Source organism: Variovorax trehalosi, assembly GCF_051216415.1.
Taxonomy (GTDB): domain Bacteria; phylum Pseudomonadota; class Gammaproteobacteria; order Burkholderiales; family Burkholderiaceae_C; genus Variovorax.
On the sequence record NZ_JBPJZG010000007.1, the window covers coordinates 113790 to 168309 of the forward strand.

A 54520-nucleotide genomic window follows, 5' to 3' on the forward strand; every position below is an offset into this window, starting at 1 on the left:
GCTCGAATGGGAGCGCATCCACGAGATGCTGGCCGAGACCGGCTTCAACATTTCCGAGACTGCGCGGCGTCTTGGCATGCATCGGCGCACATTGGCGCGCAAACTCGGCAAACAGCAGGTCAAGTAACATGATCTGCCGGTTTCGCGTGGATTGCGGAACCAAAACCGATTCTCGAGGTTCTGTTCCTGATGACGAATAGCCCATCCACGCAGCTGCAGCCCCTTCCCGTCGATCCGAAGAAGCAGCCCTCTGCGGCGCGCGACCAGACCGGGATGGAAGAGCTCTTCAACGCCCTGAGCCACGGCCTCGGCCTGCTGCTGGCGATTGCCTCGCTGCCGATCCTGATCTACAGCGCCGCGCAGAAGGGCCAGGCCGCAAGCGTGGTCGGCGTCTCGCTCTTCGCGGGCACGGCCATCGTGCTGTACCTGATCTCCACGCTGTACCACGCGCTGCCCATTGGCCGGGCCAAGGCCTGGTTCAACCGGCTGGATCACGCGGCCATCTACCTCTTCATCGCGGGCAGCTACATGCCCTTTCTGTTCGGCGTGCTGCGCGGGCCGTGGGGCTGGACGCTGTTCGGCGCGATCTGCGCTGCCGCCGCGCTGGGCGTGGGCGCCAAGCTGTTCAACCGGCTGCAGCATCCGCTGTGGTCGACCGGGCTTTATGTGGCAATGGGCTGGATGGCGCTGATGGCGGCGGTGCCACTCTACGAGCGCATGTCACCGGCGGGGCTGGGCTGGCTCGTGGCCGGTGGGCTTTTCTATACCGCGGGTGCCGTCGTCTTCCTGTTCGACAACAAGGTGCGCTTCGCCCATTCGGTGTGGCACCTGTTCGTGCTCGCCGGCAGCACCTGTCATTTCTTCGCCGTGCTCTGGCATTCGCACGGCTGAGCTTTCTCTTTCAATAGTGCGGCGGTAGCTCGTCGCGCAGGTTGCGCGCCGCCCCGTCCTGGCCCGCGTTCTGGCTCTGCTGCCGCAGGTGCGCCACCTGCTGGATCAGGCTGTCGATCTGCTGCTGTTGCCGGTAGATCGTCATGTTCAGCTGTTCCAGCAGGTCGTCGGCGTAGCTCGACTTGATCTCGAGTTCGGTGAGGCGCTCCGCGAGCTCGTTCGGTGGATAGTCCATGCCGCTATTGGACAGGAAGATCCACCGATTCCTCGTGACATCCCGTTCAATGCTTGATCTTCGCTTCGAGCAGGTCGCCCATTCCGATGCGGTGCGCGAAGTCGATCCGCACGCGCTCCGACACCTCGAACACTTCCCTCGCGCCATCGCTCACGAAGTCGATCACCGAGCGCATCGGGCGCTGGCCGGCCGGCAGGCCCACGATGCGCACGATCTCGTCGGCCACGGCCTGCGGATCGGCGTCGTCGGGCATCAGTGCCGAGAGGCTCTGGCCGATCCGGTCCATCACGCCGTCGTAGCGGCTGTAGGCGGCGGTAGTGGCGGCGTCGGCGGGCTTGCCGGCGCTCGGGAAGTGGTCGGTGCCCTTGGTGAAGGCGCCGGGCACCATGATCGAGGTCTCGATGCCGAAGCGCGCGATCTCGTAGGCCAGCGTGACGGCCAGCGAATCCATCGCCGCCTTGGCCGCGCCGTACGGGCCCATGAACGGCGGGAAGCCGCCCTTGGTCGTGCTGCTGCTGATCCACAGCATCAAGCCGGACTCCTGCTTCCGCAGATACGGCAGCACCGCGCGGTTCACGCGCTGGGCGCCGAGCACGTTGGTGTCGAACACCTTGACGATTTCTTCGGGCGTGAAGGCCTCGGTCGGGCCGACCACGAGGTGGCCGGCGTTCTGCATCACCACGTCGATGTGGCCCTGCTCGCGAACGATGGTGGCGGCGGCCGCATCGGCCGATGCCTGCGAGAGCACGTCGAGTTCGAGCGGGTGGAGTTGCAGGCCCTTGGCCGCGGCGTAGCTGCGCATTTCTGCGGCGCGGCCACTGTTGCGGCCCGCGATGTCGCGCATCGATGCGTAGACCACGTGGCCGGCCTCGGCCAGGGATTGGGCGCTGAGCTTGCCGATGCCGGTGCCTGCGCCGGTGACCAGGATGATTTGCTTTTGCATGGTGTTTCTCCGAAAGGTTGAGTTGGGTTGAACAGGTGAATGAATGAAGGAATTCAGGCGACGCCACCGTTGGCGCGCAGGATCTGGCCGTTGACCCAGCCCGCATCGGGACCGGCGAGGAAGGCCACCACCGAGGCGATGTCCTCCGGCTGGCCCAGGCGCTGCAGCGGCGGCATCTTGGCGAAGGCCTGGATCTGTTCTTCGGTCTTGCCGTCGAGGAAGAGCGAGGTGGCGATCGGGCCCGGCGCCACGGCGTTCACCGTGACATTGCGGCCGCGCAGTTCCTTGGCGAACACATGGGTGAAGGCCTCGACCGCCGCCTTGGTGGCGTTGTAGATGGCGTAGCCGGGCATGTTCAGCGCGAGCGTGGTGCTCGAGAAGTTGACGATGCGCCCGCCCTCGTTCAGCCGCGTGGCGGCTTCGCGCAGCGTGTTGAAGGTGCCGCGCACGTTGATGTCGAAGGTCTGGTCGTAGAGCGCGTCGGTGTGCTCGGCCAGCGGCACCGTCTTGAGCACGCCGGCGTTGTTGACCAGCACGTCGACCTTGCCGAGCTGCGCTTCGACGGTGTCGAACATGGCGCGCACTTCGTCGGCGCTGGCCACATCGGCCTTGACCGCGATGGCCTTGCCGCCGGCGGCCGTGAGTTCGGCGACCAGCGCATCGGCCTGCGCCGAGCCCGAGGCGTAGTTGACGGCGACGGCGAAGCCGTCTTTCGACAGGCGCTGCGCGACGGCGGCGCCGATGCCGCGCGATGCGCCGGTGACGATGGCGACCCGGGTGTTGCGGGTGTTGTTGATGGTGGTCATGGTGCGATTCCTTTGCAGTGGTTGGTTGGTGAGACGAATGATCGATCGTTCCAACCAAAAGATAATCACCCACTCATCGCCAATACAATTCCATTCACTTAAACAATAGCCAGCAGGCGCGCCCATGGACCGCTTCCAGGAAATGCAGGCCTTCGTGCGCATCGCCGAGCGCCAGAGCTTCACGCAGGCCTCCGAAGACCTGCAGATCCCGCGCGCCACGGTCACCACGCTCATCAAGCGCATGGAAGAGCGCATCGGCACGCGCCTTCTGGAGCGCACCACACGCACCGTGCGCCTCACGCAGGACGGCGAGGCCTACTACCGCCGCTGTGTGCGGCTGCTGGCCGACATGGAAGAGGCCGAGGGATCGTTCCGCAACGAGGCGCCCAAGGGCCTGCTGCGGGTGAACCTGCAGGGCACGCTCGCGCGGCACTTCGTGGTGCCGGCGCTGCCTGGTTTTCTCGCGCGCTACCCCGAGCTGCAGCTGCACATCGGCGAGGACGACCGGCTGGTCGACCTGGTGCGCGAAGGCGTCGACTGCGTGCTGCGCGCGGGCACGCTGCAGGATTCGTCGATGGTCGGGCGGCGCGTCGCATTGCTGCCGCAGGTGACGGTCGCGAGCCCCGACTACCTGGCGAAGTACGGCGAGCCGGACAGCCTGGCGGCGCTGGCTGCGCACCGCGCGGTCAACTACATCTCCAGCGGCACGGGCAAGGTGGTGCCGCTCGAATTCACGGTCGATGGCCGGGTGACGACCGTAGACCTGCCCGCCACCGTCTCGGTGACCGGCACCGATCTCTACACGGGCTCATCGGTGGCCGGGCTCGGGCTGGTGCAGGTGCCGCGCTACCGCGTGGCGGCCGAGTTGGCGGACGGCCGGCTGAAGGTGCTGATGGCCGATTTCGCGCCGCCGCCGATGCCCGTGTCGGTGCTCTATTCGCAGAACCGCCAGCTGTCTTCGCGCGTGCGTGTGTTCACGCAGTGGCTGCGCGACGTCTTCGAGGCGGCGGAGCCCTGATTCCGGATTTGCTCCCTCCCCCGCTGGGGGAGGGCTGGGGTGGGGGCAAGCGGCGCATCAAGCACCAGCGATGTTGCAAAGGCCGCGGGCCCCATCCCAACCTTCCCCCGGAAGGGGAAGGAGCAAGACTCGCCTTCAGCAGGCCGATGACTCCAATGCCGCCGCGCCCGTTTCAGCGTGCGTTTCGCCGCGAAGGAACACGAACACCACCAGCGCCGTGAGCACAGTCACGCTTGCCAACACGCACAGCAGCGTGCCGAACGCCGCGCCGTAGGCGTGCAGCAGCGCTGCGCGGTCCACGCCGGGCAACAGCGCGAGCGCCTGTGACAGGTCGCCCGTCGTCACCCGCTGCGCCGCCTGCGATGCCGCCGCGCCGGGATGCGCGGGCAAGCGCCCCAGTTGCAGCGCCACAAGCGCGGTCAACCCCGCCCCGACCAACGCGAGCGCAATGCCCTCCCCCGCCACCCGCACCGTGTTGAAGATGCCCGACGCCATGCCCGCCCGTTCGCGCGGCACCACGCTCACCGCGAGCCCGTCCATCAGCCCCCAGGGCAGGCCGATGCCCGCGCCGATCAAGAGCAGCGGCCACACGATCGCGTGCAGCGGCGTGCCCGGCGCGCAGTAGCTGAGCCAGAGCAAGCCCACTGCGCACACCAGCAGTCCCACCGCCGAGATCACGCCCGCCGAGAACCGGTGCGCAAGCGACGCCGCGAGCGTCGGCACCACGAGGATCGGCCCCGAAAGCGCGAACATGAACACGCCCGCCTCCATCGCGCTGCGCCCTTCCAGCCCGATGAAGCGGATCGGCAGCAGCACCAGCAGCACGACAAAACCATAGGCTGGCGCCGCGGCCAGCAGCTGCACGCCGACGAAGCGCGGAAAGCGGAACAGCGACAGGTCGAGCATCGGATGCGCCACGCGCCGCTCGATGGCGATGAAGGCCGCGCCCATCAGCGCCGCGCCGGCCAGCGCGCCGATCACCCACGGGCTGCCCCACCCGCTGTCGGGCGCCTGCAGCACGCCGAGCGTGAGCAGCGTCAGCGCGGCGGTGAACGTGACCGTGCCCGGCACATCGAGCCCCATCGCGTGCGGGTTGCTCGACTCGCGCATGCTCAGTGAGGCGAGGCACAACGCCACGAGGCTGATCGCCCCCGGGCTCAACATCACCGACTGCCAGCCGAAGCTTTCGGCGAGCCAGCCCGAGAGGATCGAGCCACACGACAGCCCCACGCCGAACGAGGTGCCGATGAAGCTGAACGCCCGCGTGCGCGCCGCGCCGTCGAACACCTGCGCCAGCGCTGCCGTGCCCGCCGCGAACGCGGCCGCCGAACCCAGCCCCTGCAGGGCACGCACGAGATCGAAGGCGACGATGCCGGGCGCGAGCGTCAGCAGCGAACTGCTGAGCGCGACCACCGCGAGCCCCATCAGGAAGACGCGCTTGCGCCCATAGGCATCAGCCAGCGCGCCGGCCGCCATCAGCGTCGCGCCGAAGCTCAGCATGAAGGCGTTGGTCACCCAGTTGAGCTGCACCGGGCTGCCGCCCAGCGCCTCGCGGATCGCGGGCAGCACCACCGCCGGGCCGGTGAAGCTCAGCGGCATGCCCAGCGCCGCGAGGCAGACCGCGGCCAGCAGCCAGTTTTTATTGTCGGAAGGCAAGGACATCGAAGGCTTTCACGCGGAAGGGAAGAAGGAGACACAGAAGATAGAAAGGAATCAATGGAATGAGAATGGCGCCATTGATCCTCACACTCACAACCCAGGGTTGCTAATCCATGGACAGCTTCAGCGGACTCGAATCCTTCGTGCGGGCGGCCGACCTGTTGAGCTTTGCCAAGGCGGGTCGCTTGCTGGGCGTCTCGGCCTCGGCCGTGGGCAAGAACGTCGCGCGGCTTGAGCAGCAACTCGGGCTCAGGCTTTTCAACCGCACCACGCGGCATGTGCGGCTCACGGAAGAAGGCGCGATGTTCCACGAGCGCTGCCGCCGCATCCTCGACGAGCTCGACGATGCGCGGGCCATGATGCAAGACGCGGTGGCTGCCCCGCGCGGCCGCCTGCGCGTGAGCCTGCCGACCATCGGCTACCGCTTCCTGCTGCCGATCCTGCCGGCCTTCAAGGCGCGCTTCCCCGAGATCGAGCTCGACCTGGACTTCAACGACCGCCTGGTCGACGTGATCGCCGAGGGCGTGGATGTGGCGATCCGCAGCGGCGAGCTCGGCGATTCGCAGCTCGTCGCGCGCCGGCTCGGCCCGTTCAACTTCGTGCTTGTCGCCTCGCCCAACTACCTGGCCGAACACGGCGTGCCGCAGGTGCCGGCCGACCTCGCGCGGCACAGTTGCCTGCGCTACAAGTTCGTCACCGGCGGAAAGATCGAGGACTGGGACCTGCCGGGCCTGCCCACGCAACTGCCGCCCGGCCTCCTGTGCAACAACATGGAAGCCATGCTCGGCGCGGCCGTCGCCGGCCTCGGCGTGGCCTACATGCCCGACTTCCTGGCGCGCGATTCGCTCTGCCGCGGCGAACTGCAGCGCGTGCTCGAGACGCACCTCGTGCGCCAGGGGCAGTTCTCGGCGCTGTGGTCATCGAGCCGGCAGTTGTCGCCGAAGGTGCGGGCGTTCGTGGACTTTGCGGGGGAGCACATGTTCAAGGACGACGACGCAATCGCACAAGCAAGCAAGACCTAACTCAGACCACAATCCGTCCGATCCACGGCAACAGCGGGGCGAGCCCAATGAATTCTTCGACGCGGGTCCAACCCATCAACGATCCCAAGAGTCATGCCACAGAGACAGTGGAGACCCCTTCGGTCCGCTCCAACGAAGAACGCGAAGCGATTCCCGAACTGCTGAAAGTCCTGATGCTCGGCCATCACGAAATCGAACGGGGCGAATTCAGGTCTGCGGACGAGGTGTTCACCGAACTGGATCAAGAGGGCGCGCAATGAAGGTCGTGTTCCTGCAGTCCGCCGAAGCCCACCAAAAATGCCCGCGCATCCGAAACATGGTTGGTGCGGTTTGAGACCGAACTCAAGGAGTGCGCCATCGTCCGCACGAGGAACGGCAAAAACAGATGGAGGGAGACATCCATGACAGCTTCCAGAGCCCTTGCGATCCTGCTCCTGAGTGGCGCCCTGAGCGGCTGCGGCACTATCGCCACGGCCTTCTGCGACTCGTGCGGCAAGCTGGCGCCGTATTCCGGCACTCGCATGATGGCGACCGGCCACTCAACGCAGATCGACGTACCTTTCTCGCTGGTGCTCGACACGGTGCTGTTACCGCTGACCATTCCGAAAACTATCGTTGAAAACATCGCGGGTCTCGACAAAGAACCCGAGGTCCAGGCGGTGACGACACCCACTGAACCGACCCCACCCACGACGCAATCCGTTGCCATCACGCGCCTGGCACCGCCGCCCGGTGCATACGTGATGGCGCCCTTGGCTCCCGCCGCGCGGGCCACCACGGACGGTCGCGTGGTGGTCTACCTGATGCCACTGGACGATTTCCCTCTCGAGGACGCCCAACGCATGGCGCGCGTGCTCGCCGACGAACTGCACCTGAACGTGAAGGCCTCGCCGCCCATGGCGCCGATCGCCACAACGGCGTTGCGCGGCCGGGCACAGTACTCGGCCGACGAGGTGCTGGCCGAGACGCGCAGGGCCGGCCAGCGTCTGCCCGACGCGAGTGACAACGTCGTGCTCATCGCGCTGACGCAGCGCGACATCAACGACAGCGTGCCCGGGCTGAACTTCGTGTTCTCGAAGCACGACCTGCGCCACCACGCTTCGGCAATTTCGATGTCGCGCCTGGGGCAGGGCACCGAAGAAGGCCAGGATCGCCTCTACAAGATGACGAAGCGAACCATCGGCGAGCAGTACTTCGGCATGAAGCGCTCGACGGACCGGCGCGACGTCATGTTCGCGCCGATCCTCTCGTTGCGCGACCTGGACACGATGGGCCGGGACTTCCTGCAAGACACCGCGCGCTGAGGCAGGCGGCGAGCCGTATATCAGAGGACCGTTTCTGCGATGCGTGCTTCCGCGGGCGGGGCCTCGACGCGCGGCACGCTCTCCTTCGGCTGCGCCTTCACCGGCTCACTCCCCATGCGGCTCAGTGCAATCGCCGCCTGCAACGGGTAGAGCGTCCGCGCATCCCCTTCGGCCTTGTTGCTCACCGTCGTCCCCGCCACCTCGCTCATGCTTGCCGTGCGCACCGCATCCGGCCGGTGCACGGGCACCATGAACGGCGAGTGCGTCGTGTAGACGATCTGGTTGCCGAAATCGCGCTCGAAGTGCGCGAGCAGATCGGCCTGCGAATGCGCGTGCAAGTACAGGCCAGGCTCGTCCAACAGCAAGATGGCATCGCCCGCGCCCCGCGTGTCCGCGAAGAAGGTGATGTAGAACGAGAAGAACCACTGGAAGCCGCGGCTGCGTTCGTCCAGGTTCACTTCGACCTCGTAGGCGCCGTTCGGGTCGGACACCAGCGTGTCCATGTACGGCCCGTCGAGGTTGAAGCGGACCTTGAGTTCGCGGTCCTTCCACACGCGGCGGATCTCCGAGGTGACGACCGAGCCGGCGCGGTTCACGAGCTGGTTGCGCGTGGCTTGGTCGTTCTTCTCCAGCAATTCCTGCAGTTGCTGCGGATCGAGCCCCGCGACCTTGCAGAGCTTCTCGAAGCTGCGCTGCTCGGGCGTCGCCTGGCCCCAGCCCTTGCGCACGAGGTAGTCGGCGATGTTCTGGCGGCCGGGCAGCGCCGGGTACTCGTCCACGTAGACGAAGCGGGGCAGTTTTTCGAGCACCCATTGCTTCGCCTTCGCGAGCGCGGGCGTGTCGTTGGCGATCGCGCGGGCCATGTCCTCGAGCTCGACCAGCATCTGCTCCTGCTTGTCGCTGAGTTCGGCATCGGCCGCAGCCATCGACTTGCGCAAGGCCTGCAGTGCCTTCACCGCGCCTTCCGACCACCTGATGTAGTCGGGGCTCGGGATCATCGCGGCGTCGAAGGCATCGGCCTCCTGTTCCAGCGTGGCGCGGGCACCTTCGGCGACCTTCTCTGCCGCGGCCTTGACGGCGGGCACGATCTTGCGGACCTTGCCCTTGATGTCCGATACGTCGAGCGAGAGTTCTCCGAGGCCTTCGAAACCGGTCCAGCGCGTCGCGGCATAGCCCCGGCCCGCGGTGACGTGGCGCACGTCCGATGCGCGCGGAAGGATCGCCTTCAGTTCGGCGCGTTCGCTGTCGTCGAGCGCCCAGCGCGTTGCGACGACAGGTGTATCGCCGTGGCATTCTTCAAGGCGGCGATGGCGCGGGAAGTCCTTGATCGGACTGAGTTCAACCAGGCCTTCGGCCGGGTTCAGGCTGTGGAGCGCACGCAGCAGGTTCGATTTGCCGCTGTCATTTCGACCGAGGATCGCCGTGATCTGTGTGGAGTCGATGGGGCCGCTGTCGTTGATCGAGCGAAAGTTGGTGATCTGGAATGACGCCAAGCGCATGCAGGAATTTCTCTTCTTGAAATGGATACGGGGCCGGGGAATGTATTGCATCCCCGGCCCCGTCTTGCCGATCGCGAAAGAAAAAAACTGTTCGGTTCTGCTACTCCGCCGCGCGGCGCAGCGTATCGACCACCGGCCGGCGCAGCACATCGCGCAAGCCCCACCACCCCGCCGCCAATGCCAGCACCGCGCCGGCCAGCGCACCCGCAACGGGCACGAGCGGCGATGCGGTCCAGGTGAACTCGAACACATAGCGGGCGAGCCCCCAGCCGATCACCGAGGCCACGATGCTCGCAAGAAAGCCTGCGAGCAGACCGACGCCGATCAGCTCGGCGCGCTGCACCTGCCGCAAGAGGCTCGCGCGTGCGCCGACTGCGCGCATCACCGCGAACTCGCGCGCCCGCTCCTCGCGCGTGGCCGTGACCGCGGCGAACAGCACCACCAGCCCCGCGGCGAGCGTAAAGCCGAACAGGAACTCGACCGCGCGGATCACCTGGTCGAGCACGCGCTGCACCTGGTTGATGGTCGCGCTCATGTCCACGTTGGTCACGTTGGGGTAGCTGCGCACCAGCGCGTTGTCGAAGCCGCGCGTCTCGGGCGCGCGGAAGGCCCCCATGTAGGTCACGGGCACGTCGGGCAGCGAGGCCACGGTGTACATCACGAAGAAGTTGGCGTGCAGCGAGCCCCAGTCGACCTTGCGCAGCGAGGTGATGCGTGCGTCGTTCTGCATGCCGCCGATATCGAAGCGCAGCGTGTCGCCGAGCTTCAGGCCGAGCGTGTCGGCCAGCCCTTCTTCGACGCTCACCTCACCCGCGGCGCCGGGCTTCCACGCGCCCGCGGTGATGCTGTTGTGCGCGGGCGCCTCCATGGCGTTGCTGAGATTGAACTCGCGGTCCACCAGGCGCTTGGCTCGGTCTTCCACGTAGTCGTCGGGGGTCACCGGCTTGTCGTTGATCGCGACCAGGCGGCCACGAATCATCGGGTACCAGTCGAACTTGCCGACGCCGGCATCGCGCAGCGACTTCTGGAATGCTTCGCTCTGATCGGGCATCACGTTGATGACGAAGCGGTTCGGCGCATCGGGCGGCGTGGCCTTGCGCCAGCTGGCAACGAGGTCGGTGCGCAGCAGCACGAGCAGCACCAGCGCCAGCAGGCCCACCGCGAGCGCGCTGACCTGCACCACGGCATAGGCGGGCCGCGCCGAGATCTGCCGCGTGGCGAGCACCAGCCATCGCGGTGCGGTGGTCTCGTTGACGCTGCGGCGCAGCACCTTCACCGCAAGCCAACTGAGCAATGCGAACACGGCCACCGCACCCGCGAAGCCGCCGACCGCGATCAGCCCGAGCTTGATGTCGCTGCTCGCCGCCATCAGCAGCGCAGCGAAGCCCGCCACGCCGATGCCCAGCACCGCGAGCGATGCGGGCTTGAGCCCGCCCACATCGCGCCGGATCACGCGCAGCGGCGGCACGCGCGCGAGCTGCAGCACCGGCGGCAGGCCGAAGGCGAACAGCAGCGTGAGCCCCATGCCGAGGCCGAAGGCCACCGGCCACAGCGTGGCGGCGGGCAGCGCGGTCTCGACCAGCCCCGCCAACAGCAGCACGAACACGTAGTGCACCGCGAAGCCGATGGCCACGCCGATGCCGCTGGCCACGAGGCCGATCACCGCGAACTCGAAGGCATAGGCCATCGCGATGGTGCGCTGGCTCTGGCCGAGCACGCGCAGCATCGCGCAGTCGTCCAGGTGGCTGGCCGCGAAGCCGCGCGCGGCCAGCGCTACGGCCACGGCCGAGAGCAGCGCCGCGAGGAGCGCGACGAGGCTCAGGAATTTCTCGGCGCGGTCGAGCGTCTGGCGCATCTCGGGGCGGCCGCCTTCGAAGGAATCGAGCCGCACGCCGCGCAGCTCGCCCTTCTTGATGCTGGCCTCGGCCCAATCGGTGAAGCGCTTGACCGCCGCATCGTTGCCCGCCACCGCGTAGCGATAGCCCACGCGGCTGGCCGGCTGCACGAGCCCGGTGCGCGCCACGTCGGCCTGGTTGAGCATCACGCGCGGCGAGAAGCTCATGAAGCCGGCGCCGCGGTCGGGTTCCAGCGTGATGATGCGGCCCACGCGCAGGCTCGTGTCGCCCAAGAGCAGCGGGTCGCCGATCTTCAGGCCCAGCGAATCGAGCAGCGAGGCATCTACCCACACCTCGCCCGATGGCGGGATGTCGCGGGTCACAGCGCCGGGCCCCGCGAAGGTGGTCGAGGTCTGCAGGTTGCCTCGCAATGGATACCCCGCCGTCACCGCCTTCAGCGCCACGAGCTTGCTGGCGCCGCCTTGCACGTCGTCGGCCCGCGCCATGGTGGGAAAGCCGTAGGTGCTGGTGCCTTCGAGGCCCAGCGACTTCGCCTGCGCCACGAAGGCCTCGGGCGTGGGGTTGTCGCTGACGATCACCGCATCGCCGCCCAGCAACTGCCGCGCATCGCGCTTGAGCCCGCCCTGCAGCCGGTCGGCGAAGAAGCCGACCGCCGTGAGTGCGGCCACGGCCAGCAGCACGGCAACGATCAAGAGGCGCAGCTCGCCGGCGCGCAGGTCGCGCCAGAGCGTGCGCCAGCCAAGGCGGAGGGAGTCGGTCATGGCGCGAACGATAGCCGACGGCTACTGCCGCAGGCGGGTTCAAGGGTTATTGCCCCTTTAGGGCAAGCCGGGTGCGAAAAGCCAGGGTCAGGGCAGAACGCGCAAGGCAGGCGCTCCCGCCTCGATGCGGCCGATGACCGCCGCCTGCGCAAAACCTTCCTTGCGGAAGATCTCCAGCACCACATCGACCGCCTCGGGCGCGCAGCTCACGAGCAGGCCGCCCGACGTCTGCGGATCGCTCAGCAGGTTCTGTGCGGTGGGCGGCAGGCCCGCGGCCAGTTCCACCTCGGCGCCGTAGCCCGCCCAGTTGCGGCCCGACGCGCCGGTGACGAAGCCTTCGGCGGCCATCGCGGCCACGTTGTCGAGCAACGGCACCTTCGACCATTCGACGACGGCGGTGAGCTTCGCGCCCCGCGCCAGTTCGAGCGTGTGGCCTGCGAGGCCGAAGCCCGTCACGTCGGTCAGCGCGTGCACGCCATCGAGTGCGGCCAGCGCGATGCCGGGCGTGTTGAGCTTGGTGGTGTTCTCGATCAGCTGCCGGTAGCCCGCCTCCGACAGCTGCTCCTTCTTGAGCGCCGCCGACAGCACGCCCACGCCCAGCGGTTTGCCCAGCACGAGCACATCGCCGGCCTTCGCATCGGCATTGCGGCGCACGCGGTCCGGATGCACCAGGCCCATTGCGACGAGACCGTAGATGGGTTCGACCGAATCGATGGTGTGGCCGCCCGCGATCGGAATGCCGGCCGCGCGGCACACGTCCTGCCCGCCGCGCACGATCTCGGCGATCACTTCCACGGGCAGCTGGTTGATCGGCATGGCCACGAGCGCCAGCGCCATGATCGGCCGGCCGCCCATCGCGTACACGTCGCTGATGGCATTGGTGGCCGCGATGCGCCCGAACTCGTAGGGGTCGTCCACGATGGGCATGAAGAAGTCGGTGGTCGCGATCAGCGCCTGCTGGTCGTTGAGCCTGTAGACTGCCGCGTCGTCGGCGGTCTCGATGCCCACCATGAGTTCGGGCGGGATCATTCCCCCCGCGTGGTTCTTCAGGATCTGCGACAGCACCCCGGGCGCGATCTTGCAGCCGCAGCCGCCACCGTGCGAGAAGCTGGTCAGCCGCAGCGGCGCCAGCGGATTCAGGAGCTTGGAGGGGGCGGCATCGGTCATGGAAGCGGTTCGGTCGGATGAGACAAGCCGCGATTATCGAAGCCCTGCTCGCGTTGCACCCGTCACTGCCGACACACCCTTTTTTTACCGTTCCCACCAAAGGCCATTCCCATGAACAAGCTCTCCCGGGTCGCGCTTGCGCTGACAGTCTCCCTCGCCAGCTTCGGCGCGCTCGCCCAGGGCGTGCTGCGCGTGTCGGCCATCCCCGACGAAGCGCCCACCGAACTGCAGCGCAAGTTCACGCCGCTGGGCGACTACCTCAAGAAGGAAACCGGCATGGACGTGCAGTTCACGCCCGTGACCGACTACGCCGCCGTGGTCGAGGGCCTCGCGACGAACAAGATCGACATGGCCTGGCTCGGCGGCTTCACCTTCGTGCAGGCCCGCATCCGCACCAACGGCGGCGCGGTGCCGATCGTGCAGCGCGCGGAGGACGAGGTGTTCACCAGCAAGTTCATCGTGCCCACCGACAGCACCGCCAAGACGCTGGCCGACCTCAAGGGCAAGACCTTCGCGTTCGGCGCGCCCTCCTCCACCTCGGGCAGCCTGATGCCGCGCTACTTCCTGCTGCAGGCCGGCATCAACCCCGAGAAGGACTTCAAGACGGTCGCGTTCTCCGGCGCGCACGACGCCACCGTGGCCTTCGTGGCCGCGTCGCGCGCCGAAGCGGGTGTGCTCAACGCCTCGGTGTGGGACAAGCTGGTCGAGTCGAAGAACCCCAACGCCGCCAAGGTGCGCGTGCTCGCGACCACGCCGACCTACTACGACTACAACTGGACGGTGCGCCCGGGCATGGACCCGGCGCTGCAGAAGAAGCTGACGGATGCTTTCCTGAAGCTCGACCCGGCGAACCCGGCGCACAAGGAAATCATGGCGCTGCAGCGCGCGAGCAAGTTCATCCCGACGAAGTCGTCGAACTACGACGGCATCGAGACGGCGGGCAAATCGGCCGGTCTCATCAAGTAAGCAAAGCGAGAACGCACGGATGGGTTTTTCGCTCGACGGCGTGGGCGTGGTGCACCCCAACGGCCAGCGCGCGCTGGCCGGGGTGACGCTGGCCGCGCGCGATGGCGAGCGCATCGCCGTCATCGGCCCTTCGGGGGCGGGCAAGACGACGCTGCTGCGCGTGCTCGGCGCTGCGCTGCGGCCCGGTGAGGGCGAGGTGCAGGCGCTGGGCGCGAAGCCGTGGCAATCGCCGGCCGGCACGCTGAAGAAGCTGCGCGCGTGCATCGGCACCGTGCACCAGGCACCGCCGATCGCGCCGCGCCTGCGCGTGGTCACCGCGGTGCTCGCGGGCCGGCTCGGCGAGTGGTCGGTGCTGAGGGCGCTCGGATCGCTTTTCCATCCCTCTGACATTGCGGGCGCGCACGAGGTGCTGTCGCGCCTTTCGCTTGAAGACCGCCTGTTCGACCGCTGCGACCGCCTCTCGGGCGGGCAACTGCAGCGCGTGGGCATCGCGCGCGTGCTGTACCAGCGGCCGGCCCTGCTGCTGGCCGATGAGCCCGTTTCCGCGCTCGACCCGATGCTGGCGGATGCTGCCGTTGGCCAGCTCGTCGCGCAGAGCGAAGCGACAGGCGCCACGCTGGTCGCCTCGCTGCATGCGGTGGACCTGGCGCTGCGCTGGTTTCCGCGCGTCGTCGGCATGCGCAACGGGCAGGTGATGTTCGACCTGCCGACCACCGAGGTCACACCCGCGATGCTCGATGCACTCTATGCGAGCGAAGGCGGCGTGGCGGTGCAGCGGGCGCCGCAGCCCGTCGCGGCCGAAGCGGTCTTCCAGCGCCCGGACTGCCCGTGATCACCGCCGTTACTCACCGCGATCCGCAGGCGATGCGGCGGCTGGCCGGCTGGCTCGCCGCGCTCGTCATCGCCTGGCCGATGCTGGCGCTTTCGGAGTTCAAGCCGTGGGCGCTGTTCGTCAGCGGCAACCTCGCGGTGATCGGCGGGTTCCTCGCGGGCTTCTTTCCGCCCGATGGCTCGCCCGCCTTCCTCGCTTTGCTCGCCAAAGCCACGCTCGAGACGCTGGCCATGGCCACGGCCGGCACCGCGCTCGCGTTGCTGATCGGCGCACCGCTCGCGTTCATCACGACGCGCGCCCTCTCCATCTCGCGCATCGGCCCGGGGCCGGGGCGCGTGCAGGCGGGCATCGTGCGGCAGGCCGCGCGCTGGCTGCTGATGGTGCTGCGCGCCATTCCGGAAATCGTCTGGGCGCTGCTCTTCGTGCGCGCGCTCGGCCTCGGTCCCGCGGCCGGCGTGCTGGCGCTGGCCATCACCTATGGCGGCATGCTCGGCAAGGTCTACGCGGAGATCCTCGAATCGACCGACACGCGGCCCGCACGCGCGCTGCTCGAAGGCGGCAGCGGCCGGCTCGCGGCGCTCTGCTATGGCCTCTTGCCCCACACCGCGCAGGAGCTGGCCTCGTACACCGTCTACCGCTGGGAATGCGCGGTGCGCGCCTCGGTGGTGATGGGCTTCGTGGGCGCCGGCGGTCTCGGCCAGTTGATGGACCAGTCGATGAAGATGCTCAACGGCGGCGAGGCGAGCAGCATCCTTCTCGTTTTTCTCGTGCTCGTGCTGCTGGCCGATGTGATGAGCAATGCACTGCGGAGGCTGCTCGCATGAACAACCTCCCGCCGCGTCCGCCTCCGTGCCCGCGCTGCTGGTTCGCCGTGGGACTGATCGCGGTGGCGGTGATCGCCAGCTTCGTCTACCTCGGCATCGACTACCGCGCGCTGGGCTCGGCCGAATCGCTGCGGCTGATGGGCAAGTTCATCGCCGAGTTCTTCCCGCCCGATGTGTCGCCGGACTTCCTCGCGAAGGTCGGCAACGGCGCACTGCAGACGCTGGCGGTGTCGGCCCTCGGGACGGTGCTGGCCGCCATCGCGGGCGCCGTGCTCGCGCTGCCCGCCTCGGGCCGCGCGGGATGGCTGCCGCGGCATGTCGCGCGCTTCATCCTCAACTTCCTGCGCAGCGTGCCCGAGCTGGTCTGGGCCGCGCTCATGGTGCTGGCCGCCGGCATCGGCCCGTTCGCGGGCGCATTGGCGCTGGCGCTGCACACCACCGGCGTGCTGGGCCGCCTCTTCGCCGAAGCGCTGGAAAACGCCCCGCGCGAACCCGAACACGCACTCACGCTCTCGGGCGCCGGCCCGGTCGCCGCCTTCAGCTACGCGAGCCTGCCGATCGTACTGCCGCAGTGGGTGGCCTACACGCTCTACCGCTGGGAAATGAATATCCGCATGGCTGCGGTGCTCGGCTTCGTGGGCGGCGGCGGGCTGGGGCAGTTGCTGTACTTCCACCTCTCGATCTTCCAGCAGCAGCAGGCGATGACGGTGCTGATCGCGATGTTCGTGCTGGTGACGCTGGTGGACTTTGCGAGCGCTCGCTTGCGTCGCGGATTGGGACCGGCCTACGCCTGAAGCCCAAGGGCGACAATCGGGGGCATGAGGTTCCTGCCATGAGTCATCGCCAGCCCGTGCGGGTCGGCGACCGCCACGCCTTCGACACGATCATCGACGCCCGCTCGCCGGCCGAGTTCGCGCTCGACCACATTTCCGGCGCCATCAACTGTCCGGTGCTCGACGACGAGGAGCGCCACATCGTCGGCACCGTCTACGTGCAGACCGGCGCCTTCGAGGCGCGGCGCATCGGCGGCGCGATGGTCGCGGCCAACATCGCCAGGCACCTGCGCGAGACGCTCGCCGACCGGCCCGAAAAATGGAAGCCGCTGGTCTACTGCTGGCGCGGCGGCATGCGCAGCGGCTCGATGGTGACGTGGCTGCGCCTGGTAGGCTGGGACGCACAGCAACTCGCGGGCGGCTACAAGAGCTTTCGCCGGCACGTGATCACCCAGATCGATGCGCTGACGCCGCAGCTGGACCTGCGCGTGATCTGCGGCGCCACGGGCAGCGCCAAGACGCGCGTGCTGCATGCGCTGGCCGAGCGCGGCGAGCAGACCCTCGACCTGGAAGATTTCGCGAGCCACAAGGGCTCGCTGCTCGGTTCGTTGCCGGGCGTGCCGCAACCGTCGCAGAAGCATTTCGAGACGCGCATCGCGACCGTGCTCGAAGCCATCGACCTGAAGCGCCCGCTGTACGTCGAGGGAGAGAGCATCCGTATCGGCCGGCTCTCGCTGCCGCTGTCGCTGGTGGCGCAGATGCGTGCGGCGCCCTGCATCGAAGTCGCGGCCACGCCCGAGGCGCGGCTCGATTACCTGCTGCGCGACTACGCCTACCTCGGCGACGACCGCGACGCGCTGGCCGACAAGCTCGGCGTGCTCAAGGAGCTGCAGGGCAAGGAAACGGTGACGCGCTGGCAGCAATGGGCGCACGAAGCCAACCTGCCAAAACTCTTCGCCGAGCTGATGGCGCTGCACTACGACCCGCATTACCAGAAGTCGCAGGAGCTTCACTTCAAGGCCTGGGAGCGCCGCCGCAGCGTGGCGACGAGCGACCTGAGCGATCAGGGCATCGAGGCGGTGGCCGACGCGGTGCGCGCGTTCGAAGGCAGCGACAACCCGTCCGCATAGAGCACGCCGCGCGGCGCGCGGCACAGGCCCCAGAAGCGCAGGCCGCTCAACTCGGCCATCCGCACGCCCATCGCGGTGGGCGCCGAGATCGTCGCCATCGCCGCGATGCCCAGGCGCCCGCACTTGCGCACGAGCTCGTGGCTGCCGCGGCTGGACATCAGCACAAAGCCCGGCTCTTCGAGGCGCCCCGCCCGCGCGAGCCGGCCGAGCAGCTTGTCGAGCGCGTTGTGGCGGCCCACGTCTTCCATCACGTCGGTGAGTTCGCCGTCCACTGTGGCCCAGCCTGCTGCGTGGATGGCACCGGCTTCGGCATTCAGGACCTGGCGCGCGGGCAGCGCGGCGAAGGCGCGCAACACGGTGGCGAGGTCGATGCGTTCGATCCAGTCGCGCGGCGGCACCGGTTGAGGGGTGATGTCCAGGCCCGCGAAACTCTCGACGCCGCACACCCCGCAACCCGTGCGGCCCGCCAGGCTACGGCGGCGGCCCTTCAGGCGCTCGAAGCTGCGGGTGGAAATATCAAGCTGCACCTCGATGCCGGGCATGCCTTCGGGCAGGCCCGCCGAGACGGCGTCGATGGTGCGCACCTCGATGCCGCGGCAGTCGCCAGCGCTGTCGAGGATGCCTTCGCTGAGCGCGAAGCCCAGCGCGAAATCCTCGAGGTCGAGCGGCGTGGTCATCATCACCGCATGCGAGACACCGTTGAAGACCAGCGCGACGGGCACCTCGGCCGCCAGCGTGTCGTCGCGCAATGCGCCTTCGGGGCCCATGCCGCGTTCGCCGAACACGTGCACGGCGTACCGGGAGAGCGATGGCAGGGTGTCTTCGGAATCGGCGGGGTCTGGCTGGGACATGGTGGCTCCGGGTGGGCGGGCCATTGTCGGCTCAGACGCCGTGTTCGTCAGCGGGAGGCAGTGTTTGAACCTGCGCGCGGCCGGGGGCTTCGAGGTGCGCGACCCAGCGGTCGTCGTGCTGTACCACGCGCACCCAGCCGGGCCCGCGCACGCCGCCGATGGCGGCATCGCCCATCAGCGTGAGGCGACGCATCAGCACGCTCGCGCCCTGGCCCAACCGCTTGCCCAGGCGCGGCAGCGAGACGCCGGCGCCCGCCGGCTCCTGCGCGAGCATGCGCAGGATGGCGACCGAGAGGCTGTCTTCGAGCAATGCGCTCATGCAGTTGCCACCATGCCGTCTGCCGCGTCCTCCGACAGCTTCTGGATCGGCAGTTCATGCGGCACCAGCACCACGGGAATCGACTTCGACGTTGGCGTGCCGGCGTTCTCCGCCACGGCCGACAGCGGCACCAGCGGATTGGTCTCGGGGTAGTAGGCCGCGATGTTGCCGCGCGGAATGTCGTAAGCCACCAACTTGAAGCGGTCGGCACGGCGTTCCTGGCCGTCGTTCCACACGGTCTGCAGGTCGACCCAGTCGCCGTCCTTCATGCCGAGTGCGCGGATGTCCTCGGCGTGGATGAAGACCACGCGCCGCTGGCCGAAGACGCCGCGGTAGCGGTCGTCCATGCCGTAGATGGTGGTGTTGTACTGGTCGTGCGAACGCGTGGTGAAGAGCGTGAAGACCTGCGTGTCGCGAAGGCGTGCGCGCGCCCGGTGCGAGGGCGTGTCGCGCGGCACGGCATGCGTGAAGAACACGGCCTTGTTCGAGGCGGTGGCCCACACGCGCTCGCTCGCGGTGTTGCGAAGGCGAAAGCCGCCGGGCTGGGCGACGCGGGTGTTGAAATCCTTGAAGTCGTCGAACACCGCTTCGATCTTGTCGCGGATGCGTGCGTAGTCTTCGATGAGCCAGAGCCATGGCGTCTTGCTGCGCGCGCCGATCGTCGCGGCCGCCAGGCGCGCCACGATGGCCGGCTCCGACAGCAGCTGCTCGGATGCGGGCGGGTTGATGCCCATCGAGATGTGCACCATGCTCATCGAGTCTTCCACCGTCACGCCCTGCGGGCCATTGGCCTGCATGTCGATCTCGGTGCGGCCCAGGCACGGCAGGATCAGCGCCTCGCGCCCGTGCACGATGTGGCTGCGGTTGAGCTTGGTGGTCACGTGCACCGTGAGGTCGCACTGCTGCAGGCCCTTCCAGGTCTGGTAGGTGTCGGGCGTGGCGGCCGCGAAGTTGCCGCCGAGCGCGAAGAACACGCGGCCCTTGCCGTCGAGCATCGCCTGGATCGCCTCGACCGTGTCCAGGCCGTTCTGGCGGGGCGGCTCGAAGCCGAACACCTGCTGCAGCCGGTCGAGCAACGCCACCGGCGGCTTTTCCCAGATGCCCATGGTGCGGTCGCCCTGCACGTTGCTGTGGCCGCGCACCGGACAGGCGCCCGCGCCTTCGCGCCCCATGTGGCCGCACAGCATGAGCCAGTTGACGATCATCTGGATGGTCGCCACCGAGTGCTGGTGCTGCGTGATGCCCATGCCCCAGCAGGCGATGACCTTCTTCGCGCCGAGATACACCTCGGCGGCGGCGCGCAGTTGCTCCTGCGTGAGGCCCGACTCCTGCACCAGCACGTCCCACGATTCGGCACGGAGGTCGTCCGCGAGCGACTCGAAGCCGGTGGTGTGCGTGGCGATGAAGGCGTGGTCGAGCACCGAGGCTTCGCCGCGCGCAACGAGCGCGTCTTCGCGCTCGATGACGTGCTTCATCATCCCCTTCACGGCCGCGAAGTCGCCGCCCACGCGCAGCTGGAAGTAGTGCGTGCTGATGGGCGTGGAGCCCAGCGTGGCCATCTCCAGCTTGTCCTGCGGATCGGCAAAGCGCTCGAGGCCGCGCTCGCGCAGCGGGTTGAAGCTCACGATGCGCGCGCCGCGCTTGGACGCCGCGCGCAGCTCGCCGAGCATGCGCGGATGGTTCGTGCCGGGGTTCTGGCCGAAGATGAAGATGGCGTCGGCCTTCTCGAAATCCTCGAGCGTGACCGTGCCCTTGCCCACACCGATCTGCGGGCGCATGCCGCTGCCGCTGGGCTCATGGCACATGTTCGAGCAGTCGGGGAAATTGTTGGTGCCGTACTCGCGCACGAAGAGCTGATACAGGAACGCCGCCTCGTTGCTCGCGCGGCCCGAGGTGTAGAAGATGGCCTGATTCGGGTCGGGCAGCGCGTTCAGGTGGCGCGCGATCAGCGCGAAGGCGTCGTCCCAGCCGATGGGAATGTATTTGTCGCTGGCCGCGTCGTAGGCCATCGGGTGCGTGAGGCGGCCCTGGTCTTCGAGCCAGAAATCGCTTTGCTCGGCCAGTTGCGCCACGGTGTGCTTGGCAAACAGCTCCGGGCCGGCGCGGCGCGCGGTGGCTTCAGCGGCCACGGCCTTCACGCCGTTCTCGCAGAACTCGAAGGTGGATGCGTGGTTGCGGTCGGGCCAAGCGCAGCCGGGGCAGTCGAAGCCGTCGGGCTGGTTGGCCGAGAGCAGCGTCTTCGCGCCCTTGAGGGGAATGTCCTGCCGCAGCAGCGCGTTCGTCACGCTGCGAAGTGCGCCCCAACCGCCCGCGGGGCCCTTGTAAAACTCGATCTTCTGCTCACTGCTCATGCGGGCGAGTGTTCGCCGCGGGCATGAGGAGCGTCAAATTGAATCGGGACATGCGCCGATTCAAAAAGGAAATGAAGGCAGCCCCGGCAGCAGCTTGTCGAGCGTGATCGGGTAGCTGCGCACCCGCACCCCGGTGGCGTTGTAGATGGCGTTGGCCACCGCCGCGCCCGAACCGCAGGTGCCCAGCTCGCCGATGCCCTTGGACTTGATCGGGCTTGCGAGGTCGTCCGTGTCCTGCAGGTAGACCGCGTCGATGGCCGGAATGTCGGCATGCACCGGCACCAGGTATTCGGCCATGTCGTGGTTGACGAAGTAGCCATGGCGCGCGTCGACCACCGCCTCTTCGGTCAGCGCCGCGCCCACGCCGAACACCATGCCGCCGATGGCCTGGCTGCGCGCCATCTTCATGTTGAAGATGCGCCCGGCCGCGAACACGCCAAGCATGCGGCGCACGCGGGTCTCGCCGGTGTCGATGTCCACGCCCACCTCGCAGAAGTGCGCGCCGAACGCGGCCTGCGCATAGCGGCGGTGCAGATCGCCGGGCTCCACCGTGCCGAGCACGTCCAGGCCTTCGGCGCCGGCCAGGTCGCCCAGGGTGCGCGACTGCCGGCCCGAGACTAGGCGGCCGGCCTCGAAGCGCGCGGTCTTCGCGTCGAAGCCCGCCCGGTGGACCAGCGTGGCGCGCAGCTCTTCGCAGCCGTGGAAGACCGAGGCGCCCGCGCTCGATGCGCCGATGGAGGCGATCGAGCCCGCACCGGCCGGAAAGGCGGTGTCGCCCAGCCGAACACCGATGCGGTCCATCGGGATGCCGGTCATCTCCGCGGCGATCTGCGCGAGCACGGTGTAGGTGCCGGTGCCGATGTCGGTCATCGAGGTCTCGATGGTCAGGCGCCCCTGCGCATCGAGCCGCAGCCGCGCGCTCGACGGGCGCACCGAGTGGTGGTGGATGGCGCTCGCCACGCCCATGCCGACCAGCCAGCGGCCGTCGCGCACCCGGGCCGGCGTGGCACTGCGCCGCGCCCAGCCGAAACGGCTCGCGCCTTCGCGCAGACACTCGATGAGCTTGCGGCCGGAGTAAGGCCGCGACGGCCCGCGCTCGGGGTCGCAGGGGCTGTCGTTGAGGATGCGCAGCTGCACCGGGTCCATGCGCAGTTTCTCGGCAAGTTCGTCGAGCGCGACCTCGAAGGCCAGCTGGCCACTCGCGGTGGCCGGCGCGCGCATCGCGGCGGCTTCGGGCAGGTCGAGCGGCGCGAGGCGGTGCGCGGTCATGCGGTTCGGCGCGGCATAGAGCAGCCGGGTCTGGCGCGAGGCGCCCTCGTAGTAGCTGCGGCCGGGCAGGTTGCTGGTCCAGGTCTCGTGGCCGATGGCGGTGAGCCGGCCGTCGGGCGTGGCGCCCAGGCGCACGCGCTGCAGGGTCGCGGCGCGCCGCGTCGTGTGGTTGAGCAACTGCTCGCGGGCCAGCGCCGTCTTCACCGGCCGCTGGAGTTCGCGCGCGGCGAAGGCCGAGAGCACCGCGTCCGCATGCGTGCGCAGCTTGGAGCCGAAGCCGCCGCCGACGAAGGCCGCGACCACGCGCACCTTCTCGACGGGCACATCGACCATCGCCGCCACGTCGCTCGCGGCCCAGTTGGCCATCTGGTGCGAGGTGTAGAGCGTGAGCTGGTCGCCGTCCCAGCGCGCGATGGTGGCCTGCGGCTCCATCATTGCGGGGTGCTGGTCGGGCGTGGCGTAGTTCTGGTCGAGCTGCACGGGAGCCGCGTCGTAGGCGCCCTGGAAATCGCCAACCGCCGTGTCGGCGGCGCCCTCGCCGCCGGCGCTCGGGTCGTCGCCGGGTTTCACCGCGGTGGACTGCGCCGCCGCCAGGTCGAAGCGGCCCGCAGTGCTTTCATAGTCGATGCGGACCTGGTGCGCGGCGGCGCGCGCCTGCTCCAGCGTTTCGGCGACGACGAAGGCCACCGCCTGCCCGTGGTGCTGCACCTCCGGCCCCGAGAGCTGCGACACCAGGTTCGCGCGCCCGCGCGGCGCCATGCGCGGCACGTTGGCGTAGGTGTAGACCAGCAGCACGCCCGGCGCGCGCCGGGCCTCGGCCGTGTCGATGCGGGTGATGCGGCCCTTGGCGATGCCGGCCAGCACGATCCAGCCGTAGGCCGCGTTCGGCACTTCCTCGTGGTACTCGTAGCTGTAGCGGGCGCGCCCGCAGACCTTGAGCGGGCCGTCGATGCGGTCGACCGGCTTGCCCAGGATGCGCTCGCGGTCCAGCGGACTGGGGCCGGCGGCTGTAGTGAATTGCATGGGTAGTGCCTTCTTGGCTCAGGAACTGGTCATCGCCTGCGCCAGCGTGACGTCGAGCGTGCGCCGCAGCAGGGGGATCTTGAAATCGTTGTGGCCGTGGCCGCGCGCTTCGGCGAGCAGCAAATCGGCGACGGCACGGCGGGCGTCGGGGCCGCCGTCGGTGCCCACGAGGCGCCGCTCGGCCTCCTCGTTGCGCCAAGGTTTGGCCGCAAGACCGCCGAAGGCCAGGCGCGCCTGCGTCACGGTGCGGCCTTCGCGCACGACCACCGCCGCCACCGACACGAGCGCGAAGGCGTACGACGCGCGGTCACGCACCTTGCGGTAGAGCTGCCGCCCGCCCAGGGGCGCGGGCAGCACCACGGCCGTGACGAGCTCGTCCGGCGCGAGCGCGGTTTCCACGTGCGGCGTCGCGCCGGGCAGGCGATGGAAGTCGGCAATCGGAATCTGCCGCGCGCCACCGCTGGCCGAGACGGTCTCCACGCGCGCATCGAAGGCGCGCATCGCCACCGCCATGTCGGAGGAATGAACCGCAATGCACTGGTCGCTCGCACCGAGGATCGCGTGGATGCGGTTGAAGCCCTCCATCGCCGCGCAGCCGCTGCCGGGCGTGCGCTTGTTGCAAGGCTTGGTGGTGTCGTAGAAGTAGAAGCAGCGCGTGCGCTGCAGCAGGTTGCCCGCGGTGGTGGCCTTGTTGCGCAGCTGGGCGCTGGCGCCGGAGAGCAAGGCGCGCGACAGCAGCGGATAGCCCTGCCGCACGCGGATGTCGGCAGCGAGGTCGCTGTTGCGCACCAGCGCGCCGATCTTCAGGCCGCCCTCGGGCGTGGCCTCGATGCGGTCGAGCCCGAGCCGGTTCACGTCCACCAGGTGCGCCGGGTGCTCGATGTCCAGCTTCATCAGGTCCAGCAGGTTGGTGCCGCCCGCGATGAACTTCGCGCCGGGCTGGCGTTGCACGGCCGCGGCGGCTTCGGCCGGGCTCTGCGCGCGTTCGTAGGTGAAGGCTCTCATGCGGTTTCTCCTGCCACTTTTCCCGCAGCCTCGCGGATGGCCGCGATGATGTTCGGATACCCCGCGCACCGGCAGATGTTGCCGCTCATGCGCTCGCGCAGCTCCTCGTCGCTGAACAGCGGCCGCACGCCAATGTCGTGCGTCACATGGCTGGGCATGCCGCGTCGGATTTCGTCGAGCATGCCGACCGCCGAGCAGATCTGCCCCGGCGTGCAGTAGCCGCACTGGTAGCCGTCGTGCTTGACGAAGGCGGCCTGCATCGGATGCAGCTTCTTCGGATCGCCGAGGCCCTCGATGGTCGTCACGGCGTCTCCGTCGTGCATCACGGCGAGCGTGAGGCAGCTGTTGATGCGGCGGCCGTTCACCATCACCGTGCAGGCGCCGCACTGGCCGTGGTCGCAGCCCTTCTTGGCGCCCGTGAGGCGCAGGTGCTCGCGCAGCAGGTCGAGCAGCGTCACGCGCGGATCGACGCCCAGCGAATGCGGCTGGCCGTTGATGCGCAGCGTCAGCTCCGCGAGCGGCGCAGTAACGGCCGCCGGTGCGGCGCCGCCGGTGATCGGCAGCGTCGCCGCCACCACGCCGGCCGCGCTGGTGATGAGGACGGTGCGGCGCGTGCAGCCGTCCTGGGTGTCCACGACGTCCATCGCGGGCTTCCGCTCAGAAGCGCGTGGCGGGCGCGATGGAAGCCTGCGCCTTCGCCGCCGGCATCGTCGAGATGACGACGCTGTTCACGCGCGAGCCGCCGGTCACGTTCTGGTCGGGCGCATGGGCGGTGAGCACCGCGTCTTCGTAAACCGATTGGCGGGAGGCGGTCGAGGTGAAGGGATCGGCGCCGCGCGAGCCGCGCGTCACGTTCTGGTCGGGGGCGTGGGCCGTGGAGACGGCTTCGGCCGCCACCGCGTCGCGCTCGCGCAGGTTCGCGCCCTGGTGCACGCCGTCGTAGGTTTCGGCATGGGCCGCGACGGCGGCGAGGCTGGTGGCAAGGACGGCAAGCAGGTGAGTGATGTTTCGCATGTGAGCTCCTGTTGAGAACCGAGGAAGACCCTCGAAAGGCGACCGCTGTTTCGGCCTGGGCTCACTGTAGAAATCCTGCTTTATGCGTCCTTTATGCGAGAGTTAACTGAGCGTTAAGCCGAACGTTCTGGCACGTGCAGGTGCACCCGCGCCACGAGGCCGCACACCGCACCGCTGGCATCGGTGCGGTTGTCCAGCACGATGCGCATGCCGTTGCGCTCGGCCGCCATCTGCGCGATGGCCAGGCCCAGGCCGCTGCCTTCGGCCGCAGTGCCCGGCACGCGGTAGAAGCGGTCGAAGGCGCGCTCCAGCGCCTCGGGCGGAATGCCGGGCCCGTTGTCCACCACGTCGACCACCGGCTGCCCGTCCACCGCATGCAGCCGCACGTCGACGACGCTGCCTTCGGGCGAATGCCGCAGCGCGTTGTCGATCAGGTTGCCGAAGATGCTGCGCAGCTCCGCGGCCGGGGCGTTCACCGTCGCGTGGGCCTGGCCGTCGAAGCCGATGTCGATGCGGCGCCGGTCGGCAATCACCATCAGCTGGGCGATGCTGTCGCGCAGCACCGAGGCCACGTCCAGCGGCACCGCCGGCTCGCGCGGCGCATGGCTTTCCTGGTGCGACATGCGCAGCAACTGCTCGATGAGGTGCTGGGCGCGCGTCACACCGCCCTTGAGTTGCGTGTAGTGCTCCGCGGCGCGCTCGCCGGGCACCTCGGCGCGCATGTTGTCCAGTTGCAGCCCGAGGGCGGCGATGGGCGTGCGCAGCTCGTGCGCCGCGTCCTGCACGAAGCGCCGCTGCGCGGCAAAGGCCTGGCGCAGGCGTCCGAGCAGGCTGTTGAAGGCTTCCACCAGCGGCGCGATCTCGTCGGGCACGTGGGACACCGAGAGCTCCGACAGGCTGCGCTCGTCCTTGGCCGCCACGTCGAGCGCCACGCTGCGCAGCTTGCGCGACGAGGTCCAGACCACCAGCCACAGCACGGCCAGCGACAGCGGCAGCAGCAGGGCGATGGGCGCCGCCGACTGCAGCGCGCGCCGCTCCACCAGCGCGCGCACGAAGCCGCCGTTCTGGATCACCTGCACGCTGAAGCGCCCGCCGTCGGGCACGGGGCCGGTGGAATAGACGCGCCATGTCTCATGGTCCTCGGGGCCGAGCCTCACCACGTGCAGCCCCTCCCCCGCCTGCCGCCCGACCGCCAGCGATGGCCAGGAAGTGGCCAGCAGCTCGCCCTGCGCGCTCCAGATCTGCACGATGAAGGCGCCCCGGTGGTAGATGCCCTGCTTGTCACCCGGCTTGAGCAGCGGCACGTTCTCGTTGCTGGCGTAGGAGTCGGCCAGCGTCTGCATCTGGTCGTCCTTGAAGGTGACGATGAGGCGGTCGTAGCTCGTGTAGGTGAACCACGCCACGCCGATGGCGGCGAGCACGTGCACCAGCACCAGCCAGAGCAGCAGCTTGTTGCGCAGGGACCCCGGCGAATACCAGCGGCGAGTACCCGTACCCGTGCTCATGAATCCACCACACGCCACCCCAGCCCGCGCACGTTGCGGATGGTGTCGGCGCCGAGCTTGCGGCGCATGTTGTGGATGATCACGTCGACCGCGTTGCTCATCACCTCTTCGCCCCAGCCGTAGATGCGGCTCTCGAGCTGCTCGCGCGAGAAGATGGCGCCGGGGCGCTCGAGCATGGTGTGCATCAGCGCGAACTCGCGGGCGGTGAGCACCTCGCGCGTGCCGTTGTGCAGGATCTCGCGCGTGGTCAGGTCCAGCTGCACATTGCCGCTGCCGATGATCGAGTTCGAGGCGCCATGGCGCCGCCGCACCACCGCGCGCATGCGGGCCAGCAGCTCGGGCAGCTCGAAGGGCTTGAGCAGGTAATCGTCGGCGCCCAGGTCCAGCCCCTCGACCCGCTGGCCGAGGCCGTCGCGCGCGGTGAGGATGAGGATGGGCGTGTCGTCCTTCAGGCTGCGCGCGCGGCGCAGCACCTCCAGGCCGTCCGCCTTGGGCAGGCCCAGGTCGAGCAGCACGCAGCTGTAGTCGCCGTCGGCCATCGCACTCTGCGCGAGCAGGCCGTCGCGCACCCAGTCCACGGCCCAGCCCGACCGCTCCAGGCCACGGACAAGGCTTTTTCCGATCATTTCGTCGTCTTCGACAAGCAACGTGCGCACACCGGCCCCCTTTTGTTGGTGCGAGGCGGAAGGTAGCTCAGAACCGTTAGGTCAACGTTAACGCCGAATCGATCGGGGGGCGAGCCCCCGGATACCCCGTGATCCAGGTCAGGACTGCACGTCCTGCATCAGGAGGCCGCGCAACTTGCTGCGCAAGGGCGTCTCTTCGACAGCCGGCACGCCCGCCACTTCGCGCAGCGCGATGTCGCGGCTCTCGGCGGTGTGCAGGTCGATCTCGCGCACCACCTGGCCGTCCTTGTAAACGAAGGCGACGTCGGCGAGCGCGAGCACGTCCTCGATGTCGTGCGTGATCATCAACACCGGAATTCCCCACTGACGGCGCACCTGCGCGAGCTCGTTGCGCAGTTCGCTGCGCAGCATCGGGTTGAGCGCGGCGAAGGGCTCGTCGAGCAGCAGCACCTGCGGCTGGCAGGCCAGCGCACGCGCCAGCGCCACGCGCTGCTGCTGGCCGCCGGAGAGTTTCTGCGGCCGGCTGTCGGCCAGTGCGGCGAGGCCGAAGCCTTCGAGCAGGGCTTGCACCGTCTCCGCCTCCTTCGGCGGCAGCCGGCGGCGGCGCCACGAGGTGAGGCCGAAGGACACGTTCTCGCGCACCGTGAGGTGCGGAAACAGCGCGTAGTTCTGGAACAGGTAGCCGATGCGCCGCTCGGGCGCCGGCACGTCGATGCGCCGGGCCGAGTCATACAGCGTGCGGCCGTCCAGCCGCACATGGCCCGACGAAGGATGCAGCAGGCCCGCAATGGCCTGCAGCGTGAGCGACTTGCCCGCGCCCGAGGGGCCGTAGAGCACGGCGAAGGGAACGTCGGTCTGAAAGCGTGCGGCCAGGTCGAAGCGGCGCGCCCCGTCCTTCACCGTGAGCTTCAGATCGACGTCGATCATGGCTTGCCGAATCCGTAGCGGGTCAGCACTTCCTGTGCGGTATCGGTCGCCAGGAAGGCGAGGAAGTCGCCGGCCAGCGCTTTCTGCCTGCTCTCGGCCACCACCGCGATCGGGTAGGTCACGGGGCTGCTGCCCGAAGGCGAGAGCACGATCCTGACCTTGTCGCCCGCCACCGCCGCATCGGTGCGGTAGACGAAGCCGGCCTCGACCTCGCCGCGGCTCACGTAGTCGAGCACCTGGCGCACGCTGTCGGCCTGCACGAACTTGGGTTCGAGCGCGGTCCAGAGGTTCGCGCCGTCCAGCACCTGCTTGGTGTAGCGGCCGACCGGCACGGTGGCGGTCTTGCCGACGGCGATTTTCTTGACGCTGGCACCCGTCAGGTCCTGCAGCGACTTGACGCCCACGCCGTCTTTGGCGGGCTCGATCAGCACGAGGCTGTTGCTCACGAAGTTCTTGCGGGTGGCGGTGTCGATGAGCTTCTGCTCGACACCGCGGTTCATGGTTTCCTGGTCGGCACTGGCGAACACATCGACCGGCGCGCCCTGCCCGATCTGCTGCAGCAGCACGCCCGAGGCGGCGAAGTTGAAGCGCACCGTGGCGCCGGGCCTGGCGGCCTCGAACTTGGGGCCGATTTCCTTGAACGCATCGGTCAGGCTCGCGGCCGCGGACACGGTGATCTGCTGCGCGGCGGCGGCCAGCGGCAGGGCCAGTGCAACAACAAGGGACAAGAGGCGGAACGGGCGCATCGGAAATCTCCTGGGATTATTCGAGAAAGAACGAAATCAGCGAAGCGAGAAGAACCGGTTCGACAGCACGAGCACGACGATCGACAGCACCGAGGTCACGATCACCAGCAGCAGCGCGAGGTCGTCGTGCCCGGCCTGCACCGCGTCGTAGATGGCCATCGAGAGCGTCTGGGTCTGTTTGGGAATGGAGCCCGCCACCATCAGCGAGGCGCCGAATTCGCCCATGGCCCGCGCGAACGCGAGCAGCGTGCCGGCCAGGATGCCGGGCCAGGCCAGCGGCAAGGTCACACGCAGGAACACCGAGAACGGCGACTGCCGCAGCGTGCTGGCCGCGGCTTCGAGCGAGCGATCGACGTTCGCGAACGCCGCGCTGGCCGACTTGAGCACCAGCGGCAGCGCGACCACGGCCGAGGCGACCACGGCGCCGTGCCAGCTGAAGATGATGGTGTAGTCGAGGTGCTCGCGCAGCCACGCGCCCAGCGGGCTGCGCCGGCCGGCCGCCACCAGGATGGCGTAGCCGATCACCGTGGGCGGCAGCACCAGCGGCAGCATGAACACGGCCTCCAGCACGGTGCGGCCGAAGAAGCGCTTGCGCGCGAACACCCATCCCAGCGCCACGCCCGCGATCAGCGCCAGCACGGTCGCCACCGCCGCCACCTTGAGCGACAGGACCAGGGGCGACCAGTCGGTCGAGGCGATGAGGGAGCTCGTCGTGTTCATTTGAATACGGCGGGATTGTTGCACGACCGGAAGATTTCCCCCTGCATGAGGCGCGAAAGGTGCCCAGTCTTCATATACTGGCCGACATAGCGTTGCCCCGACCGCAAAGCCCCATGCGAAGTGCTGCGCCGCAGTGCGGTATGGGCAGAACCCCGCGAGCGTTAGCGCGAGTGCCGGCCTACGGCGCCAGCAGCCGAGTGAGCGCGCGAATGTCCGCAGATGTGGCCAGCTTCGCGGCGTTCTCGATGGCACGGTAGTGCTTGACGATTTCCTCACCCACCGGCGTGAGTGCCGTGCCGCCGCCACGCGAGCCGCCGGCAGCCGTGTTCACCGCGGGCGAGGTCAGGGCCTTGTTCATCTCGTCGACCAGCATCCAGGCCCGGCGGTACGACATGCCGAGCAAACGGGCCGCAGCGGAGATGGAACCCGTCTCGGCCACGGCCTCGAGCACCGCGATCTTGCCGGGGCCGATGGCGATGGCGTCGTCCCGATAGACGCGAAGGCGGAACTGGACTTTGGATTTCATCTTGGCGCGAAGGGTAAACCATCCGCGGCGCCCGGCGCTATGTCCGCCCGGAAACGGCGATGCGGCCGGCAGGTGTGAACCCGGCCGGCCGCATCGTCATCGAGAAGCCGTGTGTCTGCGACTCAGTTGAAGAATTTCGCCACGCTGCCCAGCGTCTTGTAGACGCCCCAGGCCAGCGGAATGCCCACTGCGGCCCAGGCCATCACCACGACCGCCGGGCTCACCGTGTCGGCGCGGCCCGAGCCGCTGCCCACTTCGGCCGCCGAGGCTTTTTCGTGCGCCAGCTTCTTCTCGACGGCCAGCTCGGCATCGGTCATGAAGTGCTTGTCGGCCACCGGGCGCACCAGCAGGTTGGCGATGAAGCCGATCGCCAGCATGCCCACGAGGATGTACATGGTCTGGTTGTAGACCTGCTCGCGCGGCAGGCCCAGGCCCAGCTGGTACTCGCGCATGTAGTTCACCACCACCGGGCCGAGGATGCCGGCCGTGGCCCACGCGGTGAGCAGTCGGCCATGGATGGCGCCCACGAACTGCGTGCCGAACAGGTCGGCGAGATATGCCGGCACGGTGGCGAAGCCGCCGCCGTACATCGACACGATGATGCAGCACGCGCCCACGAACAGGAGCTTGCTGCCCGCGCCGGCCGACGAGGGAATGCTCGCGTACAGGATCGCGCCGAGCACGAAGAACACCGTGTAGGTGAGCTTGCGGCCGAGCTTGTCCGAGAGGCTGGCCCAGACGAAGCGCCCGCCGATGTTGAACAGCGACAGCAGCGCGGTGAAGCCGCCGGCCACCACGGCAATCGCCGCGAGCTGTACCTTGTCGAGCCCGCCGAACTTCTGCGACACGCCGATCAGCGCGCCGCCGAACACTTCCTGCAGCATCGGCGAGGAGATGCCGATCACGCCGATGCCGGCGCTCACGTTCATGCACAGCACCAGCCACACGAGCCAGAACTGGGGAATGCCCCAGACCTTCTTCACGTGCACGTGGCGCTGCGTGATCATGGCGTTGCTGGTCTGCGCCGGGGGCGGTGTCCAGCCTTCGGGCTTCCAGCCCGAGGGCGGCACGCGGTAGCCGAGCGCGCCGGCCATCATGAAGACGAAGTAGCCCAGCGCCATCACGACGAAGGTCTGCATCACGCCCACGTCGGTGGCGGTGGAGAAGCGCTTCATCAGGTCGACCGCCAGCGGCGAGCCGATCATCGCGCCGCCGCCGAAGCCCATGATGGCCATGCCGGTCGCCATGCCGCGGCGGTCGGGGAACCACTTGATCAGCGTGCTCACCGGCGAGATGTAGCCCAGGCCGAGGCCGATGCCACCGATCACGCCCGAGCCGAGGATCATCAGCCAGAACTGGTGCAGGTGAATGCCCACGGCCGACAGCAGCATGCCGCCGCACCAGCACACGGCCGACACCACGCCGGCCTTGCGCGGACCCGCGCGTTCGAGCCATCCGCCCCAGAGAGCCGCCGAACAGCCGAGGAAGACGAAGAACAGCGTGTACATCCAGCCGAGCGTGGCCACGCGCCAGTCGCAGTTCGTGGCGAAGAGTTCGGCGAAGAAGCTCATCTCCTTCGCGCAGGCCTGTGCGCCGTGGCCAGCCGTTCCAAGCGCCTTCGACAGAGGCAGCCAGAACACCGAAAAGCCATAGGCCATGCCGATGCAAAGGTGGATGGCCAATGCGGCCGGGGGAACCAGCCAACGGTTGAAACCGGGGCCCGCGATGATGCGTTCTTTATCGAGGAAGCCGGGTTGCTGCTGCAACCCGTCTCCAGCCAGGCGATCTCCATCGAGAACGCCCGCAGTTGAGCCTGCCATATTTCTCCTAGTTCACCGGACGTGTAACTTTTGTGTTGGATCCGGGCCGCGGAGTGTGTCCGAACGTTTTACAAAGCGTCAAATTCGATCGACGCATGGCGCGATTCAATAATTAAATGCCCCGCCTTCGCGTGGGCATGCGTGGCGTTCAGTTGCTGAGCGTTCCGCTGTGCAGGCGAACCTGCTCGGCCCATTCGGGCGTCTGCAGGAAGGCCAGTGCCGCATCGAGCGCGCGCGAAGAGCGCACGCCGTCCTGCGTCATGAAGCCGATGGGCGTGCGCACCTCGGGCGCCACCAGCGGCAGCGCCTCCAGTTCGCGGTGCGTGCGCACGGCCGCGACCATCGCCCCCGGCAGCACGCTGCTGACAGTGCCGGCGCTCACGGCGAGCGTGAGGGTGAGCACCGAGTTCGTCTCGATGGCCGGCGTCACCGGCACGCCGGCTTCGCGCAGGGCCTGGTTCACGATGGCGCGGTTGTGCATGTCGGTCGTGAGCAGGCACAGGGGCTGCCTGGCGGCCTCGGCCCAGGTGATCGGCTGGCCGATGTGCAGTTCGTCCGCCGAGGGCGTCTCGGCGCGCCGCAGCAGGAAGTAGTGCTCCACGCTCTGCGGCCATGCCGTGAGCTTGATGCCCGGCAGGTGCATGCGCTCGGTGTAGCCGAGCGCAAGGTCGATGGAAAGGCTTTCGAGGCCGGTCTCCAGCTCCTGCGAACTCATCGACAGCACGACCGGCACGATGCCCGGATGGCGCTGGTGCAGCATGGCCGCGAAGCGCGAAAGGATCGGGATGGCGGTGGGCACCGCGGCCATGCGCAACCGGCCATGCGGGTTGTCCACGTCGCTGCGCAGTTCCTGCAGCAGCACCTCGTTGTCGCGCAGCATGCGCTGCGCCGTGGCCAGCACGCGCTCGCCCTCGTGCGTGAGGCCGACGTAGACGCGGGCGCGCTTGACGATGACGACGCCGAACTCGGTTTCGAGCGCCCTGAGGGCGTTCGACAACGCCGGCTGCGTGATGTGGCAGGCCTGCGCGGCGCGGCCGAAATGCTTGTGTTCGTTGAGCGCCACCAGGTAGCGCATCGAGGCGAGCAGGTTCATTCGCGGCGCTCCGGACGGCGCACACCAGGCACAACGCGACGAATCAAGCGCAAGCTCCGCCTAGGTGTTCTTGCTGATCGAGATGGTCGGGAATTTCGACGAAAAATCCTTTGCCTTCTCCGAGATGCCCACGGCCACCTGGCGCGCCACCGCCTTGTAGATGCCGGCCACTTCGCCCTCGGGGTCGGCCACCACGGTAGGCGAACCGCTGTCGGCCTGCAGCCGGATCTTGATGTCCAGCGGCAGCGCGCCGAGGTATTCCATCTGGTATTCGGCCGCCATCTTCTTGCCGCCGTCGCTGCCGAAGATGTGCTCGGCATGGCCGCAGTTCGAGCAGATGTGCACTGCCATGTTCTCCACGATGCCCAGGATCGGCACGCCGACCTTCTCGAACATCTTGATGCCCTTCTTGGCGTCGAGCAGTGCGATGTCCTGCGGCGTGGTGACGATCACCGCGCCCGTCATCGGCACGCGCTGGCTCAGCGTGAGCTGGATGTCGCCGGTGCCCGGCGGCATGTCGACGATCAGGTAGTCGAGGTCTTTCCAGTTGGTCTGGCGCAGCAGCTGCTCCAGCGCCTGCGTGGCCATCGGGCCGCGCCAGATCATGGCCTGGTCGGCGTCGACCAGGAAGCCGATGGACATCACCTGCACGCCGTGGCGCTCCAGGGGCTCCATGGTCTTGCCGTCGTCGCTCTCGGGACGGCCCTCGATGCCCATCATCATGGGCTGGCTGGGGCCGTAGATGTCGGCGTCGAGCAGGCCGACCTTCGCGCCTTCGGCGGCCAGTGCCAATGCCAGGTTGGCCGCCGTGGTGCTCTTGCCCACGCCGCCCTTGCCCGAGGCCACCGCGATGATGTTCTTGACGTTGGGCATCAGCTGTACGCCGCGCTGCACCGCGTGGCTGATGACCTTGGTGACGATGTTGACCGACACGTTCTCCACGCCCGGCACGGTCTTGGCGGCAGCCACCAGCGCCTTGCGGATCGCCGCGTGCTGGCTCTTTGCCGGGTAACCCAGCTCCAGGTCGAACGCCACGTCGCCGTCCGCGATCTGGACGTTCCTGAGCGAGCGGGCTGCCGCAAATTCCTTGCCGGTGTTGGGGTCGGTGACGCTCTTGAGGGCGCCCATGATCGCGTCTTGGGTGATGGCCATTGATCAAACTCCTGAATGGCGGGTAGTCTAGTGCGCTCTCCCCGCCCTCACCCGGCCCGCTCCCAATAGACCAGAAAACCAGAAATGACAGAGACAAGCCCCGCCACCGGCCTTCTGCTCACCGGAGGCGGCGCACGGGCGGCCTACCAGGTCGGCGTGCTCGAAGCGATTGCCGAAATGCGCCGCGCCGCCGGTCCGGCCGCCGGCACCGGCAACCCCTTTCCCGTCATCACCGGCACCTCGGCCGGCGCCATCAATGCGGCGGCGCTGGCCTGCGGCGCGGACAACTTCGACCATGTGGTGGCGCACATCGCCGAGGTGTGGAGCAGCTTTCGCGCCGAGCAGGTGTACCGCGCCGATTCGCTCTCGGTCATCGGCAGCGGCGCGCGCTGGCGCATGCTGCTGGGGTTCGGGCGCTTTGCGGCCAACTGGATGCGGGTCAAGCCGAAGTCGCTGCTCGACAACGCGCCGCTGGCCGACCTGCTGCAGCGCATGGTGCCGCTCGACCGCCTGCCGCAGTTGATGCAAGAGGGCCACGTGCAGGCGCTGGCCGTGACCGCATCGAGCTACAGCTCGGGCGAGCACGTCACCTTCTTCGAAGCCGCGGTGCCGATGGAGCCGTGGGTGCGCTCGCAGCGCCTCTCGGTGCGCGACCGCATCACGCACCACCACCTGCTCGCGTCCTCGGCGATTCCCTTCGTGTTTCCGGCCACGGCGCTGCCGATGCAGGGGCACACCGAGTACTTCGGCGACGGCTCGATGCGCCAGTCCGCGCCCATCGCGGCAGCCATTCACCTCGGTGCGCAGCGCATCCTGGTGATCGGCGCGGGCCGCATGCACGAGCCACGCGAGACCGATGCGCCCAACACGCACAGCGGCTATCCGACGATGGCGCAGATCGCGGGCCATGCGCTCTCGAGCATCTTTCTGGATGCGCTGGCGGTGGACATCGAGCGGCTGCGCCGCATCAACCACACGCTGGGGCTGATTCCCGAGGAGGTGCGCGCATCGAGTTCGCTGCGGCCGCTCGACCTGCTGGTGATCTCGCCCTCGGAGCGGCTGGACGTGATCGCGGCGCGGCACGTGGATTCGCTGCCCGGCGCGGTGCGGCACCTGCTGGGCGGCTCGAAGGCCGCGGCCGACGTGAAGGGCGGCGCGCTCGCGAGTTACCTGCTGTTCGAGTCGGGCTACACGCGCGAGCTGATGGCGCTCGGGCGGGCCGATGCGATGAAGCAGCGCGACGAGGTGCTGCGGTTCTTCGGGTGGAACGCAGCCTGAACTAGAGGCGCTGCCTGCGCAAGACTTCGTCCGCGTCCATCCCGACGAGATCGCGGTACACCGAGGGTGCGGTCGCGCCCTCGGTGCTGATCAGCAGCACCTTCGATCGCACATCGAGGCGCACCTTTCGCCACAGGTCGTCCGACAGCGTGAGCACGCGCAATGCCGCAAGGCCCGCAGCGCCCGATTCGCCGCTCACGATGGGGCTGTCGTGCGCCGAGCCTCGCGCCAGGAGGCGCATCGCCTCGACCGCGTCGCCGTCTTCGATGGTGAGGAACGCATCGATCGACGGTTCTAGAAAGCGCCAGGCCAGCGGCGAGGTTTCCCCGCAGGCGAGGCCGGCCATCACCGAGTCGACGCTGCCGGTGGCATTCGATGCATGGCCGTGGATCGCGCTCTGCAGCAGGCAATCGGCCTGGCGCGGCTCGACGACGATGAGGGTCGGCCGCTTCTCGCCGTATTGCTCCCACAGGTAGCTCGCCACACCCGCGGCCAGCCCGCCGACGCCGCCCTGCAGGATCACGTGCGAGAACATCGCCGTGCCCTCCTGCTGCTCCATCACCTCGTCGGCCAGGATGCCGTAGCCCTGCATCACGTCGCGCGGAATGTCTTCGTAGCCGGCGTAGGAGGTGTCGGAGACGACCTGCCAGCCGTGCTCCTGCGCCAGTGCGGCCGCATGCGCGACCGAGACGTCGTAGTTGCCCTCGATGCGCACGATCTCCGCGCCGAAGGCCGCGATGGCGGTTTCGCGCTCCACGCTCACATGCCGGTGCAGCACGATCACGCAGCGCACGCCGATGCTTTGCGCCGCAGCGGCCAGCGCGCGGCCGTGGTTGCCATCGGTGGCGCTGATGACGACCAGCGACTGCAGTTCTGCCGCATGCGTGCCGTTCAGCAAGGCCACCGGGTCCCACGCGGGATGGGCCCGCAGGATGAGCCGCACGAGCGCTGCCGGCGCGCCGAGCGCCTTGAAGCTGCCGAGCGTGGAGCGCTTCGACTCGTCCTTCACGAAGATGCCGGCCACGCCCAGTTCCTCCGCCATGTCGGGCAGCTGCCAGAGCGGCGTGGGTTCGGGCGCGAGCTGCGACCAGCGCGAGAGCCAGCCGCGTGTGCGCTTCGCCTCGGCGATGCTGAGGATGTCGCGAAGCTCGCCGGGGTAGGCGCCGCGGGTGGCGTTCTTGTTGATGACCAGCATGGGGAAAAAGAAAATGGGTTGTCTTGTCGGTCAGCGCGGAAGGCGCAGGCGGACGATTTCCGCGAAGTAACGGGCGCCCGTCGCGAGCACCTCGTCGTTGAAGTCGTAGCTGCCGTTGTGCAGCGGCGTGCTGCCGGGCGCGCCCTCTGCGCCATTGCCCAGAAACACGAAGGCGCCGGGCACCACCTTCAGGAACGCGCCGAAGTCCTCGGAAATCATCATCGGCGCCACATTGGCATCGACGTTCTCCGCGCCCACCACGGCCGTGGCGGCCGCCACCGCGACGGGCACGCATTCGGCCCAGTTCACGGTGGGCGCAAATTCGTGCGTGTAGCTGAAGTCGCATTCGGCGCCATGCATGCGGCAGATGCCTTCGCTGATCTCGCGCATGCGCGCGGCCAGCATCTTCTGCACCTCGGGGTCGTAGCTGCGCGTGTCGCCCTTGATGACCACGTTCGACGGAATCGCGTTGCGGATGCCGTCGGTGATGAACTCGGTGCACGAGACCACCGCCTGCGCGCCCGGGTCGAGCGTGCGCGAGACGATGGACTGCAGCGCGAGCACGATCTGCGCGCCGATGACGATGGGGTCGATCCCCATGTGCGGCCGCGCGGCATGCGTGCCGCGGCCCTTCACGTGGATGACGAAGTTGTCCTCGCTCGCCATGAGGCCGCCCGTGCGCGTAGCGATCGTGCCCGCGCGCATGCCGGGCATGTTGTGCAGGCCGTAGATCTCATCGACCGGAAAGCGTACGAAGAGGCCGTCGTCCATCATGGCTTTCGCGCCGCGGCCGTGCTCCTCGGCGGGCTGGAAGATGAATCGCACGGTGCCGTCGAAATCCTGCCGTTCCCGCAGAAGACGCGCTGCGCCGAGGACGATCGACATGTGGCCGTCGTGGCCGCAGGCGTGCATCTTTCCGGGGATGGCCGAAGCGTAGGCACGGTCGGTAGGCACCTCGGTGATGTTCAGCGCGTCCATCTCGGCGCGCAGGCCGATCACGCCCTTGCCATTGCCGACCTTCAGGTTCGCCACGAGCCCCGTGCCGCCGATGCCGGTGTGTACCTCCAGGCCCAGCGCCTTCAGCACTCCGATGACGAAAGCCGAGGTCCTAGCCTCCTCGAAGCCGGTCTCGGGCATCGCATGCAGCTGGCGGCGCCAGCCCGAGAGCTGGTCGCGCAGGGGTCCGTCGGGGAATTTCATGACGCGATGCTATTGACAATGCAGCGATACGGGCACGCAAAATCGGGCCCTTCGACGCAACGTTTTTGCGTACACGGCCTGCATGACCTCCTCTCCCCTCGACGCCATCGACCTCCGCCTGCTGGAGCTGATCCAGATCGACAGCCGCATGTCGCAAAGCGAACTGGGCGAGCGCGTCCACCTGTCGACGGCCGCCGTGAACCGGCGGCTCAAGCGCATGCGCGACGATGGCGTGATCCGGCGCTACGGCGCGGTGCTGGCCCCCGCCGCGCTGGGCCATCCGCTGTCCATCGTGGCCGAAGTGGAGGTCGAGAGCGAGCACATCGACCTGCTCGATGCAATGAAACAGAGTTTCAGGAACTGCCCACAGGTGCAGCAGTGTTACTACGTGACGGGCGAGTGGGACTTCATCCTCGTCCTCGTGGTGCAGGACATGGCGCAGTACACGGCACTGAGCCGACAGCTTTTCTTCCAGAGCAACAACGTGAAGCGCTTTCGCACGCTGGTCACGATGGACCCGGTGAAGGTCAGCCTGGACGTGCCGGTGCGGCCGGAACCGATGGAATAGGCAGCCGCGCGGACGCGCGCGTCAGGAAAGCCCAAGGAGCACCGCGATCCCCGTGACAAACCAGTTCGCGGTCGTTGCATTGGCCGCACTCTCCTTGGAGATCGGCCACAGCTTCGCACGCTTCCACGCGCGCAGATTGCATGCGATGGCAAGCACCAGCCCACAGAAGAAGAGCAAGGCCGAATGCAGGCCGATGGCTGCGATCAGCGCTACCAGGACGATCAGGATTCCTGCCGCCCAGATACCACTGGAAGTGCTCGCCAGCACATGGCAAAGACCCCCGCAGGCTTCGCACGTCGCAGGCGCGGCGCGGCTGGACCAGCGTTTTGCGAGACCGGTGATGCCAGGCTTCCTGCAATGCGGGCAGTCGTACTTCACAGGAAGATCCACGCCACGATCACGGTCAGGATGATGGCCAGCGGGATGAGACCGCTCAGCCGCGAGAGGCAGCCGAGCATGAACAGCGGCACTCGTCCCGCAAACTCGCGCAGGTGGTCGGCCACGCGATGACCCCGAGGCAGCGCGGCAGCAACGGCCAACGAGATCGCGATGAGCCCGAAGCCCGTGGCAACGAAGATCGCCAGGCAGGTGAGGATGAGCGAGACCGGAGGTTTCATGTGCTGCGCAAGATATCGCAGTTCAGACGCAACGCGAAACCGTCATGGTCACCCGGCGTCGGAAATCCCGAGCTCCGAGCACACCCGCCCCACCAGCGCCTTCAGCGACGCCAGCTCGGCTTCGAGCCGCGCCACGTTGGCCTTGAGCGCCGCGACTTCGCCGAGCGACGCATCGTGCGATGCATAGGCCCCCTCGCCCGATGCGCCGGCCGGCCCCGCGACCTCTTCCGCCGGCTGCCCGCTCAGGAGGTGCGCCCATCGGCTTTCGCGCGCGCCGGGCAGCCGGGCCAGCTTCACCACCAGCGCACCGGCCGGCCGCTCCGAGAGTTCGTCGAGAAAGCCCTCGACCGACGAGATGTCCGCGAAGTTGTGCATGCGGTCGCAGGCGATACGCAGCTCGCCGGCCGTTTGCGGCCCGCGCAGCATCAGCACGGTGAGCAGGATCACCGACTGCGAGGGAATGCGCAGCACGCGGTCGATGTTGTGTTCGTAGCGGAAGGCGCGGCCGCCGCTGCTTTCCGCAACGAGGCTGTAGCCCTTGAGGCTGTCGATGGCGGACTGGATCTGCGATTCGGTGAGTTCGAGCACCGGGTTGCGGCTGGTCTTCTGGTTGCAGCCCGACACCAGCGAATTGAGCGTGAGCGGGTAGCTGTCGGGCACGGTGCGCTGCTTTTCGGCGAGCACGCCGAGCACACGGGTTTCGAGGAGGGACAGGATGGGCAGCGGTGTGGACATGGCTCAGCTCAACAACAGGGTTCGAAAGTGAAGACGCAAAGGGCCGCCGACGGATTCATCGCGACACCACGCCGAGTATCGGCCCCAGTTCGCGCACGAAATCGCTGCGCCCCAATGCCTTCGAGTAGAGGGCCGAGACGGTGCCGTCGAGGTACAGGGCATCACGGCAATGCAGCACGTCGCGGAAGTAGAGCGCGAAATCGTGGAAATTCACCGGCGTCTCGCTCATCACAAAGATCACCGTGTGGCCCGACGCGCAGACGCCGTTGCGGATCTTGCGCGAGTCGGAATTCGGAATGAGCGCCGGGTGCAGCACGCCATGGCGCAACAGCAGCGGGCCGGATTGCGTGGCCAGCTGCACGCCGCCACGCTTGGCGAATGCCGGGTATTCTGAGGACTCGATCACCCTGGGCCCGTCATCGGTGACGAGGAACACGCCGTTCGGCTTCAGGAAAAAGTTGCCGGCGCCGCTCGCCAGGTTGAGCGGCGTCTCTTCGCGGCCGTCTCGCACGAAGAGTCCGACCGGGGAGAAATCCGCGTGGTACATGCCGGCGTTGACCGCGAAGACGAGCTGCCTGCCGTGCGCCTTCAGCCAGGCATCGAGCCGGTCGAAGCGCTTGAACGCGACGCCCGTGTCGTCGTTCAGGAACAGCGCGAGCTTCTCGGTGCGAAGGTCGACCTTCACCACCGTGTAGCGCGGGTCTGCCGCAACCGACGCGCAGCTCGCAAGGAAGACAGCCAGCAGAAGCAGAAGCTTTCTCATGCCGGCTGCGCCTTCTTCTTCGGGTCAACCGCCGTTGATGCGGCTGACCAGCGCCTTGGTGAAAGCGGCGGTGTTCGCCGTGCCGCCCAGGTCGCCGGTGCGCACGTTGTCGATGTTCAGCGTCTGGTCGATGGCCGTGCGCAGGCGCGTGGCCAGCTCGGGCATCTTCGTGTGGTCGAGCATCATCGCGGCGGCCAGCAGCAGCGCCGTGGGGTTGGCGATGCCCTTGCCGGCGATGTCGGGCGCCGAGCCATGCACCGCTTCGAAGATCGCCGCATCGGTGCCGATGTTGGCGCCGGGCGCCATGCCCAGGCCGCCGACCAGGCCGGCCACGAGGTCGGAGAGGATGTCGCCGAACAGGTTGGTCGTCACCAGCATGTCGAACTGCCAGGGGTTGAGCACCAGCTTCATCGCGCAGGCGTCCACGATGATCGAGTCGAGCTCGAACTTGCCCTTGTACTTTTCCGCGTAGAGCTGTTCGCCAGTCTCCAGGAACAGGCCGGTCAGCACCTTCATGATGTTGGCCTTGTGCACCAGCGTGACCTTCTTTCGGCCGGTGGCAATGGCCGTCTCGAATGCGTACTCGAGCACCCGGCGGCAGCCCTGCCGCGTGTTGATGCCGGTGGCCATGCCCACGGCGTGCGGGTCGCCGTCGATGCGCACGTAGTGCTCGTGGCCGATGTAGAGGCCCTCGAGGTTCTCGCGCACGATCATCAGGTCGATCTTCTCGAAGCGGCCGCCCGGGATGATGGTGCGCGCGGGGCGCAGGTTGGCGTAGAGCTGGAATTCTTCGCGCAGCCGCACGTTCGACGAGCGGTAGCCGCCGCCCGAGGGCGTCTCCAGCGGGCCCTTCAGGGCGAGGCGGGTGGTGCGGATGCTGTCCAGCGTGGCCGGCGGCAGCGGATCGCCCGAGGCCTTGACGCCGCCGAGGCCGGCGATCTGGGTGTCCCAGGTGAAGGGGGCTTTCAGCGCATCGAGCGCGGCCAGCGTGGCGTCGACGATTTCGGGGCCGATGCCATCGCCGGGGATAAGGGTTGCGGGAATGGAGGTGGTCATCGGCAGTTCTCTCTCACTTCGAGTCAGGGGCGCCGCGGGCACGGCAGGGGTCTGAAGCATAGCGGTGCGGATCAGGCGGCGCCGGCCCGTCGACGGCGCCAGCGAAACAGTCCCAGGGTTGCCAGGGTGAAGACGCACCAGATCAGCGGCTCGAGCCAGAAGCTGGCCCAGAACTTGTGCAATGCCAGAAGGCCGGTCGATTGCGGTGTGAAGAAGTCGAACAGGTTGTCGCGCAGAACCCAGGCGATCCAGCCCCGGAACAGCAAGGTGCCCAGCGACAGCAGCAGCGTGGCGCCCAGCGCGAAGCGCGAGCCGCTGAAGGCCAGCCAGACCAACGCCACCACCGAGGCCGCGACGGGCCCGAACATCATGAGGAAGAAGGTGTCCATGACTTTCGAGGGTAGCTGCTGCGGGGTGGGGGCGGCTGTGCTCAGGAACCGCCTTCGGTCAGCGCAGCCAGCGTGGCGTCGACGATTTCGGGGCCGATGCCATCGCCGGGGATGAGGGTTGCGGAAATGGGCGTGGTCATCGGCTGCAGCTCGCTTTCTGGCGCTCTGTACCGGGGGGGTGAAGCATATCGTTCGGCGCGCGCGAGACACCCCGCGGTTTCGTGGGTCACTTGGGCGGGTCACGCGTGACCGGGCAACTCCTGGTCGAGCAGCGCAGTGCGCCCGACGACATGGCCAGGGCGCAGCAATACGCCCGGTGCAATCACCGCATTGGCGCCGATGCGCGCCCCATCCCCGAGGAGCGCACCGAATTTCTCGCAGCCCGTGGGCTGCAGCGCGCCGCCCGCGCCGCTGCGCACGAAGATTTCCTTGGCGGCGCGCTCGTTGCGGTGGTTGCAGACGATGCTGCCGGCTTCCATGTTGACGCCTGCGCCGATCACCGAATCGCCCACGAAATTGAAGTGCGCGAGCGCCGTGCCCGCGAAGACGAAGGAAGACTTGAGTTCGGTGCCCGGGCCGACGGTGCAGCGAGCATCGATCCAGTTGCCGCCGCGGAGGTAAGCGCCCGCGGCCACGAAGCAGCCGGCGCCCAGGATCAGCGGGCCTTTGAGCACCGCGCCGGCCTCGACGCGGGCGCTGCGGTGGATGGCGATATCGCCCTCGACGGAGAACTCGCCGGCCGGCAGCGCCGCAAGCAGCTCGCGCACGATGTCGGGCGCCCGCGCGGGCAGTTCCCAGGGCATCGAAGCGCCCCATTTCGCCAATGGCGAGGCAGCAAATCCGGCGATGTAGGCGTGCAGGTCGATGGCGTGCGGCATGGGGCGATGCTGCCATCAAACACGGGGTCGGGCGCGGGACGAACGCCGCCACCTAAAATGCCCGGTTCCCCGTCCGTCACTCCCGAAAGCGCCCTCCCCGATGTCCGCCCCGCGCAAGCTCTTCGTCACCACCGCCCTGCCGTATGCCAACGGCAAGTTCCACATCGGCCACATGATGGAATACATCCAGGCCGACATCTGGGTGCGGAACCAGCGAATGAACGGCGCCGAGGTCAACTTCGTCTGCGCCGACGACGCGCACGGCGCGGCCATCACCATCGCGGCCGACAAGGCCGGTGTGACGCCGCAGGCCTTCGTGGCCGAGATCGCCGCGGGCCGCAAGCCGTATCTGGACGGCTACTACATCTCGTTCGACAACTGGCACTCGACCGACGCGCCCGAGAATCACCAGCTCGCGCAGGACATCTACCGCGACCTGCGCGCCAACGGCCTCATCGAGACCAAGAGCGTCGAGCAGTTCTACGACCCTGAAAAGGGCATGTTCCTGGCCGACCGCTTCATCAAGGGCGAGTGCCCGAACTGCCACTCGAAAGACCAGTACGGCGACAACTGCGAGGTGTGCGGCGCCGTGTATGCGCCCACCGAGCTGATCAACCCCTACTCGGCCCTCTCGGGTGCCAAGCCCGAGCTGCGCAGCTCGGACCACTTCTTCTTCAAGCTCTCGGACCCGCGCTGCGAGGCCTACCTGAAGGAATGGACCGCCGCGCCCGGCCACGTGCAGTCCGAGGTGCAGAACAAGATCCGCGAGTGGCTCTACAAGGACGACGAAGGCAAGGGGGGCCTGGGCGACTGGGACATCAGCCGCGATGCGCCCTACTTCGGCATCGAGATCCCCGATGCGCCGGGCAAGTACTTCTACGTGTGGCTCGACGCGCCTGTAGGCTATCTCGCTTCGCTGAAGAATCTGCTGGACAAGCGCTGCATCGAGCTGGGCGGCGACGGCATCTCGTACACCGAGTACATGGCCGACCCGGACCTGGAACAGGTGCACTTCATCGGCAAGGACATCATCACCTTCCACACCCTCTTCTGGCCCGCGATGCTGCATTTCAGCGGCCGCAAGGCGCCCGATGCGGTGTACGTGCACGGCCACCTCACGGTGAGCGGCGAGAAGATGAGCAAGAGCCGCGGCACCGGCATCGATCCGCTCAAGTACCTGTCGATCGGGCTGGACCCCGAGTGGCTGCGCTACTACATCGCCGCCAAGCTCAACGGCCGCAACGAAGACATCGACTTCAACCCCGAGGACTTCGTCGCGCGCGTCAACAGCGACCTCGTGGGCAAGTACATCAACATCGCCAGCCGCGCGGCCGGCTTCATCGGCAAGCGCTTCGGCGGCAAGCTGGGCGAGGTGTCGGCCGATGGCGATGCGTTGCTGTTCGCGCTGCGCGAGGCGGCCGGCCAGATCCATTCGCTCTACGACGGGCGCGATTACGCCCGTGCGCTGCGCGAGGTGATGGCGCTGGCCGACAAGGTGAACGAGTACGTCGACCAGAACAAGCCCTGGGAACTGGCCAAGAAGGAAGGCGCCGAGGCGCGGCTGCACGACGTGTGCACGGTGTGCATCGAGGCTTTCCGCCTGCTCACGCTGTACCTGAAGCCGGTGCTGCCGGCCCTGGCCGTGAATGTCGAGGCGTTCCTGAAGATTTCGCCGCTGGTCTGGTCCGATGCCGCGCAGCCGCTGCCCGCGGGCCACGCGATCGGCGACTACAAGCACCTGATGCAGCGCGCCGACGCCAAGGTGGTCGACAAGCTGTTCGACGCACCCGAACCGGTGGCCGCTGCCGCCGTGGAAGCCGCGGCGGATGCGCTGCCTGGCGGCGAAGCCATCGCGCCCACGATCACCATCGACGACTTCGTGAAGATCGACCTGCGCATCGCGAAGATCGTGGCCTGCGAGAAGGTCGAAGGTTCGACCAAGCTGCTGCGCCTGACGCTCGATGCCGGTGAGGGAAAGACCCGCAACGTCTTCAGCGGCATCGCCTCGGCCTACCAGCCCGAGCAGCTCGTGGGCAAGCTCACGGTGCTGGTCGCGAACCTCGCGCCGCGCAAGATGAAGTTCGGCATCAGCGAAGGCATGGTGCTGGCTGCGAGCCACGGCGACGAGAAAGCCAATCCGGGTATCCACGTGCTCGAGCCGTGGCCGGGCGCGACGCCGGGCATGCGGGTTCGCTGACGAAAAACTAGCCGAACTTGTTGTTCAGCACGAGGTCGGCGAACACCTTGCCGCCCACCGAGATGTGATCGCGCATCGCCTCCGCCGCGTTGTCGGCGTGGCCCTTGAGGATCCACTCCACCACCCGTTCGTGCTCCCGCTGTGAAGCGGCCAGGCGCCCGGGCTTCTCGAACATGCGCCCCCGATAGGCCGCGATGCGCAGGCGCACCGTCTGCGCCTGCTCGACGATGAACGGGTTGCCGCTCGCGCGGTAGATCACGTCGTGCAGCGCGGCGTTGGCGCGCTGGTAGCCCTCGGCATCGTCGAACTGCGCCATGGCGGCCGTGCCGTCCAGCGCACGCTGGAGCTCGCCGCGCAGGACCGGTCCGATGCGCAATGCCGCAAGACGCGCCAGCACCCCCTCGAGCTCGCCCAGCGCTTCCATCATCGCGACGAGTTCGTTCGCCCGCAGTTGCCGCACATAGATGCCGGTGCGCGGAACGATGTCGACCAGCCCGCGCGCGCTGAGCAGCAGCAGCGCCTCGCGCACCGGCGTGCGCGAGGTGTTGAAGCTCAGGGCCAGCGCCTTCTCGTCGATGGGCATGCCGGGGGACAGCGTGCCTTCCAGGATGTCGTGTTCGAGGCGGCTGCGGATCTGGTCCTGCAGGCTGCTGGTGTCGAGGGTTTTCGCGGGTTGCATGGGAATCCGGATATTAGCTAACCTTACAGATATATCAATTCATCTGTTTGGTACATCAATGCTTCCTTCCCTCGAGATCGACGGCCGCGTCGCCTACCTGACGCTGCGCCGCCCCAGCGCCGCCAACAAGCTGACGCCGGAGGATCTGCCCGCGCTCATTCGCCACGTGGAGACGGTGAATCGCTCGCCCGACGTGCTCGTGCTGGTCCTGCGCTCCGAGGGCAAGTACTTTTGCAGCGGCTACGATATATCAGAGGTGGCCACCAGCAGCCAGACCGAGGGGAGCAGCTTCGGTGACATGGTCGATGCGCTGGAAAACTGCCGCGCCGTGACCATCGCGGCGGTGCATGGCGGCGTCTTCGGCGGCGCCACCGACCTGGTGCTGGCCTGCGACTTCCGCGTCGGCGTGCGCAGCGCCGAGATGTTCATGCCCGCCGCCCGGCTCGGTCTGCACTACTACCAGAGCGGCATGGAGCGCTATGTGTCGCGGCTCGGGCTCGACATGGCCAAGCGGCTCTTCCTGACCGCCGAAAAGCTCGACGGTCCCGCGATGCGCGACTGCGGATTTCTCACGCAACTGGTCGACGACGCACCGGCGCTCGACGCCGAAGTGCTGCGCCTTCGCACCACGCTCGCCGGCATGGCGCCGCTCGCGCTGCTCGGCATGAAGAAGCACCTGAACCACATTGCGCGCGGCACCGCCGATGCCGCTTCGATCTCGCGCGAGGTGCAGCGCACCGTCGCTTCCGAAGACCTGGCCGAGGGCGGCCGCGCCTGGCGCGAGAAGCGTCCGCCGGTCTTCAAGGGCCGCTGAGCGCGCCCTCCCCTTCGACCCGACACAGGAGACAACAAATGAACCCCCTTCGAGCCATTTCATTCGCGGCGGCCGCCCTGCTCGCCCCGGCCGGCGCCTTCGCGGACATCTACCCCTCGCGCCCGATCACCCTGGTGGTCGGCTTCCCCGCCGGCGGCGGCGCCGACACCGTGGCGCGCATCGTGAGCGACAAGCTCGCCAAGGTCCTCGGGCAGCCCATCGTCATCGACAACAAGCCCGGCGCGGGCACCACCATCGCGTCGGACCAGGTCGCGCGCGCGGCGCCCGACGGCTACACGCTGCTGCTGGGCAGCGGCAACCTCTACGGCAGCGACAAGCTGCTCTACAAGGCCGTGAAGTACGACGGGGCGAAGAGCTTCGTGCCGATCTCGCGCTGGAGCTCCGCGCCGATGCTGCTCGCGGTCAACAAGGACGTGCGCGCGAAGACCGTGCAGGCGCTGATCGCCGAAGCGCGGCAGAACCCCGGCAAGCTCGCGTATTCGTCGTCGGGCACCGGTGTGGTGACGCATCTGGCGGGCCTGTCGTTCGAGAAGGCGGCCGGCGTGACCATGCTCCACGTGCCGTACAAGGGCGGCGCCCCGTCGATCCAGGCGGTTGCCGCCGGCGACGTGCAGCTGACCTTCGGCACGCCGCCCTCGGTGCTGCCGATGGCGCAGGGCCAGAAGCTGCGCGTGCTGGCCGTCACCTCGGGCCAGCGCTCGCCGCTCTTCCCCGATGTGCCGAGCGTCGCCGAGGCCGGCGTGAAGGGCTACGATTACACCTTCTGGTTCGGCCTCTTCGCACCCGCGGGCCTGCCGCCGGAGATGGCGCAGAAGCTGTTCGATGCGAGCGTGGCGGCGCTCAACGATCCCGACGTGAAGGCGCGGCTGGAGAAGTCGGGCAATGAATCGGCGCCCTCGAAGTCGCTCGCCGAATTCCGCACCTGGGCGCTGGCCGAAGGCGCAAAGTCGAAGGAACTCACCGAGCGCTCCGGCGCGACCGTCGAATGACGCCGGACGCATCGCAAGACGGCCCGCTGCGGGGCTTCACGGTGATCGACCTCACGCGCGTGCTCGCGGGCCCCTACTGCACGCTGCTGCTCGCCGACCTGGGCGCGCGGGTTATCAAGGTGGAGCAGCCGGGCCTGGGCGACGACGCGCGGCAGATCGGCCCGTTCGTGGAGGGCGACTCGGCCTATTTCATGTCGGTCAACCGCAACAAGGAGTCGATCGCGCTGGACCTGAAGGCGCCGGCCGACCGGGCGATCTTCGAACGGCTGCTGGCCACGGCCGACGTGCTGGTCGAGAACTTCCGGCCCGGCACGATGGAAAAGCTGGGCTACGACTGGCCCACGCTGCACGCGCGCTTTCCAAGACTCGTGTTCACCTCGGTCTCGGGCTTCGGCCAGACGGGCCCCTACAGCAGGCGGCCCGCCTACGACATGGTGGTGCAGGCGATGGGCGGCATCATGAGCCTGACCGGCCACCCCGGCTCGCCGCCGACGCGCGTGGGCGTGTCGATCGGCGACCTGGGCGCCGGCCTCTACGCGGCCATCGGCACGCAGGCCGCGCTGCTGCAGCGCGGGCGCACCGGCCTCGGCGATCGCGTGGACGTGGCGATGCTCGATTGCCAGGTCGCGCTGCTCGAGAACGCGATATCGCGCATGGAAGCCGACGGGCGCGCACCGGGCCCGATCGGCTCGCGGCACCCGTCGATCACGCCGTTCGATGTGTTCCGCGCGGCGGACGGCTGGTTCGTGATCGCGGCGGGCAACGATGCGTTGTTCCAGCGCCTGTGCGCGGCGCTCGAACTGCCGGCGCTGCTGGACGATGCGCGCTTTGCGACCAACCCCGCGCGCTGCCAGCACCACGAGCCGTTGAAGCAGCTGCTCGAGCAGCGCCTGGCCTGCGCACCCTGCGCGCACTGGCAGGCGCTCTTGATGGCGCACAACATTCCGACTGGCGAGTACAACGACGTCGCCGCGGTGGTGAAAGACCCGCAGGTGCAGGCGCGCGAGATGCTGGTGCAGGTGAAGACACAGGGCGGCCGCTCGCTCACGGTCGCGGGCAATCCGGTGCATGTGGGCGGGCACCGCACGCAGGTGCTGCGACAGCCGCCGCGGCTGGACCAGGACCGGGACGCGATCCTGGCGAGCCTGGCGCAGGACTAGGTCCTGCCCGGGGCCGGGTGCAAAATCCGCGCATGCAAAGCATCCGCCCCCGCTTCCGGCTTCTCGTTCTTGCGCTGTTCGGCGCCATGCTGTCGAGCGGCTGCGCCGTGGTCACCGTCGCAGGCACCGCCGTGAGCGTGGGCGCCAGCGCGGTGGGCCTGGCCGCCGACGCGGCCATCGGCACCGCGCGCATCACCGGCAAGGCCGTGGGCGCCGCGGCCGACGCGGTCATTCCGGACAGTAAGTAAGCAACTGGAATTCAGCGCGGCAGGCCCAGCTGCGCGACGTGCGCGGGCGTTTGCTGCGCCTTTTCCTTGCGCACGAAGGCCGAACGCAGTGCCGCATGCGGCTCGCTGCGGTCGAAGAAATTGCGGCGCATGTGCGTCAGTTCTTCGTTGCGGTACTGCTGCAGCGGCTTCGCCGATTCGTCTTCCGCGCGCTTCGCCTGTTTCTTCGCGATGCGGGCAGCCAGGTCGGGCGAGGCCGCAAGTTGCGTGGCCAGCCGCAACACTTCGTCGCCCAGTTCTTCCGGCGCGGCCTGCAGCACGCGCTCGGCCATGCCGAGTTCGACCGCGCGCTTCGCGCTCACCGGCAGCGCCAATTGCGTGAGCCGCTCGGCCTCGCTGTCGCCCACGCGGCGCGGCAACGTGTAGGTCCAATATTCGGAGCCGTAGAGGCCCATGAGCTTGTAGTGCGGGTTGAGGATGGCGCCGTCCCTGCACCACACCTCGTCCGCCGCCAGCGCGAGCATCACGCCGCCGGCCGCCGCATTGCCGCCCAGCGCCGCGACGGTGAGCCGGTCGGTGGTGGTGATCACCGCTTCGACCAGGTCGTTCATCGCATGGATGTTGGCCCATGACTCCTCGGCTGGATCGGGCGCAGCCTCGATCACATTCAGGTGGATGCCGTTCGAGAAAAAATCGCGCAGCCCGCCGAGCACCAGCACCGATTTCGGCCGGGTGCAGGCGAAGCGATAGGCCTCCAGCAAACGGCGGCATTGCACGCTGCTCATCGCGCCGCCGGGGAACGAGAAGTTCAGCACGCCGACCGCGCCGTGCTCGCGGTAACGCATGTCGGTCCAGGTGCGGCGGCTGGCCGGCAGTTGCAGCGGCGCGGGCACTTCGGGCAGGCCAGCGGGGAGAAAGTCGCCGAGCGCATCGACGGCCGGCAGCTTGAAGCTCGCGAGCCCCGAGCCCGATGCGCGCCAGGGGCGCATTTGCACGATCCAGACCGCGCCGTCCGTCGTGGCGCGGCAGATGGCGCCGGCGCGGGTGGCGATCAGCTCGCCGGGCGTGCCGCGCAGTTCGTCTTCGGGGTACGCGCCATGCAGGTACCACTGCGCGCCGAGCAGCTCGTCGAGCACGCCGGGCTGCGAGTCGGCGGCGCGCAACTGGCGCAGCACCGACTCTGTCGATTCGCGGGTCCAGTCGATGCGGCGCTCCGCCTGCTTCAGGAACGGACGCCAGCCCGCTGCCAGGTCGGCCGCCTTCTGCCGCTTCGGCTTGTACTTGCCCGAGGCGAAGCGCTCGACCGCGAGCAGCACCGCGTCGATGGCTGCATCGGCCACCTCGCCGCGGTAGAGATCGCTCTTGCCGGCCAGCGGCGGCACCTTCAGCGGCGACCACGCCCAGACATCGCCCGCGTCCATCTCGGCCACGGCTGCGAGCACGGTGACGCCCCAGCTTTCGGCGCCGTCCCGCAGCGTCCAGTCGAGCGAGGACGGGCCGCGGTCGCCCGGCGGGCCGGGGTGGACGATCAGGCAGGTGTGGGCGCTCCAGATGTCTTCGGGAATCGCGGTGGTCAGCATCGGCGCCACGATGAGCTGGGGCGCATGCGTGCGCACCGCGTCGCGCAAGGCGTCGTCGTTGCCGAGGGCCAGCTCGACGCCGACGGTGTGGCCGCGGTCCTGGAGCTCGGCGAGAACCCTCTGCGTCAGGCTGTTGAACGCGCTTGCGACAAGCAGGATGTGCATGGACCCGGCTCCCTCGGTAATGTTGGTTTCAAAATGTCAATTAATGTGAAAACTGTATCTGTATCCTTTGTTTTGGATAAGTTGATCGAAAGTACGCATGGTGGCGGCGAGCGCTGTCGAAAGGGCCCTCGGGCCACAATCGGCCACTCATGCCCTCCCCGCTGAACCTCACCCGCTTTCGCCCCCGCCTGCTGGACGCGATGGCTGACTACAGCCGGGAGCGTTTCTTCAAGGACCTGGGCGCGGGTGCGACAGTCGGCATCGTGGCGCTGCCGCTGGCCATGGCCTTCGCGATCGCCTCGGGGCTCAAGCCCGAGGCCGGCATCTGGACGGCGATCATCGCGGGCTTCCTGATCTCGCTGCTGGGCGGCTCGGCAGTACAGATCGGCGGACCGGCCGGCGCCTTCATCGTGATCGTCTACGGCATCGTCGAGCGCTACGGCGTGGCGAACCTGCTGATCGCGACCGCCTGCGCCGGCGTGCTGCTGTTCGCGGCAGGGCTCTTCGGACTCGGGCGGCTGGTGCGCTTCGTGCCGCTGTCGATCGTGGTGGGCTTCACCAACGGCATCGCGGTGCTGATCCTGCTGTCGCAGCTCAAGGACCTGCTCGGGCTCTCGGTCGAGAAGATGCCGGCCGACGTGTTCTCGCAGTTGCACGCGATGGCGCTGCAGATCGGCACCTTCAACCCCTATGCCTTCGCGCTCGGCGTGGCCTGCGTGGCCGGATTGGTGCTGTGGCGGCGGCTGCCTCGCCTGCCATTGCACATCGCGCAGACGCGCGCGGTGCAGATGGGCTCGCGCGTGCCGGGGCCGATCGTCGCGCTCGTCACGCTCACGCTGGTGTCATGGGGTTTCGCGCTGCCGGTGGAGACGATCGGCACGCGCTTCGGCGGCATTCCCGAGGGCGTGCCCGGCTTCGCGCTGCCCGATTTCTCGTGGGAGACGGTCAAACAGTTGGTCACGCCGACGCTCACCATCGCGCTGCTCGGCGCCATCGAGTCGCTGCTGTGCGCGCGCGTGGCCGACCAGGTGAGCGGCCAGCCGCGCCACGACCCGAACCAGGAACTGATGGCGCAGGGCATCGCGAACATCGTCACGCCCTTCTTCGGCGGCATGCCGGCCACCGGCACCATCGCGCGCACGGTGACCAACATCCGATCGGGCGGCAATTCGCCGATTGCGGGCATCGTGCATGCGCTCACGTTGCTGGTCGTGGTGCTGCTGGCCGCGCCGCTCGCACGCCATGTGCCGCTCGCGGTGCTGGCGGGCATCCTGGTGTTCGTGGGCCTGAACATGGGCGAGTGGCGCGAGTTCACGCCGGGCCAGTTGCGGCACTTCAGCCGGCACTACCGGTTGCTGATGCTGGGCACTTTTTTCCTCACCGTCGTGTTCGACCTCACGGTGGCGGTGCAGGTGGGCATCGTGCTCGCGTGCGCGCTCTTCATCCGGCGCATGAGCGGGCTGTTCAGCGTTGAGCTGGAGACGCTGCAGCCGCCGGTGCTCACCTATCGCATCTACGGCGCGCTTTTCTTCGGCGCGGCGGCCAAGCTCGACGAAGCGGTGAATGCGGCCGAGCGCGCGCCGCGCGGCATGACGGTGGTGCTCGACGCCTCGCACCTCATCTACCTCGACGCCACCGGCATCGATGCGCTGCGGCAACTGCACCGCGCAGTGCTGGCACGCGATGGGGTTCTGCGGATCGAGTCTTTACAGCCGCAGCCGCGCGAGGTGATCGAGCGTTCGGGCTTTGCGGAAGAACTGGCGGCCGGAAGGCCGCACACAGCTGAAGGCTAGTTGGCTTCGGTGGCGCGGTCCGGCGACGAGCCGCTGCGCACCACGCGCTGGTCGTCGTTCAGCGTGGCGGTGAACACCATCGGCGAATTCGGCGGCTGCACCCAGCGCCATTCCCATTCGGTCTCGCGCTTGAGCGCATAGGGCGTGACCTTCGCGGGCTTGCCGAGCAGCTTGCGCAGGTCCTCCATCATCATCCCGGGCTGCACCTTGGCGAAGTTCTCGGGCGTGAGCACCTGGCGCAGCGCGCTCATCTTGCCGTCGCGGCCGATGGTGATCATGTAGTTCTTCTGGCCCTGGGGCTGGCGGTTGTATTCGAAGATCCGGCCGCCATCCGGGGCGTCCCAGATGTTCTCTGGCTGGCCGAACTTGGTGCGCACGTCGGCTTCCGTCGCAACGCCTTCTTCGAGCTCGGCGATGCGCTGGTTGTCGCAGCCCGCCAGGCCAATCACCGCCGCCAGCAACGCCGTTGCCATGCCGATCTGCCACTGTTGCCGATGTCCCATGCCGTCCCCGGTAAAATTCAGGCTACAAAGGTCCAGTCTATGTCCATCTTCCGCCGCCCCCACTACTCTTCCGAGATCACCAATTTCATCGAGGAGATGAAAGAAAAGAAGCCGACGCTGGAAGCCGAACAGCGCGCCGGCCGCGCCCTCCTCTGGGACAAGAACCTCGACCGCGGCCTGCTCGAGGAATACGGCGAAGCCCGCGTGCCGCAGCAGCCGTACGTCTACCAGACCCAAGTCAAGTAAATGGTGCCAATTCGGCATCCGTTGCCCGTCCGCATTGCGCCGACAGCTATTGAATTGATAGCGCTCGTCCGATGAGCAGAGACGAGGACAACGACACGCCGGTGATGGCGATGCCCGAGGTGGTCGACCAGGTCGCGCTCGCCAGGCTCTATGGCGAGCCGCTGTTCGCGATGCCCAAGGACCTGTACATCCCGCCCGAGGCGTTGCAGGTCTTTCTCGAGGCTTTCGAAGGTCCGCTGGACTTGCTGCTGTACCTGATCAGGAAGCAGAACTTCAACATCCTCGACATCCCGATGGCGGGGCTGACGCGGCAATACCTGAGCTACGTCGACGAAATTCGCCAGACGAACCTCGAACTCGCGGCCGAGTACCTGCTGATGGCCGCGATGCTGATCGAGATCAAGTCGCGCATGCTGCTGCCGCCCAAGAAGGTGGCCGACGGCGAAGAAGCCGAAGACCCGCGCGCCGAACTCGTGCGCCGCCTGCTCGAGTACGAGCAGACCAAGCTGCAGGCCGCCGCCATCAGCGCGATGCCGACCTACGGCCGCGACTTCTGGAAGGGGCAGGTCTACATCGAGCAGTCGCTCAAGCCGCGCTTTCCCGACGTGAACGTGATCGACCTGCGCGATGCCTGGGCCGACATCATGAAGCGCGCCAAGCTCGTGCAGCACCACAAGATCTCGCGGGAAGAGCTCAACGTGCGCGAGCACATGAGCATCGTGCTGCGCCACCTGCAGGGGCAGCGCTTCGTGGAGTTCGAGAAGCTCTTCGACGTGTCGCGCGGCGCGCCCGTGCTGATCGTCACCTTCATCGCGATGCTCGAGCTCGCGAAGG

56 protein-coding genes (2 of these 56 only partly in view) are annotated in these 54520 nt (G+C 68.1%); 21 read left to right on the top strand and 35 right to left on the bottom strand.

Annotation, left to right across the window (positions count from 1 at the left end; translation table 11 throughout):
* Positions 1-127, top strand: partial view of a response regulator transcription factor gene (locus ACSFA7_RS25215; RefSeq protein WP_435501896.1) — the 3' portion only. It extends 434 nt beyond the left edge of the window; 127 of the gene's 561 nt are visible here — the last part of the coding sequence; the start codon falls outside the window, past its left edge; it ends in the stop codon at positions 125-127.
* Positions 128-189: 62 nt separating this feature from the next.
* Positions 190-891, top strand: coding sequence for a PAQR family membrane homeostasis protein TrhA (gene trhA / locus ACSFA7_RS25220; protein WP_435501897.1), 702 nt, complete (start codon positions 190-192; stop codon positions 889-891).
* 10 nt (positions 892-901) lie between these two features.
* Here the strand turns inward: trhA and ACSFA7_RS25225 are convergent, their stop codons facing one another.
* From ACSFA7_RS25225 to ACSFA7_RS25235, 3 genes are read right to left on the bottom strand one after another with little or no spacing between them, the layout of a single operon-like run.
* Positions 902-1126: a SlyX family protein gene (locus ACSFA7_RS25225; RefSeq protein ID WP_042580573.1), complete on the bottom strand. Its 225-nt coding sequence runs from the start codon at positions 1124-1126 to the stop codon at positions 902-904.
* Between the two features lie 46 nt (positions 1127-1172).
* A complete protein-coding gene (locus ACSFA7_RS25230; protein WP_435501898.1) occupies positions 1173-2069 on the bottom strand; it encodes an SDR family NAD(P)-dependent oxidoreductase in 897 nt (298 codons plus the stop codon).
* Positions 2070-2122: 53 nt separating this feature from the next.
* Complete coding sequence (locus ACSFA7_RS25235) at positions 2123-2875, bottom strand: SDR family oxidoreductase (protein WP_435501899.1); 753 nt, start codon at positions 2873-2875, stop codon at positions 2123-2125.
* A gap of 124 nt (positions 2876-2999) precedes the next feature.
* Between ACSFA7_RS25235 and ACSFA7_RS25240 the strand changes: the two genes are divergently transcribed.
* Positions 3000-3893 (top strand): LysR family transcriptional regulator, encoded by an 894-nt coding sequence (locus ACSFA7_RS25240; RefSeq protein ID WP_435501900.1) that lies wholly within the window; start codon positions 3000-3002, stop codon positions 3891-3893.
* A gap of 135 nt (positions 3894-4028) precedes the next feature.
* Here the strand turns inward: ACSFA7_RS25240 and ACSFA7_RS25245 are convergent, their stop codons facing one another.
* Entirely contained in the window at positions 4029-5555 is a 1527-nt protein-coding gene (locus tag ACSFA7_RS25245; RefSeq protein WP_435501901.1) for an MFS transporter, read from the bottom strand.
* 110 nt (positions 5556-5665) lie between these two features.
* On the opposite strand from ACSFA7_RS25245, the gene ACSFA7_RS25250 reads away from it, so the two are divergent.
* The 3 genes from ACSFA7_RS25250 (at position 5666) to ACSFA7_RS25260 (ending at position 7878) form a co-directional block, all read left to right on the top strand.
* Positions 5666-6574, top strand: a complete 909-nt coding sequence (locus tag ACSFA7_RS25250; protein WP_435501902.1) for a LysR family transcriptional regulator — start codon at positions 5666-5668, stop codon at positions 6572-6574.
* Between the two features lie 47 nt (positions 6575-6621).
* On the top strand, positions 6622-6834 hold the full coding sequence (locus ACSFA7_RS25255) for a prevent-host-death protein (protein ID WP_176659467.1): 213 nt from the start codon (positions 6622-6624) through the stop codon (positions 6832-6834).
* A gap of 141 nt (positions 6835-6975) precedes the next feature.
* A complete protein-coding gene (locus ACSFA7_RS25260; protein ID WP_176659465.1) occupies positions 6976-7878 on the top strand; it encodes a YceK/YidQ family lipoprotein in 903 nt (300 codons plus the stop codon).
* A 20-nt stretch (positions 7879-7898) separates the two neighbouring features.
* Here the strand turns inward: ACSFA7_RS25260 and ACSFA7_RS25265 are convergent, their stop codons facing one another.
* The 3 genes from ACSFA7_RS25265 to selD all read right to left on the bottom strand — a co-directional run bounded on the left by ACSFA7_RS25265 (position 7899) and on the right by selD (position 13161).
* The gene (locus tag ACSFA7_RS25265) at positions 7899-9377 is read right to left on the bottom strand and encodes an AAA family ATPase (RefSeq protein ID WP_435501903.1); all 1479 of its coding nucleotides are present in this window, start codon (positions 9375-9377) and stop codon (positions 7899-7901) included.
* 100 nt (positions 9378-9477) lie between these two features.
* Complete coding sequence (locus tag ACSFA7_RS25270) at positions 9478-11994, bottom strand: ABC transporter permease (protein ID WP_435501904.1); 2517 nt, start codon at positions 11992-11994, stop codon at positions 9478-9480.
* An 87-nt stretch (positions 11995-12081) separates the two neighbouring features.
* Positions 12082-13161: a selenide, water dikinase SelD gene (gene selD / locus ACSFA7_RS25275; protein ID WP_435501905.1), complete on the bottom strand. Its 1080-nt coding sequence runs from the start codon at positions 13159-13161 to the stop codon at positions 12082-12084.
* Between the two features lie 111 nt (positions 13162-13272).
* Here selD and ACSFA7_RS25280 point away from each other — a divergent pair, with 111 nt between their 5' ends.
* From ACSFA7_RS25280 to mnmH, 5 genes are read left to right on the top strand one after another with little or no spacing between them, the layout of a single operon-like run.
* On the top strand, positions 13273-14127 hold the full coding sequence (locus tag ACSFA7_RS25280) for a putative selenate ABC transporter substrate-binding protein (RefSeq protein WP_435501906.1): 855 nt from the start codon (positions 13273-13275) through the stop codon (positions 14125-14127).
* 19 nt (positions 14128-14146) lie between these two features.
* Positions 14147-14959, top strand: a complete 813-nt coding sequence (locus ACSFA7_RS25285) for a phosphonate ABC transporter ATP-binding protein (RefSeq protein WP_435501907.1) — start codon at positions 14147-14149, stop codon at positions 14957-14959.
* 32 nt (positions 14960-14991) lie between these two features.
* On the top strand, positions 14992-15783 hold the full coding sequence (locus ACSFA7_RS25290; protein WP_435502120.1) for a PhnE/PtxC family ABC transporter permease: 792 nt from the start codon (positions 14992-14994) through the stop codon (positions 15781-15783).
* On the top strand, positions 15780-16577 hold the full coding sequence (gene phnE / locus ACSFA7_RS25295; RefSeq protein ID WP_435501908.1) for a phosphonate ABC transporter, permease protein PhnE: 798 nt from the start codon (positions 15780-15782) through the stop codon (positions 16575-16577). Before ACSFA7_RS25290 ends, phnE begins: the two co-directional genes overlap by 4 nt.
* A gap of 38 nt (positions 16578-16615) precedes the next feature.
* Positions 16616-17686, top strand: coding sequence for a tRNA 2-selenouridine(34) synthase MnmH (gene mnmH / locus ACSFA7_RS25300; RefSeq protein ID WP_435501909.1), 1071 nt, complete (start codon positions 16616-16618; stop codon positions 17684-17686).
* Here mnmH and fdhD read toward each other — a convergent pair.
* From fdhD to apbC, 16 genes are all read right to left on the bottom strand, one after another.
* The gene (fdhD, locus tag ACSFA7_RS25305; RefSeq protein WP_435501910.1) at positions 17620-18537 is read right to left on the bottom strand and encodes a formate dehydrogenase accessory sulfurtransferase FdhD; all 918 of its coding nucleotides are present in this window, start codon (positions 18535-18537) and stop codon (positions 17620-17622) included. The genes mnmH and fdhD overlap by 67 nt on opposite strands.
* 31 nt (positions 18538-18568) lie before the next feature.
* Positions 18569-18856, bottom strand: a complete 288-nt coding sequence (locus ACSFA7_RS25310; RefSeq protein WP_435501911.1) for a hypothetical protein — start codon at positions 18854-18856, stop codon at positions 18569-18571.
* On the bottom strand, positions 18853-21207 hold the full coding sequence (locus ACSFA7_RS25315) for an FdhF/YdeP family oxidoreductase (RefSeq protein ID WP_435501912.1): 2355 nt from the start codon (positions 21205-21207) through the stop codon (positions 18853-18855). Before ACSFA7_RS25315 ends, ACSFA7_RS25310 begins: the two co-directional genes overlap by 4 nt.
* Before the next feature lie 60 nt (positions 21208-21267).
* Positions 21268-23499: a molybdopterin cofactor-binding domain-containing protein gene (locus ACSFA7_RS25320; protein WP_435501913.1), complete on the bottom strand. Its 2232-nt coding sequence runs from the start codon at positions 23497-23499 to the stop codon at positions 21268-21270.
* An 18-nt stretch (positions 23500-23517) separates the two neighbouring features.
* Entirely contained in the window at positions 23518-24504 is a 987-nt protein-coding gene (locus tag ACSFA7_RS25325; RefSeq protein ID WP_435501914.1) for an FAD binding domain-containing protein, read from the bottom strand.
* On the bottom strand, positions 24501-25148 hold the full coding sequence (gene paoA, locus ACSFA7_RS25330; protein WP_435501915.1) for an aldehyde dehydrogenase iron-sulfur subunit PaoA: 648 nt from the start codon (positions 25146-25148) through the stop codon (positions 24501-24503). Before paoA ends, ACSFA7_RS25325 begins: the two co-directional genes overlap by 4 nt.
* A gap of 13 nt (positions 25149-25161) precedes the next feature.
* On the bottom strand, positions 25162-25518 hold the full coding sequence (locus ACSFA7_RS25335) for a DUF4148 domain-containing protein (RefSeq protein ID WP_435501916.1): 357 nt from the start codon (positions 25516-25518) through the stop codon (positions 25162-25164).
* Between the two features lie 113 nt (positions 25519-25631).
* Positions 25632-27023, bottom strand: a complete 1392-nt coding sequence (locus ACSFA7_RS25340) for a sensor histidine kinase (RefSeq protein WP_435501917.1) — start codon at positions 27021-27023, stop codon at positions 25632-25634.
* Positions 27020-27679: a response regulator gene (locus ACSFA7_RS25345; protein WP_435501918.1), complete on the bottom strand. Its 660-nt coding sequence runs from the start codon at positions 27677-27679 to the stop codon at positions 27020-27022. Before ACSFA7_RS25345 ends, ACSFA7_RS25340 begins: the two co-directional genes overlap by 4 nt.
* Positions 27680-27787: 108 nt before the next feature.
* Entirely contained in the window at positions 27788-28576 is a 789-nt protein-coding gene (locus ACSFA7_RS25350) for an ABC transporter ATP-binding protein (protein ID WP_435501919.1), read from the bottom strand.
* On the bottom strand, positions 28573-29322 hold the full coding sequence (modA, locus tag ACSFA7_RS25355) for a molybdate ABC transporter substrate-binding protein (protein WP_435501920.1): 750 nt from the start codon (positions 29320-29322) through the stop codon (positions 28573-28575). The genes ACSFA7_RS25350 and modA overlap by 4 nt, the downstream gene beginning before the upstream one ends.
* Positions 29323-29358: 36 nt before the next feature.
* Entirely contained in the window at positions 29359-30042 is a 684-nt protein-coding gene (gene modB, locus ACSFA7_RS25360; RefSeq protein ID WP_435501921.1) for a molybdate ABC transporter permease subunit, read from the bottom strand.
* A gap of 178 nt (positions 30043-30220) precedes the next feature.
* Positions 30221-30568 carry a winged helix-turn-helix domain-containing protein gene (locus ACSFA7_RS25365; RefSeq protein ID WP_435501922.1) on the bottom strand — a complete coding sequence of 116 codons (348 nt, stop codon included), beginning with the start codon at positions 30566-30568 and terminating at the stop codon, positions 30221-30223.
* Positions 30569-30690: 122 nt separating this feature from the next.
* Positions 30691-32388, bottom strand: coding sequence for an OFA family MFS transporter (locus ACSFA7_RS25370; protein ID WP_435501923.1), 1698 nt, complete (start codon positions 32386-32388; stop codon positions 30691-30693).
* 148 nt (positions 32389-32536) lie between these two features.
* Positions 32537-33481 (bottom strand): LysR substrate-binding domain-containing protein, encoded by a 945-nt coding sequence (locus tag ACSFA7_RS25375; protein ID WP_435501924.1) that lies wholly within the window; start codon positions 33479-33481, stop codon positions 32537-32539.
* A 60-nt stretch (positions 33482-33541) separates the two neighbouring features.
* On the bottom strand, positions 33542-34633 hold the full coding sequence (apbC, locus tag ACSFA7_RS25380; protein ID WP_435501925.1) for an iron-sulfur cluster carrier protein ApbC: 1092 nt from the start codon (positions 34631-34633) through the stop codon (positions 33542-33544).
* Between the two features lie 84 nt (positions 34634-34717).
* Between apbC and ACSFA7_RS25385 the strand changes: the two genes are divergently transcribed.
* Positions 34718-35911, top strand: coding sequence for a patatin-like phospholipase family protein (locus ACSFA7_RS25385; RefSeq protein WP_435501926.1), 1194 nt, complete (start codon positions 34718-34720; stop codon positions 35909-35911).
* A 1-nt stretch (position 35912) separates the two neighbouring features.
* Here ACSFA7_RS25385 and ACSFA7_RS25390 read toward each other — a convergent pair whose 3' ends face one another.
* Both ACSFA7_RS25390 and ACSFA7_RS25395 read right to left on the bottom strand, forming a co-directional pair.
* Positions 35913-37106, bottom strand: coding sequence for a diaminopropionate ammonia-lyase (locus ACSFA7_RS25390; protein WP_435501927.1), 1194 nt, complete (start codon positions 37104-37106; stop codon positions 35913-35915).
* Between the two features lie 30 nt (positions 37107-37136).
* A complete protein-coding gene (locus ACSFA7_RS25395) occupies positions 37137-38306 on the bottom strand; it encodes a M20 aminoacylase family protein (RefSeq protein ID WP_435501928.1) in 1170 nt (389 codons plus the stop codon).
* 82 nt (positions 38307-38388) lie between these two features.
* On the opposite strand from ACSFA7_RS25395, the gene ACSFA7_RS25400 reads away from it, so the two are divergent.
* The gene (locus ACSFA7_RS25400; RefSeq protein ID WP_435501929.1) at positions 38389-38874 is read left to right on the top strand and encodes an Lrp/AsnC family transcriptional regulator; all 486 of its coding nucleotides are present in this window, start codon (positions 38389-38391) and stop codon (positions 38872-38874) included.
* A 21-nt stretch (positions 38875-38895) separates the two neighbouring features.
* Here ACSFA7_RS25400 and ACSFA7_RS25405 read toward each other — a convergent pair whose 3' ends face one another.
* The 7 genes from ACSFA7_RS25405 to ACSFA7_RS25435 form a co-directional block, all read right to left on the bottom strand.
* Positions 38896-39252, bottom strand: a complete 357-nt coding sequence (locus ACSFA7_RS25405) for a hypothetical protein (protein WP_435501930.1) — start codon at positions 39250-39252, stop codon at positions 38896-38898.
* Complete coding sequence (locus tag ACSFA7_RS25410) at positions 39249-39491, bottom strand: hypothetical protein (protein ID WP_435501931.1); 243 nt, start codon at positions 39489-39491, stop codon at positions 39249-39251. Before ACSFA7_RS25410 ends, ACSFA7_RS25405 begins: the two co-directional genes overlap by 4 nt.
* A gap of 48 nt (positions 39492-39539) precedes the next feature.
* Positions 39540-40226: a YceH family protein gene (locus ACSFA7_RS25415; RefSeq protein WP_206175134.1), complete on the bottom strand. Its 687-nt coding sequence runs from the start codon at positions 40224-40226 to the stop codon at positions 39540-39542.
* A gap of 55 nt (positions 40227-40281) precedes the next feature.
* Positions 40282-40989, bottom strand: coding sequence for a phosphodiester glycosidase family protein (locus tag ACSFA7_RS25420; protein WP_435501932.1), 708 nt, complete (start codon positions 40987-40989; stop codon positions 40282-40284).
* Between the two features lie 24 nt (positions 40990-41013).
* On the bottom strand, positions 41014-42045 hold the full coding sequence (locus ACSFA7_RS25425; RefSeq protein ID WP_435501933.1) for an isocitrate/isopropylmalate dehydrogenase family protein: 1032 nt from the start codon (positions 42043-42045) through the stop codon (positions 41014-41016).
* A 71-nt stretch (positions 42046-42116) separates the two neighbouring features.
* A complete protein-coding gene (locus tag ACSFA7_RS25430) occupies positions 42117-42434 on the bottom strand; it encodes a hypothetical protein (RefSeq protein ID WP_435501934.1) in 318 nt (105 codons plus the stop codon).
* 239 nt (positions 42435-42673) lie between these two features.
* Positions 42674-43312: an LbetaH domain-containing protein gene (locus tag ACSFA7_RS25435; protein ID WP_435501935.1), complete on the bottom strand. Its 639-nt coding sequence runs from the start codon at positions 43310-43312 to the stop codon at positions 42674-42676.
* Positions 43313-43412: 100 nt separating this feature from the next.
* Between ACSFA7_RS25435 and metG the strand changes: the two genes are divergently transcribed.
* Entirely contained in the window at positions 43413-45509 is a 2097-nt protein-coding gene (metG, locus tag ACSFA7_RS25440; RefSeq protein ID WP_435501936.1) for a methionine--tRNA ligase, read from the top strand.
* Between the two features lie 7 nt (positions 45510-45516).
* On the opposite strand, the gene ACSFA7_RS25445 is transcribed toward metG, so the two are convergent.
* Entirely contained in the window at positions 45517-46188 is a 672-nt protein-coding gene (locus ACSFA7_RS25445) for a GntR family transcriptional regulator (protein WP_435501937.1), read from the bottom strand.
* Between the two features lie 58 nt (positions 46189-46246).
* On the opposite strand from ACSFA7_RS25445, the gene ACSFA7_RS25450 reads away from it, so the two are divergent.
* Genes ACSFA7_RS25450 through ACSFA7_RS25465 form a run of 4 tightly spaced genes read left to right on the top strand, consistent with a single transcriptional unit; the run spans position 46247 to position 49420 of the window.
* Entirely contained in the window at positions 46247-47002 is a 756-nt protein-coding gene (locus tag ACSFA7_RS25450; RefSeq protein ID WP_435501938.1) for an enoyl-CoA hydratase/isomerase family protein, read from the top strand.
* A gap of 38 nt (positions 47003-47040) precedes the next feature.
* Positions 47041-48012 carry a Bug family tripartite tricarboxylate transporter substrate binding protein gene (locus tag ACSFA7_RS25455; protein WP_435501939.1) on the top strand — a complete coding sequence of 324 codons (972 nt, stop codon included), beginning with the start codon at positions 47041-47043 and terminating at the stop codon, positions 48010-48012.
* Positions 48009-49172: a CaiB/BaiF CoA transferase family protein gene (locus ACSFA7_RS25460; RefSeq protein ID WP_435501940.1), complete on the top strand. Its 1164-nt coding sequence runs from the start codon at positions 48009-48011 to the stop codon at positions 49170-49172. Before ACSFA7_RS25455 ends, ACSFA7_RS25460 begins: the two co-directional genes overlap by 4 nt.
* Before the next feature lie 32 nt (positions 49173-49204).
* Positions 49205-49420 (top strand): hypothetical protein, encoded by a 216-nt coding sequence (locus tag ACSFA7_RS25465; RefSeq protein WP_206175143.1) that lies wholly within the window; start codon positions 49205-49207, stop codon positions 49418-49420.
* Positions 49421-49431: 11 nt separating this feature from the next.
* Here ACSFA7_RS25465 and ACSFA7_RS25470 read toward each other — a convergent pair whose 3' ends face one another.
* Entirely contained in the window at positions 49432-51144 is a 1713-nt protein-coding gene (locus ACSFA7_RS25470; RefSeq protein WP_435501941.1) for an enoyl-CoA hydratase-related protein, read from the bottom strand.
* 149 nt (positions 51145-51293) lie between these two features.
* Here ACSFA7_RS25470 and ACSFA7_RS25475 point away from each other — a divergent pair, with 149 nt between their 5' ends.
* Positions 51294-52937, top strand: a complete 1644-nt coding sequence (locus ACSFA7_RS25475) for a SulP family inorganic anion transporter (RefSeq protein WP_435501942.1) — start codon at positions 51294-51296, stop codon at positions 52935-52937.
* On the opposite strand, the gene ACSFA7_RS25480 is transcribed toward ACSFA7_RS25475, so the two are convergent.
* Positions 52934-53410: an outer membrane protein assembly factor BamE gene (locus tag ACSFA7_RS25480; RefSeq protein ID WP_206179694.1), complete on the bottom strand. Its 477-nt coding sequence runs from the start codon at positions 53408-53410 to the stop codon at positions 52934-52936. The two genes, ACSFA7_RS25475 and ACSFA7_RS25480, sit on opposite strands and share 4 nt — an antisense overlap.
* A 69-nt stretch (positions 53411-53479) precedes the next feature.
* Between ACSFA7_RS25480 and ACSFA7_RS25485 the strand changes: the two genes are divergently transcribed.
* Both ACSFA7_RS25485 and ACSFA7_RS25490 read left to right on the top strand, forming a co-directional pair.
* Positions 53480-53686, top strand: a complete 207-nt coding sequence (locus ACSFA7_RS25485) for a DUF3460 family protein (protein ID WP_206175146.1) — start codon at positions 53480-53482, stop codon at positions 53684-53686.
* A 71-nt stretch (positions 53687-53757) separates the two neighbouring features.
* On the top strand, positions 53758-54520 hold the 5' portion of the coding sequence (locus ACSFA7_RS25490) for a segregation and condensation protein A (protein ID WP_042580524.1). 74 nt of this gene lie beyond the right edge of the window; only the first 763 of its 837 coding nucleotides appear in the window; its start codon is at positions 53758-53760; the stop codon falls past the right edge of the window.

Bases quoted from the DNA above. Each gene is read 5' to 3' on its own strand.
- trhA (WP_435501897.1), top strand. From the start codon at position 190: ATGACGAATAGCCCATCCACGCAGCTGCAGCCCCTTCCCGTCGATCCG.
- ACSFA7_RS25225 (WP_042580573.1), bottom strand. From the start codon at position 1,126: ATGGACTATCCACCGAACGAGCTCGCGGAGCGCCTCACCGAACTCGAG.
- ACSFA7_RS25230 (WP_435501898.1), bottom strand. From the start codon at position 2,069: ATGCAAAAGCAAATCATCCTGGTCACCGGCGCAGGCACCGGCATCGGC.
- ACSFA7_RS25235 (WP_435501899.1), bottom strand. From the start codon at position 2,875: ATGACCACCATCAACAACACCCGCAACACCCGGGTCGCCATCGTCACC.
- ACSFA7_RS25240 (WP_435501900.1), top strand. From the start codon at position 3,000: ATGGACCGCTTCCAGGAAATGCAGGCCTTCGTGCGCATCGCCGAGCGC.
- ACSFA7_RS25245 (WP_435501901.1), bottom strand. From the start codon at position 5,555: ATGTCCTTGCCTTCCGACAATAAAAACTGGCTGCTGGCCGCGGTCTGC.
- ACSFA7_RS25250 (WP_435501902.1), top strand. From the start codon at position 5,666: ATGGACAGCTTCAGCGGACTCGAATCCTTCGTGCGGGCGGCCGACCTG.
- ACSFA7_RS25255 (WP_176659467.1), top strand. From the start codon at position 6,622: ATGAATTCTTCGACGCGGGTCCAACCCATCAACGATCCCAAGAGTCAT.
- ACSFA7_RS25260 (WP_176659465.1), top strand. From the start codon at position 6,976: ATGACAGCTTCCAGAGCCCTTGCGATCCTGCTCCTGAGTGGCGCCCTG.
- ACSFA7_RS25265 (WP_435501903.1), bottom strand. From the start codon at position 9,377: ATGCGCTTGGCGTCATTCCAGATCACCAACTTTCGCTCGATCAACGAC.
- ACSFA7_RS25270 (WP_435501904.1), bottom strand. From the start codon at position 11,994: ATGACCGACTCCCTCCGCCTTGGCTGGCGCACGCTCTGGCGCGACCTG.
- selD (WP_435501905.1), bottom strand. From the start codon at position 13,161: ATGACCGATGCCGCCCCCTCCAAGCTCCTGAATCCGCTGGCGCCGCTG.
- ACSFA7_RS25280 (WP_435501906.1), top strand. From the start codon at position 13,273: ATGAACAAGCTCTCCCGGGTCGCGCTTGCGCTGACAGTCTCCCTCGCC.
- ACSFA7_RS25285 (WP_435501907.1), top strand. From the start codon at position 14,147: ATGGGTTTTTCGCTCGACGGCGTGGGCGTGGTGCACCCCAACGGCCAG.
- ACSFA7_RS25290 (WP_435502120.1), top strand. From the start codon at position 14,992: ATGCGGCGGCTGGCCGGCTGGCTCGCCGCGCTCGTCATCGCCTGGCCG.
- phnE (WP_435501908.1), top strand. From the start codon at position 15,780: ATGAACAACCTCCCGCCGCGTCCGCCTCCGTGCCCGCGCTGCTGGTTC.
- mnmH (WP_435501909.1), top strand. From the start codon at position 16,616: ATGAGTCATCGCCAGCCCGTGCGGGTCGGCGACCGCCACGCCTTCGAC.
- fdhD (WP_435501910.1), bottom strand. From the start codon at position 18,537: ATGTCCCAGCCAGACCCCGCCGATTCCGAAGACACCCTGCCATCGCTC.
- ACSFA7_RS25310 (WP_435501911.1), bottom strand. From the start codon at position 18,856: ATGAGCGCATTGCTCGAAGACAGCCTCTCGGTCGCCATCCTGCGCATG.
- ACSFA7_RS25315 (WP_435501912.1), bottom strand. From the start codon at position 21,207: ATGAGCAGTGAGCAGAAGATCGAGTTTTACAAGGGCCCCGCGGGCGGT.
- ACSFA7_RS25320 (WP_435501913.1), bottom strand. From the start codon at position 23,499: ATGCAATTCACTACAGCCGCCGGCCCCAGTCCGCTGGACCGCGAGCGC.
- ACSFA7_RS25325 (WP_435501914.1), bottom strand. From the start codon at position 24,504: ATGAGAGCCTTCACCTACGAACGCGCGCAGAGCCCGGCCGAAGCCGCC.
- paoA (WP_435501915.1), bottom strand. From the start codon at position 25,148: ATGGACGTCGTGGACACCCAGGACGGCTGCACGCGCCGCACCGTCCTC.
- ACSFA7_RS25335 (WP_435501916.1), bottom strand. From the start codon at position 25,518: ATGCGAAACATCACTCACCTGCTTGCCGTCCTTGCCACCAGCCTCGCC.
- ACSFA7_RS25340 (WP_435501917.1), bottom strand. From the start codon at position 27,023: ATGAGCACGGGTACGGGTACTCGCCGCTGGTATTCGCCGGGGTCCCTG.
- ACSFA7_RS25350 (WP_435501919.1), bottom strand. From the start codon at position 28,576: ATGATCGACGTCGATCTGAAGCTCACGGTGAAGGACGGGGCGCGCCGC.
- modA (WP_435501920.1), bottom strand. From the start codon at position 29,322: ATGCGCCCGTTCCGCCTCTTGTCCCTTGTTGTTGCACTGGCCCTGCCG.
- modB (WP_435501921.1), bottom strand. From the start codon at position 30,042: ATGAACACGACGAGCTCCCTCATCGCCTCGACCGACTGGTCGCCCCTG.
- ACSFA7_RS25365 (WP_435501922.1), bottom strand. From the start codon at position 30,568: ATGAAATCCAAAGTCCAGTTCCGCCTTCGCGTCTATCGGGACGACGCC.
- ACSFA7_RS25370 (WP_435501923.1), bottom strand. From the start codon at position 32,388: ATGGCAGGCTCAACTGCGGGCGTTCTCGATGGAGATCGCCTGGCTGGA.
- ACSFA7_RS25375 (WP_435501924.1), bottom strand. From the start codon at position 33,481: ATGAACCTGCTCGCCTCGATGCGCTACCTGGTGGCGCTCAACGAACAC.
- apbC (WP_435501925.1), bottom strand. From the start codon at position 34,633: ATGGCCATCACCCAAGACGCGATCATGGGCGCCCTCAAGAGCGTCACC.
- ACSFA7_RS25385 (WP_435501926.1), top strand. From the start codon at position 34,718: ATGACAGAGACAAGCCCCGCCACCGGCCTTCTGCTCACCGGAGGCGGC.
- ACSFA7_RS25390 (WP_435501927.1), bottom strand. From the start codon at position 37,106: ATGCTGGTCATCAACAAGAACGCCACCCGCGGCGCCTACCCCGGCGAG.
- ACSFA7_RS25395 (WP_435501928.1), bottom strand. From the start codon at position 38,306: ATGAAATTCCCCGACGGACCCCTGCGCGACCAGCTCTCGGGCTGGCGC.
- ACSFA7_RS25400 (WP_435501929.1), top strand. From the start codon at position 38,389: ATGACCTCCTCTCCCCTCGACGCCATCGACCTCCGCCTGCTGGAGCTG.
- ACSFA7_RS25410 (WP_435501931.1), bottom strand. From the start codon at position 39,491: ATGAAACCTCCGGTCTCGCTCATCCTCACCTGCCTGGCGATCTTCGTT.
- ACSFA7_RS25415 (WP_206175134.1), bottom strand. From the start codon at position 40,226: ATGTCCACACCGCTGCCCATCCTGTCCCTCCTCGAAACCCGTGTGCTC.
- ACSFA7_RS25420 (WP_435501932.1), bottom strand. From the start codon at position 40,989: ATGAGAAAGCTTCTGCTTCTGCTGGCTGTCTTCCTTGCGAGCTGCGCG.
- ACSFA7_RS25425 (WP_435501933.1), bottom strand. From the start codon at position 42,045: ATGACCACCTCCATTCCCGCAACCCTTATCCCCGGCGATGGCATCGGC.
- ACSFA7_RS25430 (WP_435501934.1), bottom strand. From the start codon at position 42,434: ATGGACACCTTCTTCCTCATGATGTTCGGGCCCGTCGCGGCCTCGGTG.
- ACSFA7_RS25435 (WP_435501935.1), bottom strand. From the start codon at position 43,312: ATGCCGCACGCCATCGACCTGCACGCCTACATCGCCGGATTTGCTGCC.
- metG (WP_435501936.1), top strand. From the start codon at position 43,413: ATGTCCGCCCCGCGCAAGCTCTTCGTCACCACCGCCCTGCCGTATGCC.
- ACSFA7_RS25445 (WP_435501937.1), bottom strand. From the start codon at position 46,188: ATGCAACCCGCGAAAACCCTCGACACCAGCAGCCTGCAGGACCAGATC.
- ACSFA7_RS25450 (WP_435501938.1), top strand. From the start codon at position 46,247: ATGCTTCCTTCCCTCGAGATCGACGGCCGCGTCGCCTACCTGACGCTG.
- ACSFA7_RS25455 (WP_435501939.1), top strand. From the start codon at position 47,041: ATGAACCCCCTTCGAGCCATTTCATTCGCGGCGGCCGCCCTGCTCGCC.
- ACSFA7_RS25460 (WP_435501940.1), top strand. From the start codon at position 48,009: ATGACGCCGGACGCATCGCAAGACGGCCCGCTGCGGGGCTTCACGGTG.
- ACSFA7_RS25465 (WP_206175143.1), top strand. From the start codon at position 49,205: ATGCAAAGCATCCGCCCCCGCTTCCGGCTTCTCGTTCTTGCGCTGTTC.
- ACSFA7_RS25470 (WP_435501941.1), bottom strand. From the start codon at position 51,144: ATGCACATCCTGCTTGTCGCAAGCGCGTTCAACAGCCTGACGCAGAGG.
- ACSFA7_RS25475 (WP_435501942.1), top strand. From the start codon at position 51,294: ATGCCCTCCCCGCTGAACCTCACCCGCTTTCGCCCCCGCCTGCTGGAC.
- ACSFA7_RS25480 (WP_206179694.1), bottom strand. From the start codon at position 53,410: ATGGCAACGGCGTTGCTGGCGGCGGTGATTGGCCTGGCGGGCTGCGAC.
- ACSFA7_RS25485 (WP_206175146.1), top strand. From the start codon at position 53,480: ATGTCCATCTTCCGCCGCCCCCACTACTCTTCCGAGATCACCAATTTC.